General features: G+C 63.4%; 45 protein-coding genes and 1 pseudogene. 17 read left to right on the top strand and 29 right to left on the bottom strand.

Features of this window, described 5'->3' with window-relative positions:
- Window positions 1-768: SGNH/GDSL hydrolase family protein (locus Q9R39_RS20980; protein ID WP_311278130.1), on the top strand; the 768-nt coding region annotated here is incomplete at its 5' end.
- Between the two features lie 100 nt (window positions 769-868).
- On the opposite strand, the gene Q9R39_RS20975 is transcribed toward Q9R39_RS20980, so the two are convergent.
- The 5 genes from Q9R39_RS20975 to Q9R39_RS20955 all read right to left on the bottom strand — a co-directional run bounded on the left by Q9R39_RS20975 (window position 869) and on the right by Q9R39_RS20955 (window position 6,040).
- Window positions 869-2,272, bottom strand: coding sequence for a lipase family protein (locus Q9R39_RS20975; protein WP_311278129.1), 1,404 nt, complete (start codon window positions 2,270-2,272; stop codon window positions 869-871).
- A gap of 388 nt (window positions 2,273-2,660) precedes the next feature.
- Window positions 2,661-2,996, bottom strand: a complete 336-nt coding sequence (locus Q9R39_RS20970) for a LuxR C-terminal-related transcriptional regulator (protein ID WP_311278128.1) — start codon at window positions 2,994-2,996, stop codon at window positions 2,661-2,663.
- Between the two features lie 124 nt (window positions 2,997-3,120).
- Window positions 3,121-4,197 carry a hypothetical protein gene (locus Q9R39_RS20965; protein ID WP_311278127.1) on the bottom strand — a complete coding sequence of 359 codons (1,077 nt, stop codon included), beginning with the start codon at window positions 4,195-4,197 and terminating at the stop codon, window positions 3,121-3,123.
- Window positions 4,197-5,414: an ATP-binding protein gene (locus Q9R39_RS20960; protein WP_311278126.1), complete on the bottom strand. Its 1,218-nt coding sequence runs from the start codon at window positions 5,412-5,414 to the stop codon at window positions 4,197-4,199. Before Q9R39_RS20960 ends, Q9R39_RS20965 begins: the two co-directional genes overlap by 1 nt.
- Window positions 5,375-6,040, bottom strand: coding sequence for a response regulator transcription factor (locus Q9R39_RS20955; protein ID WP_280360723.1), 666 nt, complete (start codon window positions 6,038-6,040; stop codon window positions 5,375-5,377). The genes Q9R39_RS20960 and Q9R39_RS20955 overlap by 40 nt, the downstream gene beginning before the upstream one ends.
- A 232-nt stretch (window positions 6,041-6,272) precedes the next feature.
- Between Q9R39_RS20955 and Q9R39_RS20950 the strand changes: the two genes are divergently transcribed.
- The 5 genes from Q9R39_RS20950 to Q9R39_RS20930 all read left to right on the top strand — a co-directional run bounded on the left by Q9R39_RS20950 (window position 6,273) and on the right by Q9R39_RS20930 (window position 9,274).
- Entirely contained in the window at window positions 6,273-7,112 is an 840-nt protein-coding gene (locus Q9R39_RS20950) for an SGNH/GDSL hydrolase family protein (RefSeq protein ID WP_311278125.1), read from the top strand.
- A gap of 11 nt (window positions 7,113-7,123) precedes the next feature.
- Window positions 7,124-7,363: a hypothetical protein gene (locus Q9R39_RS20945; RefSeq protein ID WP_311278124.1), complete on the top strand. Its 240-nt coding sequence runs from the start codon at window positions 7,124-7,126 to the stop codon at window positions 7,361-7,363.
- A 192-nt stretch (window positions 7,364-7,555) separates the two neighbouring features.
- Window positions 7,556-7,738, top strand: coding sequence for a hypothetical protein (locus Q9R39_RS20940; protein WP_311278123.1), 183 nt, complete (start codon window positions 7,556-7,558; stop codon window positions 7,736-7,738).
- Between the two features lie 680 nt (window positions 7,739-8,418).
- On the top strand, window positions 8,419-8,661 hold the full coding sequence (locus Q9R39_RS20935) for a hypothetical protein (protein WP_311278122.1): 243 nt from the start codon (window positions 8,419-8,421) through the stop codon (window positions 8,659-8,661).
- Between the two features lies 1 nt (window position 8,662).
- Window positions 8,663-9,274: a hypothetical protein gene (locus Q9R39_RS20930; RefSeq protein WP_311278121.1), complete on the top strand. Its 612-nt coding sequence runs from the start codon at window positions 8,663-8,665 to the stop codon at window positions 9,272-9,274.
- A 4-nt stretch (window positions 9,275-9,278) separates the two neighbouring features.
- Here the strand turns inward: Q9R39_RS20930 and Q9R39_RS20925 are convergent, their stop codons facing one another.
- A complete protein-coding gene (locus Q9R39_RS20925) occupies window positions 9,279-11,453 on the bottom strand; it encodes an acyltransferase family protein (protein WP_311278120.1) in 2,175 nt (724 codons plus the stop codon).
- A 228-nt stretch (window positions 11,454-11,681) separates the two neighbouring features.
- Here Q9R39_RS20925 and Q9R39_RS20920 point away from each other — a divergent pair, with 228 nt between their 5' ends.
- Window positions 11,682-12,065, top strand: coding sequence for a site-specific integrase (locus Q9R39_RS20920; protein ID WP_311278119.1), 384 nt, complete (start codon window positions 11,682-11,684; stop codon window positions 12,063-12,065).
- A gap of 262 nt (window positions 12,066-12,327) precedes the next feature.
- Complete coding sequence (locus Q9R39_RS20915) at window positions 12,328-12,609, top strand: tyrosine-type recombinase/integrase (RefSeq protein ID WP_311278135.1); 282 nt, start codon at window positions 12,328-12,330, stop codon at window positions 12,607-12,609.
- Between the two features lie 373 nt (window positions 12,610-12,982).
- Here Q9R39_RS20915 and Q9R39_RS20910 read toward each other — a convergent pair whose 3' ends face one another.
- The 12 genes and pseudogenes from Q9R39_RS20910 to gmd all read right to left on the bottom strand — a co-directional run bounded on the left by Q9R39_RS20910 (window position 12,983) and on the right by gmd (window position 27,521).
- A complete protein-coding gene (locus Q9R39_RS20910; protein ID WP_311278118.1) occupies window positions 12,983-14,386 on the bottom strand; it encodes a polysaccharide biosynthesis tyrosine autokinase in 1,404 nt (467 codons plus the stop codon).
- Window positions 14,387-14,443: 57 nt separating this feature from the next.
- Window positions 14,444-15,073 (bottom strand): glycosyltransferase, encoded by a 630-nt coding sequence (locus Q9R39_RS20905; protein WP_311278117.1) that lies wholly within the window; start codon window positions 15,071-15,073, stop codon window positions 14,444-14,446.
- Between the two features lie 21 nt (window positions 15,074-15,094).
- Window positions 15,095-15,703 (bottom strand): annotated as a pseudogene (locus Q9R39_RS24780) (glycosyltransferase); the annotation flags it as partial.
- On the bottom strand, window positions 15,696-16,442 hold the full coding sequence (locus Q9R39_RS24775; protein ID WP_396275711.1) for a glycosyltransferase family 4 protein: 747 nt from the start codon (window positions 16,440-16,442) through the stop codon (window positions 15,696-15,698). The gene Q9R39_RS24775 and the pseudogene Q9R39_RS24780, both read right to left, overlap by 8 nt.
- Before the next feature lie 463 nt (window positions 16,443-16,905).
- Entirely contained in the window at window positions 16,906-18,420 is a 1,515-nt protein-coding gene (locus tag Q9R39_RS20900; protein WP_311278116.1) for a hypothetical protein, read from the bottom strand.
- A gap of 471 nt (window positions 18,421-18,891) precedes the next feature.
- On the bottom strand, window positions 18,892-20,265 hold the full coding sequence (locus tag Q9R39_RS20895; protein ID WP_311278115.1) for a polysaccharide biosynthesis C-terminal domain-containing protein: 1,374 nt from the start codon (window positions 20,263-20,265) through the stop codon (window positions 18,892-18,894).
- On the bottom strand, window positions 20,262-21,242 hold the full coding sequence (locus Q9R39_RS20890) for a glycosyltransferase family 2 protein (RefSeq protein ID WP_311278114.1): 981 nt from the start codon (window positions 21,240-21,242) through the stop codon (window positions 20,262-20,264). The genes Q9R39_RS20895 and Q9R39_RS20890 overlap by 4 nt, the downstream gene beginning before the upstream one ends.
- Window positions 21,239-22,393 carry a glycosyltransferase gene (locus Q9R39_RS20885; RefSeq protein ID WP_311278113.1) on the bottom strand — a complete coding sequence of 385 codons (1,155 nt, stop codon included), beginning with the start codon at window positions 22,391-22,393 and terminating at the stop codon, window positions 21,239-21,241. The genes Q9R39_RS20890 and Q9R39_RS20885 overlap by 4 nt, the downstream gene beginning before the upstream one ends.
- Window positions 22,394-22,455: 62 nt before the next feature.
- Window positions 22,456-23,760, bottom strand: a complete 1,305-nt coding sequence (locus tag Q9R39_RS20880; RefSeq protein WP_311278112.1) for a UDP-glucose/GDP-mannose dehydrogenase family protein — start codon at window positions 23,758-23,760, stop codon at window positions 22,456-22,458.
- A gap of 13 nt (window positions 23,761-23,773) precedes the next feature.
- The gene (locus Q9R39_RS20875; protein ID WP_311278134.1) at window positions 23,774-25,174 is read right to left on the bottom strand and encodes a sugar transferase; all 1,401 of its coding nucleotides are present in this window, start codon (window positions 25,172-25,174) and stop codon (window positions 23,774-23,776) included.
- A 353-nt stretch (window positions 25,175-25,527) separates the two neighbouring features.
- Window positions 25,528-26,496, bottom strand: coding sequence for a GDP-L-fucose synthase (locus tag Q9R39_RS20870; protein WP_311278133.1), 969 nt, complete (start codon window positions 26,494-26,496; stop codon window positions 25,528-25,530).
- Window positions 26,496-27,521, bottom strand: a complete 1,026-nt coding sequence (gene gmd, locus Q9R39_RS20865) for a GDP-mannose 4,6-dehydratase (protein WP_311278111.1) — start codon at window positions 27,519-27,521, stop codon at window positions 26,496-26,498. Before gmd ends, Q9R39_RS20870 begins: the two co-directional genes overlap by 1 nt.
- 1,016 nt (window positions 27,522-28,537) lie before the next feature.
- Between gmd and Q9R39_RS20860 the strand changes: the two genes are divergently transcribed.
- Window positions 28,538-29,155 carry a glycosyl hydrolase gene (locus Q9R39_RS20860; protein WP_311278110.1) on the top strand — a complete coding sequence of 206 codons (618 nt, stop codon included), beginning with the start codon at window positions 28,538-28,540 and terminating at the stop codon, window positions 29,153-29,155.
- A gap of 87 nt (window positions 29,156-29,242) precedes the next feature.
- The gene (locus Q9R39_RS20855) at window positions 29,243-29,530 is read left to right on the top strand and encodes a hypothetical protein (protein ID WP_311278109.1); all 288 of its coding nucleotides are present in this window, start codon (window positions 29,243-29,245) and stop codon (window positions 29,528-29,530) included.
- Between the two features lie 272 nt (window positions 29,531-29,802).
- Here Q9R39_RS20855 and Q9R39_RS20850 read toward each other — a convergent pair whose 3' ends face one another.
- Window positions 29,803-31,938 (bottom strand): acyltransferase family protein, encoded by a 2,136-nt coding sequence (locus tag Q9R39_RS20850; RefSeq protein ID WP_396275710.1) that lies wholly within the window; start codon window positions 31,936-31,938, stop codon window positions 29,803-29,805.
- Window positions 31,935-33,929 carry a glycosyltransferase gene (locus Q9R39_RS20845; RefSeq protein ID WP_396275709.1) on the bottom strand — a complete coding sequence of 665 codons (1,995 nt, stop codon included), beginning with the start codon at window positions 33,927-33,929 and terminating at the stop codon, window positions 31,935-31,937. Before Q9R39_RS20845 ends, Q9R39_RS20850 begins: the two co-directional genes overlap by 4 nt.
- Before the next feature lie 198 nt (window positions 33,930-34,127).
- On the opposite strand from Q9R39_RS20845, the gene Q9R39_RS20840 reads away from it, so the two are divergent.
- From Q9R39_RS20840 to Q9R39_RS20830, 3 genes are all read left to right on the top strand, one after another.
- Window positions 34,128-35,243 (top strand): lipase family protein, encoded by a 1,116-nt coding sequence (locus Q9R39_RS20840; RefSeq protein WP_311278108.1) that lies wholly within the window; start codon window positions 34,128-34,130, stop codon window positions 35,241-35,243.
- Window positions 35,244-35,338: 95 nt separating this feature from the next.
- Window positions 35,339-36,166, top strand: a complete 828-nt coding sequence (locus Q9R39_RS20835; RefSeq protein WP_311278107.1) for an SGNH/GDSL hydrolase family protein — start codon at window positions 35,339-35,341, stop codon at window positions 36,164-36,166.
- A 50-nt stretch (window positions 36,167-36,216) separates the two neighbouring features.
- On the top strand, window positions 36,217-36,603 hold the full coding sequence (locus Q9R39_RS20830; RefSeq protein WP_311278106.1) for a hypothetical protein: 387 nt from the start codon (window positions 36,217-36,219) through the stop codon (window positions 36,601-36,603).
- Window positions 36,604-36,610: 7 nt separating this feature from the next.
- Here Q9R39_RS20830 and Q9R39_RS20825 read toward each other — a convergent pair whose 3' ends face one another.
- Genes Q9R39_RS20825 through Q9R39_RS20810 form a run of 4 tightly spaced genes read right to left on the bottom strand, consistent with a single transcriptional unit; the run spans window position 36,611 to window position 43,344 of the window.
- Window positions 36,611-38,407, bottom strand: coding sequence for a glycosyltransferase family 39 protein (locus Q9R39_RS20825; RefSeq protein ID WP_311278105.1), 1,797 nt, complete (start codon window positions 38,405-38,407; stop codon window positions 36,611-36,613).
- Entirely contained in the window at window positions 38,404-40,365 is a 1,962-nt protein-coding gene (locus Q9R39_RS20820) for a hypothetical protein (RefSeq protein ID WP_311278104.1), read from the bottom strand. Before Q9R39_RS20820 ends, Q9R39_RS20825 begins: the two co-directional genes overlap by 4 nt.
- On the bottom strand, window positions 40,358-41,803 hold the full coding sequence (locus Q9R39_RS20815) for a glycosyltransferase family 2 protein (protein ID WP_311278103.1): 1,446 nt from the start codon (window positions 41,801-41,803) through the stop codon (window positions 40,358-40,360). Before Q9R39_RS20815 ends, Q9R39_RS20820 begins: the two co-directional genes overlap by 8 nt.
- The gene (locus tag Q9R39_RS20810; RefSeq protein WP_311278102.1) at window positions 41,800-43,344 is read right to left on the bottom strand and encodes a hypothetical protein; all 1,545 of its coding nucleotides are present in this window, start codon (window positions 43,342-43,344) and stop codon (window positions 41,800-41,802) included. Before Q9R39_RS20810 ends, Q9R39_RS20815 begins: the two co-directional genes overlap by 4 nt.
- Window positions 43,345-44,586: 1,242 nt before the next feature.
- On the opposite strand from Q9R39_RS20810, the gene Q9R39_RS20805 reads away from it, so the two are divergent.
- Window positions 44,587-45,846, top strand: coding sequence for a DUF222 domain-containing protein (locus tag Q9R39_RS20805; RefSeq protein ID WP_311278101.1), 1,260 nt, complete (start codon window positions 44,587-44,589; stop codon window positions 45,844-45,846).
- Between the two features lie 98 nt (window positions 45,847-45,944).
- Here Q9R39_RS20805 and Q9R39_RS20800 read toward each other — a convergent pair whose 3' ends face one another.
- On the bottom strand, window positions 45,945-46,841 hold the full coding sequence (locus tag Q9R39_RS20800) for an alpha/beta fold hydrolase (RefSeq protein ID WP_311278100.1): 897 nt from the start codon (window positions 46,839-46,841) through the stop codon (window positions 45,945-45,947).
- Window positions 46,842-46,871: 30 nt separating this feature from the next.
- On the opposite strand from Q9R39_RS20800, the gene Q9R39_RS20795 reads away from it, so the two are divergent.
- On the top strand, window positions 46,872-47,795 hold the full coding sequence (locus Q9R39_RS20795) for an alpha/beta hydrolase (RefSeq protein WP_311278099.1): 924 nt from the start codon (window positions 46,872-46,874) through the stop codon (window positions 47,793-47,795).
- A gap of 390 nt (window positions 47,796-48,185) precedes the next feature.
- Here Q9R39_RS20795 and Q9R39_RS20790 read toward each other — a convergent pair whose 3' ends face one another.
- The 4 genes from Q9R39_RS20790 to Q9R39_RS20775 all read right to left on the bottom strand — a co-directional run bounded on the left by Q9R39_RS20790 (window position 48,186) and on the right by Q9R39_RS20775 (window position 50,976).
- The gene (locus Q9R39_RS20790) at window positions 48,186-49,094 is read right to left on the bottom strand and encodes a CopD family protein (RefSeq protein WP_311278098.1); all 909 of its coding nucleotides are present in this window, start codon (window positions 49,092-49,094) and stop codon (window positions 48,186-48,188) included.
- 6 nt (window positions 49,095-49,100) lie between these two features.
- Window positions 49,101-49,649 carry a copper resistance CopC family protein gene (locus Q9R39_RS20785; protein ID WP_205334048.1) on the bottom strand — a complete coding sequence of 183 codons (549 nt, stop codon included), beginning with the start codon at window positions 49,647-49,649 and terminating at the stop codon, window positions 49,101-49,103.
- Window positions 49,642-50,373, bottom strand: a complete 732-nt coding sequence (locus Q9R39_RS20780; RefSeq protein WP_311278097.1) for a YcnI family protein — start codon at window positions 50,371-50,373, stop codon at window positions 49,642-49,644. Before Q9R39_RS20780 ends, Q9R39_RS20785 begins: the two co-directional genes overlap by 8 nt.
- Before the next feature lie 87 nt (window positions 50,374-50,460).
- Complete coding sequence (locus tag Q9R39_RS20775; RefSeq protein ID WP_311278096.1) at window positions 50,461-50,976, bottom strand: YtxH domain-containing protein; 516 nt, start codon at window positions 50,974-50,976, stop codon at window positions 50,461-50,463.
- A gap of 70 nt (window positions 50,977-51,046) precedes the next feature.
- Between Q9R39_RS20775 and Q9R39_RS20770 the strand changes: the two genes are divergently transcribed.
- Both Q9R39_RS20770 and Q9R39_RS20765 read left to right on the top strand, forming a co-directional pair.
- The gene (locus Q9R39_RS20770) at window positions 51,047-51,898 is read left to right on the top strand and encodes a GNAT family N-acetyltransferase (RefSeq protein ID WP_311278095.1); all 852 of its coding nucleotides are present in this window, start codon (window positions 51,047-51,049) and stop codon (window positions 51,896-51,898) included.
- The gene (locus Q9R39_RS20765; protein ID WP_311278094.1) at window positions 51,895-53,094 is read left to right on the top strand and encodes an alkaline phosphatase family protein; all 1,200 of its coding nucleotides are present in this window, start codon (window positions 51,895-51,897) and stop codon (window positions 53,092-53,094) included. Before Q9R39_RS20770 ends, Q9R39_RS20765 begins: the two co-directional genes overlap by 4 nt.
- Window positions 53,095-53,721: the final 627 nt, after the last annotated feature.

Genomic DNA, 53,721 nt, shown 5'->3' with positions numbered 1-53,721 from the left:
ACGGCGACCCCGGGTGGCCCCGAATACGTCGCCTTGGGCGACTCGCGCGCTGCCGCGCCAACGAACGGTTCCACCCTGCGCCCAGACGGTTGCGGGCGCACACCCGACGGCTACCCGGTACACGTGGCCGCGCGCCTCGGACTGAGCCTGCGGTCCGTCGCCTGTGTCAATGCCACCACCGCCAATGTCACCACGACACCACAGCTGACGCTGTACGGTCCGCGCCTCGTTCAAACACACGCGCTGTCGCGGTCGACGCGGCTGGTCACTCTGTCGATCGGCGGTATCGATCTGCAGTGGTGGTCGCTGGTGTCGTCCTGTTTCACTAAGACGTTCGGCCCCGACGCACGTTGCCGCGCCAACGCCTCGGTGACAAGACGAATCAACTCCGGTCTGGCCTCACTCGCACCCAAGATCGACGCCACGCTTACCCGGATCAGACAACGCGCTCCCAACGCACGCGTCGTTCTCGTCGGACACGGCGGCTACTACGGTCAAACCGGCTGCCCAGGTCAGGCGAATATCAGCACCGCAGACGCTGCATTCGTCCTACGGTTCTTCGAGCGCTTCAACGCAGTGCTCCGAGACTCCGCTCGAGCACACTCGGTTGTTTTCGTCGACGTGGCCGGACCTGCCGCCGGACATGACGCATGCGCAGGTTCAGCTCGATGGTTCGAGGGAAACATCTCGCGGTCGGCAACCCAGGTACGCCACCCCACCCCGCTCGGCAGCAAGGCCATCGCAGACCTGGTCGTCGCCGCGCTCTGACCCGACCCGTGGTTGCACCGGCCCCGAGCGGAGCGAGGCGCCGAGTCGAAGCCACCCCACCGCTTGTCGGCCTGCGGCGACGTCGAAACAGGCCGTCCTGTCAGCGGCACTCACTCCGCGCGGGTTTCCCGCGCAGACGGTCGTCGAGCCACGTCAACGTGTCGGGCAGGCCGGCGAAGATCCCGGTCATGTGTTCGGCCGGGTACTCGCGGTACGACGCTGACGCCCTGAGCGCGCACTGCTCGGCGAACAGGGCGCGAGCCTGGCTCGCCGGTATCCACCACTCGTAGGTCCCGTGGTAGATCCGCAGCGGCATCGTCGCCCGGTGATCTTTCATCGAAGTGATCGCGAAAAGACGCTCGGCGACGGGTGAACGGTAAGGATCGGGGTCGGCCGACAGAACCTGGGTGGGTATGTGCGACACACCCAGGGCACCCATCCCACTGGTACACAGGTCCCGCATCGGAGACGTGGCCAACCAGCGTGCCGCGTTGTTCGCCATCGCGAGGACTTCGGGACGTTCCCGTGCGACACCGAGCATGGCGGCGTGGAACACCCCGGAACCGAGGTTGGCGTTCATGGCCCCGGCCAGCGAACGGTAGTCGGCCGGCACACCCCCGTATGCCGCGCCGACGATCCGCCCGGCCTGCTCCGGAGCGTAGGAATCGGCAAGCTTCGCCGCGGCATTCGTGGCAATCGCGCCACCGGAGTATCCGTGCATGGCGATCGGTCCGGTGGCGAAGTTGTCGGGGTCGAGCCGGCCTGCCGCCCGCAGCGAGTCCATGATCACGTGCGCTGCGACGTACGGTTCGGCGTACGCCATCCGGGGTCCGGTGTGGTCGGGCATGATCACCGCGTAGCCGCGGTCCAAGGCCAATTGCGCGAACGGCGGGATGAGGTCGGTGGTGTTGGTGTCGGCGTGATAGCCGTGAGCAAGCGTGTAACCGGGCGTGCACTTCGTCCCGAGCGCGACGATCGGCGAATTGTGAACCAGCACCGGACGCGACCGCGGTCCCTTCCATGCCTTGGCAGGGACGAAGAGGGTCGCGGTACCGAAGATCGGCTGATCCCCGGCGTCGACGCTCCGGAACTTGATCTGGCGAGCCGACCGCAGCGGAACCGTCATCAGCAACTGCGCCGTGCGCATGACATCGCGAGTGGCGATCACATCTCCGGCAGCACGGCGTGCGAGGTCGGCCGACCATTGATCGAAGAACCGGTCGCCGCTCGGCGAGGGCATGACCGCCTCGCGAAGTTCCTGCAACTCGTGAGAGGCACCGGGCGTCACCGAGCGGGCAGGTATGCGGTGCAACCTCTTCACCGGCGGTGCCGGCACAGCGGCGTCGATGGCCTCGGGAAGCGCGGAAGGCGCCGGACCGAGATTCGGCGGCTCGGCCAACACCTCCGCAGTTCCTCCGATCGCACCGATCGTCATCCCCGTCGCAATCACTGCAGAAATCGCTGCGCGCAGCGCCCAGCCCCGCAGGTTCCACCATGCCGGCATCGCCGATACTCCTCGTCACACAAGCGATCACGGACCGGAACACCCCGCTGGTCAGCCACTTCTCGCATCGAAATCGAACCCCCGCGATGATAAGGGGTTGGCGTTAACTGTCGGCAACGGCCCTGTTGACTGTCCGACGCCGGATCAACCGTTCGGACTGTTCGACGCGATCCTCCGATCGGCCGCCGTCACCCGATCGATGACCTTCGTCGACGTGGCCTCCGCCACCGTCGGGCACGACGCCTGTCCCGGAGCGGGTCGATGGTTCGAAGGCAATTCGTCGCGGTCACAGACTCAACCCCGCCATCCGACGCCGCTCGGAAGTAGAGAAATCGCAAATTCGATCCCGAACGCGTCCTGACGACGTTCAGATCATCACGGGGTCTCTTCAGGCGAGGTTCCGACCGTCACTCGGATGTTGTTGCCTGCGTTGCGCTTCAGTTGCCTTGTCAAACAACGCAGTAAGGCTGGCAATCTCTTCGAGGGTGCAGATTCCGTCTTCGATGGCCCTGATGAGCAGGGCGATCTTTGACGGCGCGGGTCGGCCGACGACTCGGTACTTGTCGCGGATCCGGGTGAGGTGAGTATGCACCGTGGATTCACCGACGAAGAGTCGTCGGGCAGCTTGCTGCTTGGAATCACACGCGAGCCACACGGTCAGCACCTCGATCTCGCGCTTGCTGAGGGCAGGCCGCCCTACCGAATTGAGAGCCTGAATCGTCATCGTTGCACTCCTGCTGGTCTGCTGTGGCTGATGGGAGCGACGTTAAGACGGTCGCGGTGTCGGCGACAGACCGATCTTGCGGGGGCACCCGCGATGGTGCCACCGCCCCGGGGGGCATCGATAGTCAAGCGAACGGTCGGCCCGTGCGGGGGACGGCCTGGGTTCCGAGACGAGGAAGCTCCTCTACCTCATCGGCGGTGATCTCGGTGCGTCGTGTCCCGGCGGCATCGGTCACGAGTACCGAGGCCACGGTTTCGCGGCCGGATGGCCACATGCGTACGCAGACGCGCCCGCCGGCCGCCTCCTGCAGGGCGTGTGCGGCGGCGTCACGCACTGACGCTATGACGGCGGGGTCCTGTTCTGGCGTACCGGAGTCGTCGAGAAAGATGACCTCCACGCCCCGCTGTCGCGCGCTGTACGCGGCTTCGTCGAGCTCGAGCGTGGACAGAATCGGCGCTCTCAGCCGGTCGCGCAGGTGGGCCTCGAGTAGTGCGCACTCTCCTCGCTCAGCTGCGGTGAGGGGTTCGCCTGACGCGATCTTCTCGATCATCGGGCGGGCGAGGCGATCGAGGTGGCGTGCTTGCTTCTCGCGCTCATCGGCGCCGGCGGTTTGCGCAGCCAGTTCGGCGACGCGTTCGGTTGTCTGCGCCCGTAGCGAGAACACCGCCTTCGCCGTGGGCCGAAGAGTGAACGACAGGAGAGTCGCCATCGCCAGAGGGGCTGCGTCGATGGCAACAAAACTGATGCCGTACGCAGCGCCCCGACCGACAGCAACGGCCCACACTGCGAACACAAGCACCATTCCGAGCAAGCCGATCCACGGCGCGATCCGCCGGCCGCGGACATTCATGAAGCAGTAGATCGACGTCCCGCCGCCGTGTATCCAGGTCTGCAGAGGCGAACTCAGAACCGCGGGGGTCGCCGACAACACAAGCGCACACGCCACCGGCCCCGAAGCGGTCAGCATCAGAGTTGTCCCGAACGGGAGAGGGTCGCCGGGAACGAGGACGAGGACGAGCGTCGCGGCTATCAATATGATCGATCCCAGTGCCGCCACCCAGGGAGTCGTGTAACTGTTGACCGTGGCCACGGTCACGATGACCATGGCGACGAGGTAGCTACCGATGATGAGCCATGCACCGCGCGTTCGCATTCCGAGCAGGTCGCGAATATCCTCGCGCCCACCGGTCGGGCTCACCATCACCGCACCCACTCCAAGAACACACGAGTGCCGCGCATCGGCGCCGACTCGATGGTGGCGGAGCCACCGATGTGCGCCATCCGTTCACGGATGCTGATGGCGATTCCGAGCCGGTCGGCCGGCACCGTCGACGGTTCGAAACCATGCCCGTTGTCGGCTACTTCTATGTGCAGCCGGTCATCCGTGATCTCCACCGAGACAATCGTCTTCGACGCCCGAGCATGACGGCCGCTGTTGCGGACCGCCTCCGCAGCCGCTGCCGCGACTGTACGAACCACCGTGGCGGGATAGCCGGCGTCCGGGCTGTCGATTGCGCGGCGAACCTCGAAACGTCGGGTCGGGTCCACCGTGGCCGTCACCTCACTGAGATGCGTCAGAACAGCATCGGGGGTCATCGTGCCGTCGGTGTCGGCGTCGCCGCGGATCCTATCGAGTGCGTGCAAGGTGGCCTGGGCTTGAGCGGCCAACTGCGTGGAGTTCCCTCGGCGAGCGGCGACCAGCAAGGTCGCCATGACGCCGTCGTGGGTGAGTTGATTGAACCGTTGCCGCTCGTTGGCGCGGGCCTGCGACGCGGCGGCGGCCGCCGCCGTTCGGTAGGCCTGCGCCCGCGTGTCATCGAGAACCGTTGCGGTACGCATCCCCATGACCGCTGCGGCGAAGTACACGAGCGAGAAGGCGAATGCCCACGCCATATCCGGAACGAACAGCCCGCTGCGTGCGACGTCGCGGGCCACGTAGTTGATCGTGACGGTCGAGATCACCACCACCACAAGCACGACAAAGGCGTAGGTCGGACGCATGGCCAGTGCGGCGGCGATCGCAGCCAATCCACAGAAAGAGAAGAACCATATGCCGGTGGTTTCGGAAAGGTGCGCGCCGTTCCAGCCGAAACCCCACGTGAACACCGCCGCCAAATAGCCGCCGGTAGCAAACCCTGCACACACTCGTAGGGCTCGAGGCGACCCTCGCCACGCGAGCGGCCCCAGCGCGAGCCCGGGACCGAACACGACAACCAGTGCGGGCACCGTCCACCACATGTGCATCACTGCCAGTGACGCCGCGATAGCCGGGGAGGTGAGCACCAGGTACACCAGGTAGCCACAGGCGATGAACACAGCGAATTGTCGCAGAATCCGCTGACCTGCGGACTCGTCGAGTGCGACGTCGCGATCAGACGCTATCTCCGCCGTCGAAGCCGCCGCGGTATCGGTAGCCATCCGTCCTCTATCGCTCGAAACATCAAATGCTGCCGAGTCGGCGCGGGTCGCCCCACTGCGGCGTACTTCGTTCTGATCCGACCGACGTAGTCACTGACCGTGTCCGGGGACAGGTTCATGGATTTGGCAACTCCGGCAGTGGATTCGCCTGCGGCATACAGCTCGAGGACACGTCGCAGCTGTGGTGGTAGGTCGACGAAGTCGTCGTCGGCATCGATCGCAGCCGCCCAATCCACCGTCGGAGTCTCCTCCCCCGAGAGCACCGCTCGGACGGCAGCCAGAAGTACGTCGTCGTCAACGTTCTTGCGCAACACCGCTTTCACCCCCGCACTGGCTGCCAACCGGACCAGATAGGGTTCGTCTCCGGAGGTGTAGGCAACAGCCGGGATGTCGAGTTCAGCGAGACAGTCGACGTTGATCTGCGGTGAACTCCCGTCCTCCAACCGCAGATCGAGGACGACCAAGTCGAGATCTCGGGTCACTGTCAGCAACTCCGACACTGTCGCTGCGCCGGCGGTGAACTCCAGGTCCGGCTGGTCCCCGAGAATCGCCCGCAGCCCGGCGACGATCGACGGGTGATCATCGACGACTCCGATCCGCGCGCGCTCGCCCCGTCGCACCACCATGGCGCAATCATGACCGACGCCCCTCGACCACGGTGGCAAAGTTGCACGGATCACATCCGTTCGCGCCTCGGGGACCGCGTGTTGACATCACCGACGCTAGCCCGTCGACTCGAAGCTCTGTATCGACTGAACGGGCTGTTCTCAGTCGGCCACCGGGCGCCATCGGACGGGCCTGTCAGACGGTGCCCAGACCCCTCGTAACGTTCGACGACACGGCTGGGATACTCCTGCCGTGACCCGATTCCGCCTCGCACTCGTCGCCGTTCTCGCCATCGCGATCAGCTGCGTGTCGGTACCGTCGGTTCTCGCCGCGCCGGCGGCACCCGCATACGTCGCCTTGGGAGACTCACGCGCCGCAGCGCCGACGCTGACCTCGGCGCAACATCCGGACGGGTGCGGACGTACCCGCGACGCCTACCCGACGCACCTCGCCTCCCAGCTCCGGATGAGCTACACCTCGGTTGCTTGCGTGAACGCCACGACGGCAGACGTCACGACCCGCCGACAGACGACATCATTTGGCGCCCGGCCCGTCCAGATCAACGCTCTGTCGTGGTCCACGCGGCTGGTGACTCTCTCGATCGGCGGCAATGACCTCCGCTGGTGGTCGATAGTCTCCTCCTGCTTCACGCCCAGGTTCGGCCAGGACGCCCGGTGTCGCCAAGATCGAGCGATGGCCGACCGGATGACCTCGGCCCTCACCGCGGTCGCACCGAAGATCGGCGCAACACTGAGTACCATCGCCGCCCGCGCACCCCTCGCCCGCGTGGTCCTCGTCGGCCACGGCGGTTACTACGGCCGAACGGGTTGCCCCGGCCAGGCGAACATCAGCAACGCCGACGCCGCGTACCTCCAGAGGTTCTTCAAGCGATTCGACGCCATCCTCCGAACCGCTGCCGTCACACGATCTATGACCTTCGTCGACGTCGCCTCCGCCGCCGTCGGACACGACGCATGCGCCGGCGCAGCCCGCTGGTTCGAAGGGAACGCCTCGCAGTCTCAGACCCAACCCCGCCACCCGACCCCACTCGGGAGCAAGGCAATCGCGAATCTGATCGCGCGAGCACTCTGACCAAGCGGTCCGTGTTCGGACTCGGGCCGGTTACGGTCGCCGACGCACGATTTGCCCCGAAGTGGCAGGCCTCGACGGCCTACACCGCAGGCAACAAGGTGATCTCCCCGACGACCGGTGACGTCATCACCCGCACCGCCAACGGCACCTCCCGCGCCGCGTTCGACACCACCGAACAGGCTGCCTGGTCAACCGCCTACGCACCATCGACCGGGATCACCAAGACCGCGCTCGCATCGGCGGTGCAGTAGTCTCTCACACGTGCCGACCAGTCGGGGTTCGCCGCCGGTATCGACGTCGCCAACCACGGTGCCGCAATCCAAGCCGCTCTCGACGCGGCCGCCGCGTTCGGCGCCCGCGTCTACTGCCAGACGGGCAAGGTGTACCGACTGAACTCGTCGGTCAACAAAACCAGCTTCGTCGTCCCCTCGGGCACTACCTCGATGCCCGTGTGGCTGACGATCCCGAAGGGCGTGTACCTCGACACCCGTGGCGCTGTCCTCAAAGCCACAGTCGACGCGGTCGCCGTCACCAACGAACAGGCCACCACCGGCATCCCCGGGTTGACCGACGGCGGATTCTCCGGAGTCATCGACGGAAACAACACCACCCTAACCAACGAGTGATTGATCCAGATGGCCGTCCTCGACACCTTCGACTTGAACGTCAAGATCCGCAACGTGAAGCACGGCGGCGTGCAGCTCTACAACTGCGACCGCATCCGATCCGACTACCTCATCGCCGACACCGTCGCCGGGCAACCGTTCGGACTCGGCCACCCGTTCACGGGCATGGGTGTGCGAGTCGAAGTTCGGTCTGATCTCGGCGAAGTCGGAGACTCCGGACCCCACCAACATCTTCAACTACCCGGACAACGCGTTCGCCTGCGAGTTGCAGAACTCCACCATGACCACCATCTGGGGCCAGTCGTGCTCGGCGGGCATCAAGATCGCCGAGACCAGCGCAGACACCACCATCGGGTCGGTGTTCCTAGTGAACTGCGGCGACTCGCAGGGGAACTCGGGTCTCAAACTGCAAGGCACCGGCAGCGCGGTCGGCCCCTACCGCATTCACGTCGGGACCGTACATGTCGTCGGAAACGCCGCCCACGGTCTGTGGTTGGAGAAGTGTTTCGACTGCACCGTCGACTCCTACATTGGGCAGGGTAACCAGACGTTGGCGACCGGTCCGGATGTATGGCTCGGCGGATACCGCGGCCAGGTCGGCTCGATCAAGTCGATCGGGGCTGGCGCTCGCGGCATTCTCGTCAGGCCCTACGCCAAAGGACTTCGAAGTTCAGTCGGCGATGGTCGTCAATCCCGGGTCGATAGCCACCTCGTCCACCGACCGGGCGGGTCTCGTCGCACCGGGAGGGTCGGGCTCGATCAAGCGGTTCACCGCGATCGACAACCGGGGAACCCCGGTGATGGGTCGTGGCGTCACCGTCGATTCCACCACGAGTGCTGTGACCATCGACGACGTCACGGTGACCGGCGCGAATGACGCCACCCCCGATCGCGAACGTCGCGTCAGGAGCAACTGTTGCTGACGTGTTCTCCTCAGTGGCCGGCACCGTGAAGGGGCGCATCCGTGCCGCTGCGATAGCTCCCGCCCTCACCGGCGGCCAGGCATTGCAGACAATCCTCAAGCCGAACCTGTATCACTTCTGTGTTCCGACAACCGGCACCGGCACGAACAACACCATCCCCGACGGGGCGCTGCGGGTCGCACCATGGTTCGTACCGCGTCCGATCGTCATCTCCGAGCTGGGGTTGGAGATCATCACCGCGGGCAACGCGCGCTCGGTGTTCCGCATCGGAATCTACGCCGACGACGGCACCGGCTACCCGGGGGCACTGATCTCCGACGCCGGAACGGTCCCCGCTGATGCGGTGGGTCAGCCGAAGATCACTGGGCTGTCGATCTCGCTGCCGGCCGGTCTGTTCCATGTGGGTGCGGCGCAGCAGGGCGGTGTGGCGACCATCCCGAATGTCCGAACCCCGGGTGCGGCCATGCTGCCACTGGGTGTTACCTCGGTGGGCTCGAACACCTCGGGCGGCGCGTACGGGGCCACCGGAGTGAATGGCGCTCTCCACGCGCTGTTCCCGACGGCGATCAGTGTTGTCGGGGCGCTGCCGAGAATCTTCGCCAAGTTGGTCTGATGATTCACTCGGTTGTCAGGTCCAGTGACTGCCACAACTCTGCGAACGCCGGGGATATCAACGCGGCATACTCCGGTGTCATGTGAACCTTGTCGAGTTTCACTGGAGTGGTCCCGACGAACGCGGGGCACAACCGCTCGGGGGTGCAGAACAGTATGCTGCTATCGAGTACTTCGCCGTCCACAGCCTCGGCTATTCCTTTCTCGAGGTTGAGGCGTCCTCTCCAGGCTGAGCCGACCTTACTCAAGCAGTCCGCGGGCACGCTCGCCCGGGTGTAGCAAGTCGCGACATCTTTCTCCATCGGCGGCGCCGCGAGGAACACCACGTTCTTGGTGGCGGAACGGAACTGGTCGATCAGCTTGCGTAGTCCGGCAGTCCACTCGTCGTTAGTGATCTCCTGCTTGGTGTCGGCATTGGTCAGGCCCGCGTAGGTGTTGGAGACGACGACCACATCGGGGTGGGTGTCATTGACCGCCTTGATCGCGGACTGCTTTCGCCCTGGGCACGCGTCGCTGATCGCGTCTCGGGCGTCGCGAATTCGGATGTCGACGAACGTGCATCCGAACATGGCTTCTGCGCGCACCTTCCATTGACCGTTGCTCGCGAGCGCGAACTGGCGCAACGGCTCAACCCAGGTCATACCCACACTGTCGCCGAGGACAACGATCGTGTGGGGGGCATCGGCTGCACCCCACGTGCATTGTGCGGCAGAGGGCCGGTTCACCAGACCGCACGCCTTTACCTCTTCGGGGGCCTGGCGGCCACTGCCGATTAGCGATTCCAGAGGTGGGTCGAGATCGGGCCAGCTGGTGGCGGCTACCGCGTCGGCAATCTGCCCTTGCAGGGCTGCCGTGAGCGGTTGGAGATCGGTCGTCGGGGTCACCGCCGGATCGGTTGTGTTTGCGGTGATTACGGGCGGGACCGTAATGTCGCCCATCGGTTTGAACGTCACGGCGCCCAGCCCGACCACAATCAGCGCCAGAGATCCAACAATGGCGTACTGCATCGAGGTCGAAATCCTGGGCTGCTTCTGCTGGGATCGCCGCCGCCGGGTTCTCTTTGAACGCCACGTGGTCTTACGCAGCGGCGTCTCGAAGAAGTGGTAGGAGGCGATCGCGCCGCCGAAGGCTAGGCAGAGGACGGCAACGTAGTAGTAGGCGTTATCGGTGTCCATCACGCTCGCCATGATGACGATCAACGGCCAATGCCACAGGTACAGCGAGTACGAGATATCCCCGATGTAGCGGCTGACCGGATTCGTCAGGACCACGATGTGTTTCGGCTCGCGACCAATCCCAGCCGCGATAACAATGACAGTGCCGATGACAGGCAGCGCCGCCCACGGTGCCGGGAATCCTGGAGTCTCGCGGACGAGGAACACGCTCGCAGTGATGATCGCCAGGCCCATCCACGCAAGTGGCGTGCGTGCGACGGTCGGCATTCGAGGTGCTATCCAGGCGGCGCAGATCGCGAGTAGAGCGCCGGCGCCCAATTCCCAGACGCGGGCGAACGTGTTGAAGTATGCCCACGTCGGCGAGTTGGTCGTCTCTACCAGAGCCCAGGTAAATGAAGCAACGACGATCGCCGCCATTGCGGCTGCGGACACGACTCGGTGACTGCCGGTGGACTTGCGGACCGCCAAAACACCGAGCACGAAAATGAGTGCAGGCCAAACGAAGTAGAACTGTTCCTCGATCGAAAGGGACCAATAGTGCTGCAGCGGTGAGACCGGCCCGTTTGCGGTGAAGTAGTCGGTATCTTCTGCGGCGAATCTCCAGTTGGATGCGAAGAAGAACGCCCAGATGGCATCAATCCGGGTGCTCTCGGCACGGGCAGGGAAGAACGCGAATGATGCTGCGACACAGGTGAGGATCAAAACCAGTGTCGCGGCCGGGATGATGCGCTTGGCTCGCTTCAGGTAGAACTGGCCAAAAGCGATGCTGCCCGTCTTGTCGTAGGTCCGCAGCAGATTGCCGGTGATCAGGAATCCGGAGATCACGAAGAAGATGTCGACGCCCACGAACCCGCCACCGGGCCAGCCCCAGAGGTGATTGGCGAAGACGGTCAGTACTGCCACCATGCGCAAGCCCTGGATATCTGGCCGCTGATGGTCTGACTGCTTCGTTTTGCTGCGGCGTCGTCGAGATGAACTTCGGCGCCGTTCCAGTTGAAGTGTCACCCAGTGCCCTTCTGACGTGAGAACCGCATCTTGGGCATCATCACCTAGGCCAGACAAAACTGCACGGCGAGATCACCGATTCATCCATCCGCACCACAACCCCTGACCTGCCGATAGCGTCCGTTACGACGCGGTTGAGTTGGCCACTTGATACATCGACCCCGCGTAGACACAGATCCATGTGCAGGCTGACCTCACACCGGTCCCGTCGACCCGGAGAGATGAACGATGACCGTGCCCCACGACCCCCGGCCTGCAACCACGCCCGGCTTCGAACGCGAAGATGTCGACCTGTACGTGGAAGCGTTCTCGGCGCGCTGGGAGTCCCCGAATACCCGCGCGGCCTATCGTCAGGACTTGACCACTTGGCTACTGTGGTGCGACCTCCACGACAAACACCCCATCTCCGACGCCTCGCGTCCGGTGATCGAGATATGGATGCGGCGGTTACGCGACGAGCGCCGGAATTCATCGTCGACCATCAATCATCGCGTCGGAACGCTGTCGCGATTCTTCGAGCTCGCCGTCGACGACGATCTTGTTCACAAGAACCCGTGCCGCCTGGAATCCCGACCACGAGCGATCCCGGACACGAACCACCGGACGCACTGAACCGTGACGAGTTCCAACGGCTTACCGTCGCCGCAGCAGCGAATCCAGCCGACCACGCGCTGGTCGCGTTGATGGCATGTTGCGGACTGCGAGTGTCGGAGGCATGCGCAGTCGACGTGCCCGACTGCTTTGAGACTGCGCGGGCGCATCGGTATGTTCGGTTTCGCGGCAAAGGCAATCGGCCGGCCATCGTCCATATGCCACCCGCGGTCCAGCGCGCCGTTGACGCAGCGATCGCCGGTCGCACGTCAGGCCCCTTGTTCTGCGGCGGGACGGATCGCGGATGACCAGGCGATCCGCGGACCGAGTCGTGAAGCGCTGCGCCACAGCCGCCGGGATCGTCGCTATCCCCGTGTCACCCCACACCCTGCGACACACCTTCGTTGTTCTGGCACTCGACGCTGGGGTCCCACCACGAACGGTGCAGTTGTCTGCGCGTCACGCTGAACTCTCAACCAGGTTGAACACCTACGACCGAGGCCGCCAGGTCCTCGACGATCACGCGTCCTATGCCGTGGCCGGCTGCCTGGGTTTTGTACCCTGACCCGTAATACCTCAAGACATGAAGCAGAGCCAGGTTTTCTTAGACCTCACACCGTGGTGCCACCCGCAACCTCCTCAGAAGCAGTAGCAAGAGTTCAACAAGGTCGGCAAGACGTAGTCCACTTCCGATTCACGATGACATGGCCGGAAAGGACGGCGCTACGCTTGGTGATTCCGGTAAGCCGCAACCGTATTGACGTCCGCGTAATGCCACAGTCCCACCGACGAGGCGCCGTACTCGGTCGGGCCGCAGCTGTGCACAGAAGGCCAAGCCCGCACACCATTCACCTCACGTGCTGAGGGATCCGCTGCTACGACCGTTAGGCCTCGCGGAGGACAACTTCGGACCATGATCACACGCTCTACTTGCAGTTTTACGCAGGCGAAGGGTTCGTCGCATAACCGTAGTAACTGTAGCGAAGTGAATCGGCGCCCGCGTTCAACTCATTAACCACGACTCCGAGTACCCTCGCGCGACCCGCATCCAATTCACCTAATGCAGTACTCATTTCCCGACCACGCGTTCGGCCAGCTCGAACAACCACGACGACGCCATCAACGAACCGAGACATAACGACCGAATCTGTCACCGGCAGAATCGGGGGAGAGTCAACAATGACGTAGTCAAACGCATCGGCAAACCCAGCGAATACGTCCTCCGCTCTCTTGGTACCAAGCAGCTCGGCGGGATTCGGCGGCCGAGGGCCGCTCGCGAGTACCCATAGGTTCTCCTCCCCCGTGTTCTGGATTGGACCATCACCGTCGAAATCAGGGGATGTCAGTAGCGTTGTCAATCCGATACCAGACATAAGCCCGAACACTGACGCAAGACGCCCGCGACGTAGGTCGGCATCCACAAGCAACACTCGCGAACCAGCCTCGGCCAGCGCACAGGCGAGATTGACAGAGGTCGTCGTTTTTCCATCACCTTCACGGGGACTGGTAACTAGGAGAGTACGCGTCTGTTGATCAACACCAACGAAAGAAAGGTTGGTGCGCAACTTACGGAAAGCTTCGGCCGACGCATGTCCTCCCGTTCCGAAGTCGATCGGCCCGTCTGTCTTCAGCGAAGCGTCCGCCGGCACCGCTGCCAACACTACCTGACCAAACTCTTCAGCTATCTCAGAGTCACTCCGGATACGATTGTCTAGTCGATCCGCGAGAACAACACCCAACGCTGACAACAGCAGCCCGATAAATGCCGCGAAGGCCACATTGCGGTTGGTCAGAGGTGTCACCGGCTCGCTAGCAGCTTCGGCCGGAGATACCACCGTGAGCTTAGCTAGGGGTTCACTTCCGTCGTTGGGCTTCTCGAGGTTTTGTGCGTACCGAACCAGCGATTCTGCAACCGCGTTAGCGAGGCGAGCCGCGAGCTCAGGATTACCCAGTTCTGCGCTGACCTGCACTAACACGGTATCTGGGATGGCGACAGCCGACACCGCTGCACGAGCATCGCTTACGTCCAGAGCCAGGCCTGAAGAAGCGAGCGCCTCCTCCACAAGCAATCGCGAGGAGGCGAGCTCCGCGTACGAGGTCACGCGCTGCTCCGAGGCCAGCGCACCCTGATAAGCGCTCTGCGCGCCAGATTCTCCCGAAGCGGTGACGTAAAGTGTTGCCGCAGAACTATACATCGGAGTCTGAATAAGACTGACGGAAAGCCCGATCAACGCACCCAACAGGCACGATCCCACAAGCACCCACCACCGCTCCACAAACAAGCGAACTAAACCTGGCAGTGAGCTACCCTGCAAACTCGCCCACGAACTGCTACCTGACATCTCTCAGTCCTCTCGCCAGGCGCGCACTCGGGCGCCTATTTGTGTGCACCTTAACGTTCAAGCAACTACGTCACAATTCGGATGTACGATTTTAATCAACTTTTCGAGACACGCCTCTTTTTCGAGAACAGCCGCGCTGTACTTGCGTCCGTTCTCCGCGAGCTCGTTGGCTACTGAAGTATCGTCGACCAGCTCAACAATCGCGTTAAGCAGAGACGCTGGTTCACCGGGAGGTACGCAAAGCCCACCGGACGAGGCTCGCAACTCCTCCGCTGCCGGACTGTCAGCGTCGGATGCACAGACAACTGGCCGCCCAGACCTGAAGTACGTCGTTAGCTTGCTGGGAACTGCAGTCTCACCTAGGCCTGGACGCTCGTTAACGAGGAAGACATTTGCTGCGCATAAGTAATCGGCGAACTCATCATCGGCGACTGGGTCAACTATCGTCAGTGTCCTAACACCCGCTGACGCCGCCTCGATTACATTCCGCTCAACGCCGTCGCCCAACAGGACAAAATGAACCGGCGCCCCCTCGATCTCGGCCAGTTTCGCACACTCCACAACATTAATTAGGTCTTGCTTCTTGCCCATATTGCCGGCGTGCAGGACTATTGACTTTTCTGGACCAATCTGACAGCGCTCGCGGACATACAAATCACTCGCAATCTCGTCCTTCGAATCAGGCAACGGCCGCGACCAATTCCGAACCTGCGACAGCTGAACCGCCGGTAATTGCATTTGAGTCCGAAGATGTTCCTCAAAAAAGGGGTGGATTACGATAACCGAGTCCGCCAGACGGAACAGTGAGCGCTCGACCGGTCCTACCACTAACCGCGCAAGCGACCCCCGTGTCACGCCGCCACCAATCGCCTGTGTATACAGATCCTGGACCCACACGTGCGTCTTTCCACGATATCCGGTAAACCGCAGGGTCAACAGGACCATCCAGGAACTGAAAAGCGCAGGGGTAACGAGAAGCACACTGCCACACGAACGAAACCAGCCAAGGTTAGTCATACATCGCAAACCAAAGGCAAACTCGCTAACAAAGCGACCCAATTGTCCTCTGCCTATAGGCAAAAGGTGCCTCAGCCTCCTGATCCGCACACCACCTCTAACTTCCTGGTGGGTCCAAGGACTGTAACCTTGGTCAAACTTCCAAGCCGGGTAGTGCGGCATCGCGGTGAGAACGCGACACTCTGCACCCCCGCCAACGACCGCTTCAGCGAACTCACTCACATAAGGACCAATACCCGTTGGCTCAGGCGCGTAGTTAAGGACGCAGACGCCGACAGCCTGCGAAGCATCCCTAGTCATCCACCGACCTCAATTCGTCGAACGTCGCAACCAGATGCTGAACTTCGGAAGATAGCCGGAAGTTTGTAGATACATAACTATAACCTCGATTGATTAAGCACGCAGCGTAGCCAGGCTCCGAGGCGACTAGCTCCAGATTGTCTGCGAACGACACTGGGTCTCCCGGTTCGGCAAGTAGTCCAGTAACCCCGTGTTCGATCAACTCAGTGATTCCCCCGACCGGCGTGGACAGTACCAGCCTCCGCCTCGCCATTGCTTCCATTAGTACGACCGGGATTCCGTCAATGTCACCATCAGGGGAAGGTCTACTCGCAAGCACTAAACAGTCGGCATCGTCGATCAGGTTCAGGACGTGTGCGCGTGATGCCGCGCCTGTGAACTCAATTCTTGAGCCTAAGCCCAGTGAGGACGACAACTGACGCAACTCCGCCATACACGGCCCGGCACCAACGATCTGGACGTCGACCTCGATGCCCCGACTTTCGAGGACGCCGACAGCCCGTATCAAAACATCGAAACCCTTCTTGGGTATCAATCTACCTACAGAGACGACCCTCAATCTGGCGTCTTGTGGCTTTTCTAATAGAAAAGAATCAAAAACTGTGTCCGGTAGTCCACAGTGCACGATCTTTGATTCAACACCATAATCGCGTGCCAGGACGGAGGCTACAAACGAGCTTGCTGCAACCACACGATCGGCAAAGCGATGAAGAAGGAGGCCTAGACGACTCGTGGACATAGGAGACGAAGCGTCAGCAGCATGTCCTGTCGCAGACAGGCTAAAGCGTTCAGGGTCGAGACACTTCAGGAGGGAACCCACCTCTAGAGTTCGCCCGAGGAAGTGAGCGTGGATGTGCACCGGGCCTGCTATTCGTCGATCGTCAAGCGCGCGAATCACTCGGGTCGCATGCCATAAAACGAAAGGGAAACGCGTCGCGGACTTCTGGTCGGCAAATAGCCTCGCGAACGACACGACACGTGCAGGTCGGAATACCATCAACCTCAGGAGCGTGGGGATATTGCCGAGACGTCCTGAAGTCGAAAGAACCGGAACGGAGGAAGGCACAGGAGAGGAAACATGTAAAGGATGAACAAACAAGTGATCGACCCAGCGAGCAACCTCGCGCCATTCATCGTCAACAAACGTCTGTGTCGTCGTGGGACACTCATGCGTGATATAGACGACCGTACCGGGAACCGACTTATTCGAGGACATTGGAGTCTCCCTTGCCCCTACCTAAAGCGGGGCCATAAGGGCCCAGGATTCTTGCCATCAATATCACTCCGAGGACTATCAGGCCGACGTACCCAAATCGACGTATCTCCCCAACGAGGTCCAATATGACGTCGCCACCCTTGTAGGCGTTGAAGATAAACGACAACGATAGTCCGAAAAAGAGGCCAGCGACAACACTATCGCGCCTAAGTAGCGCTTGGGTTAGCATGCTACCTGCGAAACCGAGTAAGAATGCGAGCACAACTCCGAAGACTGGTCCCGCCATCATCATCAACGCTGTAGGCATCGAGGGCGGTAAACCGGACGTGGCTCCCTGGGCACTGGAGCCAATGGTCTGAGCGACGACCACGTCCAACCGAGCTTCCGACAGATCCTCGGCAGACGGACGTCCCACAGGCAGTAAGCTACGAATGATAGTCCATGCTCTTTCGAGATTGAAAATCTCAATGTGTACATACGGGGTACGGACCTGTAGACCAGCAGAAACATTCAGTACAGCGTAATCAAGAATTTTCATTACGCGAAGAAGAAATGGTTCTTCGGCGTATCCTGGACGCAGCCTGAGCAGCAGGATACTCACCGTCACAACGAAACCCAAAAGACCTACTACCTCGAACGGGGTCGCTCGCTGCCGTCGCACCCAGTACCGGCAGCCGAGGACTGAGATAAGTCCGAGTATCAATACAAGACGACTCGAAAAGATGACCACCGCGGCTCCGAGGATTGCGACGACAACAACCCCCGACAGCAGCCGTGTGTAGTGCCTGGCTGAGCCGGTCGCGGTAAAGAAGTAGATACTCGACGCAGCCACAGCCGGCACCGCAAATACCGCCCAGGCTGAACTGCCACGTCCGGACGCTGCAGCGACGCCGACCGTCCTGTCGTGCGGGGCGTAGGCCTCCATGGCCGTGTTAACAGAACCGAAGTCTGCTACCACCAGCGCAAGGCCGCCAACGCTCAGAATTGAGAGGATAACCGCGCACCATCCTATGTGCGCCACACTCGCTTCAGGCACGTTTCTGGTTCCGCCCTTATAACCGCCCGCGCGGAGTACCGCGATCCAGGCACCCACTAGCATGCCGATCGTAAACCAGGCTCCAAATCGGAGGCAGATATCTAGCACCTCGGTCGGATACACACCTCGCGCAAAAGTTGCACTACCTGGGTACAACACGAGGCGTAGATAGCCCAACGGAAAGAACAAAATATAGGTGAACAGTACAATTGTGGGTACGTCGATGACTCCAAAAGGAACGCGGGCCGCTCGTGAGCCAAGCATCTGTACCAGTAGCGGCAAAGCGACCGCTAGCGTCAGAAGCACGATGCCAGATGCCAGCGCCAACGCACACATGCAGACTAGGCCAACCAAGACAAGTGTCGTCCCCGAGACGTCACGCAGTGATGCCTGCCGAGACGCGTCTCTCGGAAGAGACTCGCGCTGCCGTGCTAGGTTCACGATGACATTCCTGTTGATGCGCATCCCGGGTGCTTACCCGTACAAAGGGCGGGATTTCCAATGACTCTGCAACCTGCAGGCACATCCCGGGTAACTACTGCGCCGGCCCCGATCACACAGCCCTCCCCGACCACAACAGGACCAAGAATTATAGCGGCCGCGCCAACATCAACGCCGTCACGCAACACCGGCACACCTTTCGGACTGCCTCCCAACGTGACGTTTTGGCGGAGACTTACGTCGGTACCGATAGATACCGAGTCATTGACTACGAGACCGCGGCCATGATAGATGCGTAAACGGTGCCCAACGTCGGTCTTGGCTGGGATCTCAATTCCGAGCAGTACTTCACTGTAAATCTTGTATAGAGAAAGTGGAATGTAACGTACGGGACCCAGATTGCGGTCTGTGACCGCGTGCGCGATACGAAAAAGAACGAGCATTAACTGAATTCGGGCTCGCCCTGCGTTCGCGTGCCAATCGCACATCGTGCGTTCAAGCACGATGTCTACCTTTCCCTTCACCGTTCCACGCAAGCGCCTTCACCTCCTTGACGGCTGTCTGTCCGATAAGTAGAGCTACAGATGGTAGAGACTTGATAGAACGAAGAAGCAGGGACGAGATACTAAGCCTCAACTGCGTCGAAACCAGAGCTACCTGTACAACCGCTGACGTTAGCGCACCGAGAACCGTTCCCAAAGCGATGCCTATCAAACCCAAGGTATAGCCGAGAAGTATCCAGAAAGTTAGAGACACAGCAAAGCCGGCAAATATCGCAACGCTGGACGAACCCGGACGACCAAGACCAAGCAGTACACCGCTCGCCGTGGCGGTGAACGCATTCGCGAGTGCTGCGCAGATCAAGACTAAGAGTAGTGGAACTGACTCGCCGAACTCTTTTCCGTAGAGCACCGGGATCAGCAGTGGGGCGGCAAGCGCTAACAAACCAGCGGGCACCAATACCACCACGAAAGTAGCAGCAAAGTACTTAGCGACCACCCGGCTCCGGTCGTCTACTGGCGCCGCCTGCACGATTGGCTGGACCGTTCCGGACAAAGGATTCGTGCACAATCCGATCGCGAGTGCCAGGGACGCAGCCACCGCATACAGTCCGACATCCGCGCTCGTCAGCAGTATTGCTACGATCAACTGATCAGCGTTGACCGACCACTCGCGAACTGCGAGGCCGGGAAGAACCTTCGCCGCAAATCCTGAGGTGCGCGCGAATGTTGGGACCTCCGAATAGACTGATTGCTCACCAGTGCTTTCCCCAACTGAGTGACTATCTGCTGCAATCTGCGCGAAACCGATCAACACGGCTAGTATCTGACACGCTAGCATCGTCCATGCAGCAGACTCGACCGTCAGTTTCTCCAGTAGCCACAGTACTAGTACTGCCACAAACCAAACGACTACCTGCGTCATTCTGGTTAGGAACAGTCGTCCCGGCCGCAGTCGCCCGCGTAAGAGATTGATTTGGTTCGCATTCACTACATTGAAGATCGCGTAGGCCATGAACACCCAGAACGCGACGAAGTTCGGCGGCTGCATTAGCACCGAAATAGAGACAAACGCGCATACAACTACAAGACCACCTATAGCACTTGCGGCATACAGGTACTTGCGCACCCTGGCGTATCCTTCGGGACTGCGAGCACAAGCAATTGCCCACGCAATGGCATGCGGATATCCCAAGACTGCAAAACCGACAACGACCAACATGAGGCGGTTAAGAGTCTGAAATTCACCGAGACCATCGGCGGAGAGCCCTCGGGCCATCATAATGGTCACCGGAACGGACAGGGCGCCGGAAAGCGCTTGCGCGACAAACAGCCGGGTTGAGACGCGGGACGCGCTAGCGACGGTCATTCAGAATGCTCAACCTGAGCTTCTTGAAATGCAAGCTCACCGCTTTTGTAAGCCGCGAGAAGTTCGGCTTCGAAATCCCTGGAGTTAGTCACATCCGGAAAACTCCCTACGCGCTCGAGTATGGCCCTGAACTCCTTAATGCGCACTCCAACCAGGTACCGGTACCAAAAACCCTGAAGCACATGATAGTCGAGACCAGCTCGACCGTCGAGAAATCCTAGCCCAAAAATGTACCGGCTTACAAAGTACACGAAAGCTGCTAACGGATAAGGCATGCGTTGATACACACCCGCCTTAATAAGACGTTTTATTCTTGCCTGACTGCCAGACGCTTGCCAGTCCTGGCCAAAATAGTCTTCAGATAAAACCGCCAGCGCCTCTCGAGTGGCATATGAGTCGTGTTTAAGAATAAACTCCGATGTGGACTTAACGTTGCGATCCTCGAAGAGACCATCAATCCGATCAAGCACACCTTCTTTAAGCACCATGTGCTCGTCCATTAGACGACCGTCCGGCATCGCTTTGCCTGTTCGCCACATTCGGAACAGCCACAACGGATATCTTCCACCAAACCGCACCCACCTCCCGTCATGCACGTGCCGACGGTTGAACTCGAAACCACAGACCGACTCATCGACCGAACTAATTGCGAGTAAGACATTGTCTACCAGGTCTTCACCAATCAACTCGTCGGCATCTAAACGAATGATCCAGTCGGTCGATATCTCTATCGTGTCCAGCGCCCACGACAGCTGCGAGGCCTGAGACGTAAACTCGTGTTCGTAACACTCTGCGCCCAACGAAGTCGCTATGGTACGAGTCCGGTCTGTCGAGAACGAGTCAACTATAATGACGCGTTTACACAGCCTCTTAATTGCAGGGCTACTCAGAAGCCGTCCAATATGGATTTCTTCATTCTTGGTCAGGACGATGAGGCTTACCGACGCGCTGCTCGGCCCGCGCAATTCGGTTGTCAAGCTCGCACCTTGGGATTCAGTTCGAAACCAGCAAGTATACCCGCGCAGGTCTTATCCCACGAATAGGATGTCGATGCTAGCTCATGCGCCCGGCGAGACCGTTCGCTGTATTCCGCTATCACCTCGGTCGCGATCAAAACAACGGCTGCACTGAGTTCAGATGGGTCTCGTTCGACCACGACTCCAGCCCCAGATTCTTGAACCGCTCCAGCATGGCTCACGCCTCGACTGATAACGACCGGAAGTCCAGCGTATAATGCCTCCGCAGTACTGATCCCGAAGTTTTCGTCTCGGCTGGGCAGGACGAAGACACCCGCTTTTCTGTACAGCTCCTGCTTTTCAGCAGGGCCGAGGAAACCAGGGAACTCCACCTTGCGAGCAACGCCAAGCTGCGTGAGTCTGTCTTGTAGGCGGCCTATTCGCCCACCCTCATCGGGACCCGCAATCACGACGCGCACATCCGGCACTGCCTCGACCATCGCCGGCAAAGCCTCGACCAGTATCTCGAGGCCCTTTTTCTCAGCAACTCGTCCGACGAAGCAGACCAAAGATCGGTCCCGGCTACTAGCTGGGGATGGCTTCAGTTGTTCGGTAGTGACGCCGAGCGGAATTACGTTGGCCGGAGTGCGGGTCCAGCTTCTTACCCCCTCAGCTTCCGACTCGCTTGTGCAAAAGATAAATTGCGCTTTGTTTAACGTTCCCCGCTCGAATATCTTGATGTAACGCCGCTTGTTTCTCGAGTTGCTCGCGGCTATGTCCGCCTCGTTGAGGGACCCGTGGGGGCGTATGGCATAGGGAACATTGAGGAAGCGGGCCGTTCTGGCCACGTACTGTGTGTGTGCTAAGAACAACGAATGCACCACTACCGCATCGTAGCTTCGTACGTTCTTGACTATCCAGCTGGCGTATGCGACCGAAGCTTGCCACCGATTCGTAGTCCTCTTGAACCGTACCACTGAGTTATTAGGCAACATGTCTACAGAACTCGAACTGACCTCTCGCACTGAGAGTCCTGTGCCGTCGCCATCATCGTGCGCAATCGTTGTTACATAGTGACCTGCTCGTGCGAGGCTGTCAGCCATTCCGTGGGCTGCCGTCGTTGGGCCACCACAGTCGGGATGGACGCTGGCTAGGCAAAGTAGAATCTTCACAAGACTCCGATCGAGGACACTCTAAGCTGTTGGGCCATTCTGCTCGCCTAATCTGACGATTGTCATGTTATGTACTTCCATCCCGCGTTTTCCCACAGCGACCGATCCAAGCAATTCCTTCCATCAAATACTACTCGCTGGCGCACATACGGGTTCAAACGTGATGGGCTGCATGAAACGAATTCGGGCCACTCTGTTAGAACAAGGAGCAACTCAGCCTGATCGCACGCGTCGATCGAACTATTCGCGTATTGGAGTGTTGGGAAAACTTTCGCTGACTGCGCCATCGCTTTTGGGTCGTAGACAGTTACAGACGCACCTCGGAGCTGGAGTTGACCAGCGACACTCAAGGCAGGACTGTCGCGAACATCATCGGAATTCGGCTTGAACGCCGCGCCCCAGACAGCGACGCGTCGACCGATAAGAACACCGCCGAAGTGTTTCTTCGCGACATCGACTACGCGTTCGCGCCGACGCATATTAACATTGTCTACCTCCCGGAGAAAGGCGAGAGCCTCCGAGGCGCCCAACTCACCGGCCCGCGCCATGAAAGCCCGAATGTCTTTAGGCAGACATCCGCCTCCGAACCCGAGACCGGCATTTAGGAACTTCGGTCCAATTCTATCGTCATGACCGATCGCTTCGGCGACTGAACGAACGTCGGCGCCAGCGGCCTCGCAGACCTCCGCAATCGCATTAATGAAGGATATTTTTGTGGCCAGAAAAGAGTTGGCGGCGACCTTGACCATCTCAGCGCTTGCCGTGTCCATAACCAGCAAAGGTGTCCCTCTGTCAATTAGCGGAGCGTAAATGGTGCGAATTAATCGTTCCGCGATTCCCTCACCGTCGACACCTAGAACCAATCGATCAGGGGTTAAGGTGTCGTCTATCGCATGCCCTTCGCGCAGGAACTCGGGATTCCATGCGACTTCTACTCTCACGTCATCTTTAGCATGCGCTGCCGCGCGATCTGACAATCGGCTGGATGTTCCCACCGGTACGGTAGATTTTCCGATTATCAGCGCGTTTCGGGTGAGCAAGGGAACAAGTGTGTCTACAGCCTGATCTACAAATCTCAGATCGGCCGCGTTCTCGCCTTTCCTCTGAGGTGTACCGACGGCAATGAAGAACGCTTCTCCCCATTCCGCCGCTTCTTGATACGAACTCGTAATCCGAAGATTTCCTGCATCGAGTTGCTCGCGCAGCATCTCGGACAGCCCCGGCTCGTAAAATGGAAGCAGCCCGGCTTGTAGCGACTGCCTTCGGTCCTCGTCGACTTCGACCCCTAGGACGTCGTGCCCTAATTGGGCCATGCAGGATGCATGCGTTGCTCCCAGGTAGCCGAGCCCGATAACAACTATTTTCATAGCCCGCTTCCCATTAGTATGCGCCGTCCTTCCCAACTACTGCCCGAAGCGTCTTCCATAGAATTAGAGCGTCCTGCATGATCGACCAATTCTCTACGTACGACAAATCTAGTCGAACTGATTCTTCCCACGAGAGATCCGAGCGGCCAGAAACCTGCCAGAGCCCTGTCATCCCGGGCTTGACGAGCATCCTCCGCGCAACCCGCCCGTCGTACTGCTCGACTTCCTCTGGCAGCGGGGGCCGTGGTCCCACGAGGCTCATCGAACCAGAGAGCACATTGAGCAATTGGGGAAGCTCGTCGATGCTGTACCTCCTCATGATTGCGCCAATTCGCGTAACCCTCGGGTCATCGCGCATTTTAAACAGCAGTCCCGCGCCTTCGTCCAGTTCTCGCAAGGCAGTTCTCTGACTATCCGCGTCTGGAATCATCGAGCGAAACTTCCACATTTCGAAGGAACTGTTGTTGATACCGACGCGGTTTGCACGATAAAAGACAGGACCGGGCGAATCCAATTTAATACTGAGAGCTACCACTGCAAAAATCGGAGACAGCGCAATTAGCATCGCGGCCGATCCAATCCGATCAACTGCCGCTTTGCGGAATCGGTTGGCGCCTTCATACCGAGGCTTATCGATATGAAGTAGTGGCAGGCCGGCGACTGGGCGGACCATCATACGAGGGCCCGCTACGTCGATCACCCCCGGGGAGACGACCATGTCCACGTCGAGGCCCTCCAGGTCCCAGGACAGCGCCTGCATTGCGGCATGGCCGAGAGCATCCGCTGATGTGACCGCAACCGTTGTGGCGCCGGATTCGACTACTGCGCTGCAGACATTCTCCAAATTGCCGAACAGCGACACCTCCGCATCAAGCACCTGCACCGAATCACGGGAGCGGGCCGGAGTAGGCACACAAATACCGACTACAGAATATCCCATCTGTGGGTTTCGCATTAATCGCTCGATAAGGGGAATTGCTGACGGCAAGCTTCCAACGACGAGAACCGTTTCCAGCTTTTTGGCTTGCGATCTCTGATGCGTGAGATATTGTCGCCAAGCCCATCGCGAGAGGACAAGTCCAAGAGTACCGATCGGGAGAGCGAGCGCAATGAATCCACGCGCTATATTGAGTCTGAATAGGAGATCAACCATCGCCAGAATACCGAAGACTGACAGACAGGCCGTCACAACCCGGCTGTACTCTTGTGATCCAGAGCCGACTACTCGCCTATCCAGCGTTTGGCAGGCGCGCAATGCGAGGAGCCAGGCGATCGCGAGCGCGAGAGAGACAACAGACGCAGGTGCTGTTACCGCCCCGTTCGCGACCAGTGCTGGATCTCCTCCAAACCGAACTAGCTGGGCGATGCCCACGGCGACAGCGACTACGAGCGCATCAGTCCATGCGAGACGCATTAGGTGGCCGTGGACCCATGACCGAGAACGCTCGCGGGTCTTATCGGCAGAGCGAAGTCTGCGTACCGGGCCGCGGACAGATGACTTGCCGTAGGCCTGACTATCGGCCACCTCCTACCTCCCGCCATTCATTATCGATCTTTGTTTGCATTAGACACCCACTGCCTAGACCCAGCTTGCACCACGGCAGCGAGCGTGTCTGTAATCGCGTTCAGAATATGACACCTGTGAGATGGCGACAACTCATGAGCACTCCTAGAACATACGGCGACTGCAGATCGCATGAATTTCTTCGCCCGCAATTGCTAGCTGATGTTGGGAGTTTTGGCCATCACCTACGACGCCCTCTGGGTCTATTTTCTTAACGATCCGCTATTATCTCGATACCATTCGACAGTCCTAGTTATCCCGTCAGCGAGGCTGATCGTCGATTTCCATCCCTCCCCGTTCAGAGTCGAGATGTCCAGGACCTTGCGAGGTGTGCCGTCAGGCTTGGAGTGGTCCCACTGGGTTTCCCCTTCAAAGCCGACTGCATCCGCAACCATCATCGCGATCTCCGTCAACGTATGATCTTGGCCGGTACCCACGTTTACCTGCTGCGCTCCGTCGAAGTTGTCCAGGAGGTAGAGACAAGCCGAAGCCATGTCATCGACGTGCATAAGCTCGCGCCGGGGACTACCGGTCCCCCAATTGACCACTACACTGGCTCCCAGTTCCCGCGCCTCGGTGTACCGGCGTATCAGTGCCGGGAGCACGTGTGATCCAGAGGGCGAGAAGTTGTCGCCGGGTCCATACAAGTTTGTCGGCATCGCCGAGATCCACGGAAGTGCATACTGCCGCCGGACGGCCTGAACGTTCAGGATACCGGCGATCTTCGCAATCGCGTATGCGTCGTTGGTCGGCTCTAGCGGACCGGTGAGTAGTGCGTCCTCGCGGATTGGTTGTTCAGCGAATTTTGGGTAGATGCAGGATGACCCGAGAAAAAGCAGTCGAGGCACTTCGTACTTGACCGCCGCATCTAAGACGTTCGATTGAATTCGCAAATTTACGGACAGGAAGTCGACCGGGAACGTACTATTGGCGAGGATTCCTCCGACCTTGGCTGCGGCAAGGACCACGGTCTGGGGTCGTGACGACTTGAAGAAGTCGAATACGGCGTCTCGGTCCGTGAGGTCGAGATCAGCGCTTGAGCGTCCAACTAGACGTGTGAAACCCTCAGTCTCAAACAACCTCCAGATGGCGGAACCCACCAGACCTCGGTGTCCAGCGATGTAGGTGACGTCCTCGCGGCCAAGGGGCCCAATCAAAGGTGAGCTGATCATCACGCTGCCCATGATTTGAGCGCGGGGGTATCAATCCAGGGCTTACCTTCGCACTCGAGCGCCTTGATGTCCGCGTCGACCATGATTCGCGCAAGATCGGGAGCCATCACCGTCGGCTTCCACCCGAGAATCCGTTCAGCCTTCCGCGCATCACCCACGAGAGCGTCTACTTCCGTTGGCCTCAAGTACCGGTCGTCAAAGCGGACGTGTTCCTGCCAATCGAGACCAGCGTGCTCGAAGGCGGTGACTAGAAAATCTCGCACCGTGTGGTTGCCGCCGGTCGCCAGAACGTAGTCGTCGGGCTCGTCCGCCTGGAGCATGCGCCACATGCCCTCGACATACTCAGGCGCGTAACCCCAGTCTCGGACAGCGTCGAGGTTGCCCATGTATAAATGCTGTTCGACGCCGGCTCTGATCCGTGCGGCTGCCCGCGTGATCTTGCGGGTCACGAAAGTCTCCCCTCGTCGTGGGGATTCGTGATTGAAGAGAATTCCGTTGACCGCATAAATGCCATACGCCTCGCGGTAGTTGCGTGTTACCCAGTAGGAGTAAACCTTCGCCGCACCGTACGGCGACCGCGGATAAAACAAGGTGTCTTCATTTTGCGGGGGAGGCGACGCACCGAACATTTCAGAGCTGGACGCTTGATAGAAGCGGCAGTCGACGCCGGCGAGACGAACAGCCTCGAGCAATCGGATGGAACCAATCCCCGTTGTGTCCCCGGTGTGCTCAGGCTCGTCAAAGCTGACGCGTACGTGTGACTGCGCAGCTAGGTTGTAGACCTCATCCGGTCTAATTGTTGAAATCAGGGTAACGAGACGTGCCCCGTCGCTAAGATCGCCGTAGTGCAAGAACAGCTTGGCAGACGGGTCGTGTGGGTCTACATATAGATGATCTATCCGAGCCGTGTTGAAGGTTGAGGACCGGCGAATGAGTCCATGAACCTCGTAGCCTTTCGAGAGGAGTAGCTCCGCAAGGTACGAACCGTCTTGTCCGGTGATGCCCGTAATGAGCGCCTTCTTCATCGTTCTCCTGTCACTGCGTTCGTCACGTTGACGTCTACGGCGCCCCGAGCCCCTCGCAGACCACCGGGACTCCGGCGAAAACACAGCGACGTGTCGCCCTCCCTCGAACGTCACTCCGTGTCCACGCGGGTGCGGAGCGAGTCACAACCGATCTGCCCGACGGGTAGATCAACCTCCCGAAGGCTATTGCACGGCTGCGCGAGGCACAACCGGAAGTTGGGCTTTGGATCGATCGAAGGACGCTATAGGCCCTAGCTGTTGGTGTGCTATGCGACATCTCCCCATGCAGGCCAGTTCGGTTTTCGAGTCTTTAGCACGGGGAAATGACCTGAGTGTCGTTCCTTCTGGCTCGTGAAACGTGTCCCAATGTTGCACGTGCCAGCCAGGATTCGTGACAGCGTCCACCTGCCCGGTTGCGACCGCGGCGCAGCTGCAACGTAGATCGACTTAGACGTAGATTCACGGTTGGCCGTTTGTTAACTATATGTTGAATTCAAGTCTCCGTTCGCCGGGTGGCTGTTCGGTTGTTGTTACTGCGGCGGCTAATTCGAGATCGTTAATCTGGGCTGTCGACCCAGCTCGGAAACATTGCACCGGATCGCTGTCCGCTCGGTGTAAGCAATGATGGTCTCGTGACTTGCGATCGCAGAGTGGGCGGCAGGACGTCCAGACGGGCCGTTCTAAGCATCGCCGTCTGGTCGGCGCTGTCTGCTGGAGCAATCAGCTGCGGTTCAGCACCCACACCGAATCCGTTGCCGAAACGGCCGATTTGGGGAGCGTTCATCCCTACAGTCGAGACTGCAGGCACCGCACTCGCAAGTCCACCTCTGCACCACCTGTCGGCGCTGGCTGGCCGTGCACCAAACGTGGTTCATCGTTTCGCATCGACCTCCGGTTCGGTTCCCACCGTTGATCTTGACGCGATCAGTACTGCGTCTGCTTTGCCGCTTGTGACTCTGGAACCCTGGGTCGAAGACCCGGGTCAGCTTCAGTCCGGTTCGCCTCTAAGCAGGATCGTGAACGGGAACATCGATCACCACCTGCAGCGATGGGGTCGGGGGCTCGCGGCGTGGGGCAAACCCATCCTGGTACGGATCGCGCACGAGATGAATGGCGACTGGTACCCGTGGTCCATCGGAGTCGACCGGAACACGACCGCGGAGTATCGCGCAGCCTTTCGCCGTATGAGGACCATCATCAAAGGCGAGGGTGCGCACCAAGCATCCTTCGTATGGTCACCGAACGTACTTTCAGAGGGCACTCGGGGGTTTATGGACTGCTACCCAGGTGATGATGTTGTGGACTATGTCGGTCTGGACGGTTACAACTGGGGCGACACGCCCGGCCATCAATGGCAGTCCGTCCGCACGCTCTTCCCTCGAAGCCTCTCCTTGTTACGTCAGGTCGCACCCACCCGCCCGGTTCTCATAACCGAGGTGGGTTGTGCTAACGGCAGCACCGCGGAAGATAAGTCGCGTTGGATCAGTGACTTTTTCAGTTTCCTTGAACAGCATCAAAGCGTGTTGGGTTTCGTGTGGTTTCAAACCGACAAAGAGCGTGACTGGAGAATCAACTCGACGCCGGCGAGTACACAGGCGTTTCGGGACGGGCTGGCGAACTGGATCAGAAGCTGAGCCTTGAGATGGTTGTCACCGTCAAGAGGGCGCGAATCGCGCCTCCTCGCGGCGCGAACTCGGCTTTCGTGACCTGATACTGGTCGGATGCCACCCGAGCTCATCCCCCCGACTGTCTTCAACTCGCTGGTGCTGTTGAACCTCCTGTTCGTGACCGGCGCATGGAGCCTCGCGCGACCGAGCTACCCCGTAGCTGCTGTTCTCGCTGCTCTATCTGGTGCGTGGTTCTTCTGGAACGGTCCGATCGAGGGGCGGGTACTGATCTTCATCACGCTCGAACACGGCTTCACCGAGTCCGACATTCTGTGCATCGCTGGGGTCGTTCTTGCAGGTGTTGCGTGTGTCCGCACCCGCGAACGTCGGAGGTGGGAGTAGTAGGGGGGCTTCGACAAGCTCAGCCAGCGATAAGGTGCGGGGTGGTGGTCACCAGGTGGCTTCGACACGGCGCCTCGACCTCGACGCGCTCCTTCGTCGCTTGCTCGGCCCGGCGGCTTCGCTCGGGGCCGGCTCAACCAGCAGTGGGTCGGGGCCGGCTCAACCAGCAGAAGGATCGCCAAGTGGCTTCGACACGGCGCCTCGCTTCGCTCGGGGCCGGCTCAACCAGCAGTGGGGCTCGGGCCGGCTCAAGCAGCAGTGGGAGCTCGAGGCTAACCGTTGTAGTCGAACCGCTGTTGGTCTAGCTGCTTGCGGACCGCGGGCTCGAGGACCCGCGCCGCGGTGGCGGTCAAGTGCGAGTCGTCGCGGTAAAAAAGGATCTTGTTGTGCGCGGCAGAGCAGGAGTTGCCTGCGCACAGCAGGTCGTTGACGTTCACCGTGCTGATATCGCGATAGTCGTCGCGCGACACGGCATCGATGATGGGCTCGACGCGCGGGTAGTCGTCGAAGTCGAATTGGCACTGCGTCCAGTCGTCCATCGACCCGGAGATGCAATCGGCGACCTGGAAGCCCGGATATGGGGTGTCCGCGACGTACACCAAGTTCGCGCCCGTGTTCCGCAGCTGTGTGAGCGAGTGGTCCCACGCGGCCTGCGAAGCTTCGCGTGAGGGCACGTACGTCGACAACGACGACACGAAGATGATTCGCGGCCCCACCTCGGCGATGCGCCGCAACGTCGCCTCACGCCACTCCTGGCAATCCGCCTTGACGTAGGGCTCGAAGATCCCGCGCTGCGGCCGCAGGTGCTGCGCTGGACAGGCCGCTTTGGTGAACTGGTGGACTCGCCACCCGTGGTCGGCGCCGATAGTGCGGACGACTTCGGCCCACTGATCGGCGTGACTGTCGCCGAACAGCACCACCGGGATGCCGTCGGGCGGGCCGAAGGCGCAATCCGCGCGCGGCTCCACGTCGCCGACCGGGATCAGGCACTCGAACGGCTCCGGCCGGTCGTCGAACGCCTGGAACGGGTTGGGCGTGACCGGGCCGCTCGGTTCGCCGGCCTCAGCCCCGAAGACCGACTGGTAGGTCAGCGCCGCATTGGCGACGGTGTCCCGGCTCGCAAGCTGCACGGTGACAACGCCGGCGGTCATCGTGACAGCGAGCGCCACCACCACCCCGGTCAGGCCCAACGAAATCGACGCAGATGCATTGCGCTTCAACTCGCGATTCCGGAGCAGCGGTTCCTCGAACAGGATCGTCGACAATGTCGCCAGCACCAACGAGCCAGCCGAGACCAGCAGCAACACCGGCCAACTCGACGCACCCGCGACCGACTCGTACAGCACGATCGCCGGCCAATGCCACAGGTACCAGGCATAGGACACCCGGCCGAAAAACTTCAGCGGCGGCGTCGCCAGGAAGTGACCGACGAACACCGATCGCGTGCCCACCATGCAGCCCGACGCGATCACGAAGGCCGCGCCGATGGTCGGCAGCAGCGCCGCCGTGCCCGGGTACGGCGTCTGCGCGTTGATCACAAAGCCCGCGACCAGTACGGCGACGAGACCTGCCCAGCCGACTGCGAAGGCCATCGGAGTGCCGACACGGTGCCCGCCGAAGCGAGGGAGCGTCGGCAGTGCGATCGCCACCAACCCGCCGACCCCGAACTGCCACGCCCGCGTGTAGGTGGCCATGTACGCCGTCGCCGGATCGGTCGCGGTGATGACAATGGCGAGACCCAGGGACACGGCGCTGACGATCAGCACCGCCAACCCGACCGACCATCGGACCGACAACACCCGGCCCAGCGGCGTGCGCATTGCCAGCGCCGCAGCCGCGATCACCAGGAACGGCCACACGAAATACAGCTGGGCCTCGATGGCGAGGGACCAGAAATGGGTGGCCAGACTGCCGTCGATGGCCCCCGCCAGATAGTCGGCGTTCTGCTCGATGAAATGCCAGTTCGACAACTGTGCGGCCGCGGCCAGCAGGTCGATGGCCTGCTTGAACACCTTCAGCAACGGCATCAGGAACGCGGCGGCGACGATCGACACCACGATCACCAGCGCGGCCGGCGGGATGATGCGCCGGGCCCGACGGGCGAAGAAGTTGCGCAGCGAAATTCGACCGTGTCGCTCGTACTCGCGCACCAGCAGCCCGGTGATCAGGAAACCGGAGATCACGAAAAAGACGTCGACGCCGACGAATCCGCCCGTGAGAACCGGGACGTGCGCATGGAACAACACGACCAGCAGGACGGCGATACCGCGCAATCCGGCGATGTCGTCGAAGAAGGTGTTCGGCGCCGAAGGTTGAGGTGACGGGCCCGCCGGTTGCGCACGGAGCGGAACTGTCGGCGCGTCATCGGCGCTGATCGGCACCGCTCCCCCGGCTGTATGTCTGCTCACTGCGTATCCCACGGCAGCATGACGTCGAACCATCCCAGCGCCAGCGCCGCGATGAACAGGATCACGCAGGTGTATCCGACAGCTTCCCAGGCCGAGATACGGTTCCAGTTGGTCGCCGTCGGCCGCTTGGTGGTGACGTGTGGGCGGTCTTCGTGGGAGTCGGGAGTTGACTTACGGGGCCCTTCGTGGCTCGTCGACCTCGACTCGCTTCGCTCGCTCGGCCCGGCGGCTATCGCTCCTCGCACCTCAGCGGGCTGGGGTTCATCGGCACGTCGAGGACGCAGAATTCTGAAGAACTCCACGAACAGTGGGAGTGCCAGGTATGTGTAGGCCACAACGAGCCCGACCATCATCCAGAACTGGCCCAGCCCGTACTGCATCACGTCGCGAATGATGAACACCCAGAACACCGGTAGCGACGTGCCGAGCGTGATCGCCCCCAGCGCGCTGATCGAGCGGGCCAGCGAATTGGACTTCCCGATCGCACCCGTCGGCACCCAGCCGATCTCGCGGCCGACCAGCTTGTGCCAGATCGCGATCACGTGGGCGAAGCTGTACGCCATCTGAATGCGGAGTACCTCGAACCGCCAGCGAGTCCTCGACACCAGCGGGAACAACACGACATACACCCACAGCCCCAGAAGGAATGGCACGAGCTGCTCCGGCCGCACGTCCTCCGGATAGAAGGCGGCCATGATGACGCCCGGGAGGAAGAGGAGGAAGACGTTCATCGCGGTGGTGAGGTAGTAGAAGACGCCGGCCCAGTCGGCGATGCGTTGTCGAGTGGTGCGGGGGTGACCCTTCGTGACGGCCCTCCGCAAGCTCCGGGCCTCCTCAGGGAGCGGAGGCAGCGCGCCTCTCGGCAAGCTCCGGGCCTCCTCAGGGAACGAAGGAGACACGCGGGAGAGCGTCCCCTGGCACCAGCGGTATTGCTGGTTCAGAAAGCCCGCGAGGTCCGCTGGACACAACCCGCGCGACAACACGACCGGCACATACCGGATGCTGTATCCAGCCTGCTGGACCAGCCGACCGGTATGCAGATCCTCGCTGTGTTCGATCGCTGCGAAACCTCCCACGCGGTCGAGGGCTTGGCGCCGATAGACCGCCGAGGTGCCGACACAGTTCGCGGCTTCGATCCGATCCCGCGACGGCAAGACCCAGCGATAGAAGAACTCCTGCGTCGCGCCGGCCGTGCGCTGAATCCAGTTCATCGCCTCGGTCGTCGAGAAACACTGGGGGCTCTGGACGATCGCGACCTGCGGGTCGTCGAGGTAGGGCACGAGATGGGCGAGAAAGTCGTGGCGCGGGCAGAAGTCGGCGTCGAAGATGACGACCAGTTCCCCGTGGCTGACGGTGCACGCGTACCGGAGATTGCCGGCCTTGCGTAGATGGCCCCGATCCGGGCGAACAACGTAGGTGAATCCGAACTCGGCAGCCAGTTCGTGCACCTCGCCCCGGGCCGCGTCGTCGAGGACATAGACGTTCAGCGGGCCGCGCCACCGGAGAGCCGCGATGTGTCGATAGGTGTTACGCAGGATTGCGATGCTCTCACCGCAGGTGGGGAGAAAGACGTCGACGCTCGGATACGAACGATCCGAGGGCTGCCAGTTCGTGACCCGTTGCTGGTGGGACCGCCAAGTGATCCGTCGACGGTTCATTCCCGTCGCCAACGAGAGCGCATTTCCGATCACGTTGGCGAGAAGAACGATGAGAACGGGCAACAGCCACACATGGGTCGACGCGAAAGCGGCGAGGGAAATCGACACCAACACGAATGCGGCGAGGAGGACGAGTTGCACCCAGCGCATCTGCGGGCCGAGATACTCATACACCTCGGCATCAGACGGCGCGGCGACCGCAAGCGGATCGCGCTCGGGTGCGGGCGGATCGGCGGACCGACGGGAGGCTGCCGCGAAGGCGACGGTATCGGCGTCGTCGTATTCACCGAGAGATGACGCGTCCGCCCGACGGGTCCCGGTGATCGACTCCACGCCCTAGAGAATCGGGCAAACAGATACGTCGAAGCAAACTGTGGGAATCGCCGGGGATACCTTTCTCGGGTGAGAAGAGGGTGGCGCCGCGTCCGAACGGCGGGCGTATGGGTCGTCGTGGCGATCCTGGGTGTCGGCTCTGTGGCCGCTTGTGACTCGACGTCCGGGACCGGCGAACCCGCGCGATCGGTCACGTCGGTGGCTGTGGACGCGCCGCTGTCACCCCCGCCCGTACTGGTTGCCGACGTGCGACGTGCGCGCGGTCAGATCGTCGGCACCGACACCGTTCCGAATGCGTGGTTCTCCGCACTACCGGCCGGCACCACGGCTCAGCGCCTCGTGTACCGATCGGCGTCCGGACTCGACGGCAGATCGACGACCGTCAGCGGCGCCCTGTTCGTCCCCGGATCGGCTCCCCCGCCCGGCGGCCACCCCCTGATCTCGTACGCACACGGCACCACCGGCATCACCCGGGATTGCGGTCCCTCTGACCAGGACTCGATGTTCGGAGATCTCAGTGCCGTCGCGGACTTCCTCACCGCGGGATATGCCGTGGTCACGACCGACTACCAAGGCCTGGGAGTGCGGCCGGGCCAACAAGCACCTCATCCCTACCTCGAACCCCGCACCGCCGCATACAACGTCATCGACGCTGCCCGGGCCGCGCAGTCCACCGACCTCGGCGTCGGGGGCCGGTGGTTCGCCGTCGGCCGGTCTCAAGGCGGAGGTGCCGCATGGTCGACAGCGGAAGAGTTCGCGCAGTACGGCGATGGCGCCGGGGAACTGGTGGGTGCGGTTGCCGTCGCTCCCCTGCTGGATGCCGGCTACTTCGTCACCCGCGCGCAGGAAGGGAGTCTTTCGCGCGCGCAACGATTCCTGTATCCGCTGGTGGTGCACGGCGTCGCCCAAGCCCAGCCCGCCGTCCGCCCGGGCGACCATCTGACCGGACTGAGCACCGACACCGCGCCGGTCTGCTCGGCCGGTCGCACGGCGCTGGCCGGGTTGTCGGTATCCGATGACGCCGCACTGAACGCCGTGACCCCGGGCGCGGCGCAGACCCTGTCCCGCACTCTCGAGGGATACGCCCTGCCGCGGATCACCACGAATGTGCCGATCGCGGTCTTCTACGGCGGCACCGACCCACTCATCCCCGTCGACGTCATGGAAGACACCTTGACTCGAGCCTGCGAACTCGGCGACCGGTTGATGCGGGTCCGACACGACCAGCAGGGACACGGCGTCGACCCTGGCCCCGCGATGGCCACGTGGATGCAGGACCGCCTCGCCGGAGCGCCGGCCCCCACCGATTGCTGACCCCGTGGGGTTTGGCGTCACGCGCACTCGGAATCAACGCCCGCTATGGTGACAACGTTGGCTGGGGGGCCTCAATCGAGTTGGAGATTACGTAGATGTTGAACGCTGTGAAACGCGTTTTCGGTTCCGCGCCCATCTGGGCCTGGATCGTGATGGTTGTCTGTGCGGTGATCCTCGTCGTCGGACTCATCGTGTCCAGCAATCGGACAGCACCGACGTCGACATCTTCGGCAGGTGTGACCCCCGCGAGCATGGCTCCCCTCGAGCAGCCGGCGACCCTCGAATTCATCGAAGACGCAGAGGCCAATCCCTCTGAGCCCCGGACCATCGTTCTCCTCGGCGACTCGACCGGCGCCGCTCGCGACGGCTGGGCTCCCGCACTCGGGACGACGATCAGCCAGAAACTCCAACGCCCGATGGCCACCAAGTTCTGGAATGCCACCACCAACGACTACGGCGCGATGGTCGGGCTCGGCGACGGCCCGAACGGCCCGATCGGGTTCTGGAATGGCAGCGCGTCCGGAAAAGACGCCAACTATGCGCTCGAGAACCTGGACAAACTGATCACCCCGGATGTCACCCCGGATCTGATCCTGCTCAATTTCGGCCACACCCAGGACCCGAACACCCCGCTCGCCGAACAACTGAAGCCGCTCATCACCGAATTGCGCCAGAAGTACCCCGACGCCGAGCTCGTGGCCATCAAGCAGAGCCCCGCGCAGGGTGGCGCCACCAACGCGATCATGGAGGGTTACGCGTCCGCGATGGACGCCGAAGGCATCCAGGTCATCGACGTGTACTCCGCATTCCCCGCGGATTCCGCCGCGCTCCGACCGTTGCTGCGCGACACCGTGAACCCCAACCCGGCCGGCCAGCAGATCTGGACGACGACCGTGCTCAAAGCCTTCGAGCTGCAGGCGTAGTGGCTTCGACAAGCTCAACCAGCGGGGGACGTCGCGCGATTATGTCGCTGATGCTCGCGTTCGCGGTCATCGTGCCGCTGTGGTCGGCATCGGCCACCGCAACCGCCTCGCCCCCGCCGCCCCATCCCAGGCTGGACCACTCGGTCACAGTGCAGGTACCCGGGCTGGTCTGGGGCATCGGCGGCGCCGGAGTCGTACAGCCGCGTGTGTTCTACGGACGTGGCCAGATCTATCCGTATCCCCTCGGCTACGGATTCCGCTGGCATTGGCGCAATCTCACGACCGGAGCCGCCGGTTGGATTCCGTACGACTACCCACACCGCCGCAGCACCATCCGCACCGGAGCCGGCCAACTGGTCGTGACCGGCGAGTACTATCCGCAGCAGAACATCATCCTGAGCACTACGGTCGCCGCCACCTTCTGGGTGAACCCGTAGGGACCAATCAGCCCGATCCCTTGATCCGGTAGAGCCGGAACTGCGGTTTGCCAGTCGGCGTCGTCACCGTCATCGCGACGGTCGCGATCCCCGCACCGTCGTCCCACAGCGTCGGATACCGGACGTTGATGGCGTCGAGCGAACCCAAACCCGTCGGTCGCTGCGTCAGGATGTACTGCACGCCCTGCTCCACGGGCTGGTTGAGCTTTGCGAAAAAATCGAAGTCGCTGCGCACGACGAACTGCTCGGGGTGCTCGGACTCCAGCCAGACGCGCGAGACCCCGAAAGTATCGACGAGGACGGAGCCCTCCGGGAGGTTCTGATCGTCCAACCATGCGGCCACGTTTCCCGACACGTCACCGAACCAGTAGAACCAGAAGTCCGACGGCGGATAGCGGTCCGGCCAGAACGCCGAGCGCAGGCCGTACTCCTCCTTGCCCAGTGCCGGGTTCAGCATCGACGACGCGGTCACCGGTAGCGAGGTCGCGAGGACCAGGGCCATGAGGGTGGTGAGGGTTGTCTTTTCGACACACGACCTCCGCAAGCTCCGGTCGCTGCTCAAGGAGCGGCGCCCTTCGAGGCTCGTCGCTAACGCTCCTCGCACCTCAGGGAGCCTACGTCGAGCGGGGCCACAGGCTACGAGGACAGCAACGACGACGAGCGGTGTCGCGACGAGGTAGAAGCGGAACCAGCCGAACGTCGACCCCAGGATCACCGCGGACATCTGGAACAGGAGAACCGCACCGAAGATGACGGCCGGCACCGCGGCGTCGATCCGTCGCAATCGGACGGCGATCCAGGCCACGATCGGCAGCACCGCGAACAGCAGAGGCTGCATGCCGAGGAGGTTGCCGAGGATGACCTCCGCCAACGGCCCTGCTCCGACGTCTTCGGCCGAGACGATCCCCGCCGCCGCCACCTGCGCCGAGTTGCCGTACTGCGAGGAGAACTGGGAGAACGCATTTCCGTCGAGGAGCCAGCCGAGACCCGCCCAGACGACGAAAGCGAAGGCTACCGGCATCGCAACGATGGTTGCGTCGTGTACCCCGAAGGGTGCCGCCACCCGCCATCCGTCGAGACCCAGAACGCCATCGGGCCGATGCCGCCACGCCGACACCACGAACACCCCGACCGCGACACCTGCGGCCACAGGCAGCGCCTCGTACCGCGTCAGGTACGCGAGACCCAACGCCACACCGGCGACAACGAGATCGAGGACCCGTGAGCGGTTCAGCCACAGCAGAATTCGACGACACGTCCACAGCAGGAAGAACAGGAACGGCGCTTCACTCATCCCCATCCCCGCGTACAGGATGATCATCGGATTCACCGCGAACGCGGTGACCGCGATCCACAGCAGCACTCGTCCGGATCCGTAGTCCAGCGCGATGCGTCGGACCTGCCAGCCGGCACCCGCCATGAACAGGGCACTCATCACGGCGCCGGCGAAGCCCACTCGACGCAACTCCGGCCACAGACTCAGCGGCCAGCGTGACGACAACTCGACCAGCGGGATCTCGACCAGGCTCGGTAGCGGATTCCACACGAACCCGATCGCACCCAGGTGAGGATCTCGACTCCAGATGGTGAATCCGGCGTTGCCCACTCGACTACTGGCATCGGGGTTGATGTAGCCGACAACGAGATACAGGTACGCGCCGACTGCCAGATAACCGGCAGCCAGACCGCCGAACAGGCCGATCCCCCACCACTGCGACCGGGTGAGTCGGCTGCGACTCCCCGCCGGCAGCGGCACGAGGCCCGCCGCCGGCGTCGCCGCATCACCACGCAGCGTGAGGGTCATGAATCTGCGGGTCCGTCAGCGTCCGAGCCACCGAATCGTCGGCGGTACAACATCACTGCGACCGCCACCAGGACACCGACCACAACCACTGCAACGCTGACACCCAACCAGACCACCCAGCTGGTGCCGACCTGATCGACCTCGGTACGCGGACCGTCGGCCCGCACCGTCATCAGTTCGGCCTGTCCAGCGCCGCCGGCCACCAGGACGTCCCCGCGCAGGTTGGCCAGGTCCCCTTGCTGTGCATCGAGATAAGCGAACAGCGGGTCGACCAGACTCCACGACCCCGAGGTACTCACCAGCACGACGGTGCGCGAGTTCTGCGAGAACGCCTGGATGGTCCCCAGCCCTTCCGGAATTGCGAGTCGAACCTGGGCGGACAGATCCACCAACGTCGACGAGTCCTCGGTGTTGATCGGCGGATTCAGCGGGCGTGCGTTCGCGGCGGAGGCCACGACCAGGGCGCCGGTGTTGCTCGCGATCGCCTGATCGAGCGGCACCAGCACCGGTGACAGGGCGGTGGCCGAACTCCGCTGGATTGAGGCGATCAGTTCGGCGGCGGCGTCGAGTTGCGCAGGGTTGGTGTTGTCCAGCGCGACCTGAACGGTCGGCTGCCAGCCCAACGGCACCGACGAGAATCCGCCCATGCGAACCGGTGTCGTGCTCGACGAAGCCGTCGACGACGGATCGATCTGGAATGTGAGCGGAACGCTGTGGGGCGAACACGCTCCCGGCGCCGGCTCGTAGGACACCCGGAACTCCAACGGCTCATTCGCCGCCACCTGCGCGGCCGGGATCGTGAACTCGGTGTCCAACACACCAGAGGAGTTCAGTGCGCTCGTCTGCAGGATCTCACCTCCGCTGAGTGCCATCATGTTGGCGCGCTCATTGTCGCGGACCGGGGTGTATCGCGCCTTCAACGCGACGTCGACCGCTCCGGGACGCCCCAACGCCAGGATCGTCGGATCGAATCCCGGTATCAGCGTGGCGGTTCCGAGGGCCTCCACCGACAGGCGGTCGGAGAACTCACCGAAGGTCACCGAGTCCGAACCCTGCACTGTGCGATCGCCGGCGGATTCGACTGCTGCTGAGGATGTCTGAGCGAGGTCGGTCAATCCGTCGCGGAACAGCGCAACCTGCTCGGGTAGTGAATCCTGGTCGCCACTGATCACCAGAGCGGCACCGGGCTGTCCGGCGCGCTCGACGCGGACGCCTCCGGGTCCGCCCTCCTCACGGACGACCACCACACGGTCGAGCGGACCTGCCGAACGCGGCACCCGCGCATCGGCCGACTCGACCACGTCGATCGACACACGTTGCGGGCGGTAATGATCCGCTATCGCAGCGACGACGCCGAGGGTGGTCTGTGCCGCAGCGGGACTCGGATCAACCGGGGTGTGCACAGTCACCCGGTTGACCACCGTGCCGAAGAAGTCCTGGATGGTGTCCGGAACCGACGCGACACCACGGAACCCGACGTTCAGGTTGGTCAGCGTGACATCCGGGACCGGACCACACACCGAGTCGTCGGTGCCGTTACGAAGAGTCAGGCGGAGGTCGGCACGACCGTTGTCGCCCACCGGCACCGCACTCAGCGGCACGCTGAACGGGGTACTGAGCTGCCGCGGACCGAAACGCGGCACCAGGATGGTGCCGATGATCGCGCCATCGGTGCGGGCCACCTGGATGAAGGCGTCGGTGACGTTGGTCGCTGTCGCCACCATTCCGGTGAGCGTCGTCGGGGACATGCCCTGGGGTACCGGAATGCTCACGCCGGCCGGGACATCGGCGCCGTCGATGGTCACCGATGTCCCCATGCCGAGCTGCCGCCAGTCGAGCGTCGTCGTTCCATCGCCCGGGGCTGCAGCGGCCGGCGCCGCAACCCCTACGCCGATGATCAGCGCCGCCAGGACCACCCCCAGTGTGCGACGCAGTCGAGCAGAACTGTTACTAGGCATTCTCAGGACCTTTCGGGGGTCGGGACACACCGGGCATGGCAGAGAGCCCGTGCACGGTCTTTTCCCAGTAGGAGGGTTTGTAGATGAGCTGGGCCATACTCTTGATGGCCGCCATGGACTGCAGGAACCAGTAACCGGGGACGAGGAGAGCAGCGCCCAGCAGGTAAGGCTTGCCGAGCGTGCGCGTCGACACCACGCCGAGCATGATCGTCGCCAGATTCCCGACGGTGAACATCAGCAGGCAGAGGTAGTAGACAGGCCCGGGGAACAGGCTGTTCATGAAGTCGGGTTTGCCCGCGAACCACACGAGCAGCAGCGTCCAGAACAAGAGGTTCATGGTGTTCGCGATCGGCATACCCGCGGTCAGATTCGAGATGCGAAGTGCTGGTACGAGTCCGAGCTCCCGGACCATGCGGACCGGATGACGGGTGTGCACCAGGAAGGTCTGGAGGTACCCCTTGTACCAGCGTGACCGCTGGCGGACCCAGTTCACCACATCCGCATTGGCCTCTTCACCGGTGAGCGAGTCCAGCACCACGGTCCGATATCCGTAGCGCGCCAGACGGATTCCGAGGTCGGCGTCCTCGGTGACGTTGAACGCATCCCAGCCGCCCACCTCGCGAAGCACGTCTGTCCGGATGTGATTCGACGTGCCGCCGAGCGGGATCACGCAGTTCGACGCGCTCAGCGCGGGCAGCATGTACGAGAACCACTGGTCGTACTCGATCGCGAACCAGCGGGTCAGCAGGTTCTCGCGCTCGTTGTAGTAGCCCAGCCGCGCCTGGACCGATCCGACGTCTGGCGGACTGGCCGCGAAGACCGCTGCCGCCCTGCGTAATTGCAGCGGGTCGGGGATGTCTTCGGCGTCGTAGATGGTGACGATGTCGCTGCGTTCCGACGGCAGCTCCATCGCGACGTTGCACGCCTTGGGCTTGGTCCGTGGCTCACTCGGCGGGACCAGCACCGGTGTGATCCCATCCAGGTCGGCATGCTCGACGGCGGACCGGGTCTCGTGGTCGTCCTCCTCCAGGACCAGCAGGATGTCCAACTTGTCAGCGGGATAGTCGATTCGTCCGACACCGGCGACCAGGTTGGCGACGATCTCGGGTTCGCCGTAGACCGGCAACAACACGGTGTACACCGGGAGGTCGTCGTCGGGGATCGCGCGAGCATCGTCGTCGGACACCCGCAGGACGCCCCGCCCGGACATTCCCCGGGTGATCAGCACGAACTTGTCAACGCTGGACACCAGGAAGTACACGGCGCAGATGCTCAGAATCACCGCGAGTGAGACCCGCCAGGTCAGGAGGAACGCTGCCGCGGTCACGATCGCGAGCACGACGAGGCCGAGACGCTGCCTGCGGCTCAACGGATGACGTGCCGACAGAATGGAGACATGCCGCGCGTCGGTGACCGGTCCCGCGTCGGAGGTGGTCACCGAGCTGGTCGTTCGACGGCGTCGATCATCGACCACGCGAGCTCGGTCAGCGCGACATCGAGGTCGGAGTCGTCGACGGGGTCCGGGGTGTCGTCGCCACCGCGGATGAGCCAACTGATGGGTTCGGCGACGGTGGTGGCATAGCTGGGCGGCTTCGGCTCCGCGACGTTCGACGATCCCGGCTGATCACGCGCGGCCATCAGGTAGACGGCGATGTAGCGCTCACCGGCTGGCGTGGGAACTCGCCAACCCCAGAATCGACCGGTCCACAGTGTTTGATCCGAGGTGCGGACCGACTCCAGGGTGTTGGCGATGCTGCCGAGCCGGGTGTGTCGGCCGTCCGAAGAGGCGGGAGTCGAGTGGATCGTCGCCGGCGGCACCGTCTCGTACCAGAGACCACGGCGGTAACTGGAGAAGCGGCCCAGATCGGCGGTGGAGAACACGTCGAGATAGGCGGTGGACAGCGGCCTGTCCTCCGGACCGGTCTGGCCCGTCGTGACCCGGTACCGGCGCACGTCACCGTCGGACCCCATGACCCGCGGACCCCAGTCGAACACCTCGGGCTCGGTGATGCCGATTCCCAGCGTCCGCAACTGGCCCAGCCAGTCCTCGCCGATGGGCGGCGAGGCAACGGGTTCCGGTGAGTCCGGCGCGAGCGGGGTCAGCGCCAGGACGACCAGCGCCACCAACCAGGCCGACGCGAGGGTGGCGATGGACTGCTTGGGCAGACCGGCGCGTGCCGAGCCCGTTCTGCCGAACCGGAGTCGTACGACGATCGCGATCGCGGTCACCGCACCGGCGGGAACCGTGTAGGCCAGGACCGGGATGTCGTGGAGTACCGCAACCAGCACCGCGCCGCCGACGCCGGACAGCGCCGCGGTGGCGAGGGCGACCCGCGGGTGCCGACGCAGCGCCATGTACGTCACGACGAGGGCAATCGCCACGGACAACGCACCGAGGGCGACGGTCGTGCCGCCGAGCACCTGCCCCATCAGCAGGTAGTTCGGCGGGAAGCAGGTCAGCAGGAACAGCCAGATGAGGTAGTCGCGGACGACGCGTCGGATCCCGAAGACCACGATCGACGCCGCGAACACCCAGATGAGGAGCGGGATCAGATCGGCGTGCCAGAACGCCGCGACGGCCGGAATCCGCGGGATGACCAGGGCCGCGGTCAGTCCGAGCGCGCCGCCCACGACGACGACCAGGATGCGGTCGAACTCGCCGTCACCGATCTCACGGCCCCGCGACGAGACGTCGAGCCCGAAGGCGATCATCAGACACCACAGGGGTACGAACAGCAGGTATGCCGTCGGCGACCCCTGGCGGAGCGCATCGAACTCGGCAGCGATGGCCGGCGCGAACGCCAGCATGCCAGCGCCGATCGTCGACGCGTACCGGGCGCCCATCGACATCTCGCGCGGCGCGGTCAGCGTCGCGCGCCATGTGCGACGAGCCGCGCCTTGTGCCGGCGTCGAAGCCGCGTCGGCGTCGACGTCCGCAGATGGCGGCGACGCGGACACGACTGAATCGAGAACAGTCATCGAGATCCTCCCCAGGACGGCGCCTGAGCAGTGGGCTCCAACGCCAGACGCGGCTCCGGTGCCAACCCTGCGGGCCTCCCCTGGCAACCGAATCGCGAACTGGAATGAGAGTAACGCTAAAAAGAAAGTTGATGAAGCGCATCGGCTGCACGAATTTTGCGAGCCGCGGCCGTGGCGGTGCCGAATGAGGGCTCGACTCGGGGTCGAGGCGTCTCTCGTCTTTGGTTGCACCACAGCTTATTTGGATCATGTGTCGCGTCGTCCGGGATCGCGGACTGGGCCCGCGATCTGGGCCGAAGTCACGCGACTTACGGCACGAATTTGTAGTTGATGTCACACCTGGGAGAGTGGGTCACCTGACCATGTCGCAACGCTAAAGATGCTGTGCTGCAGCTATTCACAAACGTTCCATGTGGTTCGGCAACAATGTCGAGACGTTTGGGCGGTAGGGCCACCGCGAAACGTCATCGACAAGTATTTTTTGTCAGTCAGCAGTCGCGGCGGGATCGTCGTGAGTCCATTCGCGAGACCACGTCGACGTCGCGCGGTGCTACTGCGTCGACTTCTGGTCTTTTGACAACGGCGGTGTTGGCGCTCTGTGTCCTCGCGACCGGACCAGCAGACCTCGGCCATCCACGTCGGTGACAGTGATCGGTCGGCGCATCCACCGTCATCGGCTGCGCCCTCCGCTATTGGGCCCACCGATTTGGCACGGGTGCGTCAGCCGACTCGTCGGACCGCTCGTCAACCTCGTGAGGGACGACCCTCGGGCGGCGGCCTGGCCGTTGCACCCGTCGAACCTGAGGACCCGTCGGCGCGGTCGGCGTGGCAGGCGGCATCGCCGAAAACGGGGACAACTGGCGGGGCTCGGCACGGCACGGCGCCGCTTACACCACCGACCGCAGGCCGGTCGGCGTGGCGGGCTTCGGCGGACCCGCTTGAGCGCAAGGAGGTCTACGCGCCACTCGCGCAGGTGTCGCCGAACTTCGACCTGCCGGCCACCGCCGATCTCTGGGGGGATGACGAGCACCGAGTGGGCGTTCGTCTGCATCACGAAGGCCGCTACCTGACCGCCCGTGGGGCTCGTAATCATGGCGCGAATCACCAATTCTGGGCGCGAACTCGAAACGGGTGTGACTGGAGTCAATTACTGACAACAGTTACCACACTGCCGACGAAAAACGCTGCACAGTCGATGAATTCGGAGTTTCGAGCCTGTGGAGAAACCTCGAAATCGAACGAATGTTCCGGTACCTTGGAGTCATGCCAGAGCTCGCCACTCTTCTCGATCAACTCATCGAGACCACCCCGCCCGCCGACGACCCCACGGGCCGATCAACATTCGACGCGCTCGAGACGCTGCGCTTGATCCGCAACACCGTCGACCACCAGATCGTCACCCACGCAGCACAACTCGACGAACTCGGCGTCGCTCAGAAAACCGGCAGCACCACCAAGAAGTTGCTGATCGAGTCAGGACATGCACCGGCCGCTGCTCTTCGCACCATGCGCAGTGTCGACGCCCTGCCCGCGCTTCCAGCCCTGACCCGTCACGCCGCCGACGGGCGGCTGACCGGCGAGGTCGTCGACGCCGTCGTCCGCGGGATGAACGAGATCGACAAGCGTTGTGGTGAGCCGCTTTCCGACGGTGACCGCCGCCAATACGAAAGCGAACTCATCGCACAAGCGTTGTCCGGCGCGACCCCGACACAGGTCCTCAAACACGCCCGCGCGATCGCCAACGCTCTCGCCGACGCCTCCGACACCGGTGTTCCCGCAGCCGACGACCCCTCTCTGAACTCGGTAAACGCCCACACCACCGACGACGGCCGCGTCGAAATCCGCGCCGACCTCACCCAGATCGTAGGCGAGAAGTTCCTGGCGATGATCGACGAACGATCCTGCCCGCGGCCCGAACCCGACGGAGCGGAGGATCGACGCACCGCTGAGCAGCGCCGTACCGATGCGTTCGAGCTGATTCTCGACCAAGCCGCGGTCGGTGCGACTATCGACAGCGTCGGAAGTCCACGCACTCAGTTGATGCTGACGATCCCCGCGACCGGAGACCTGGCGACGCTACCGTGGACCGGATCGGTCAGCCATGCCACCGCGAAACAAGTAGCGTGCGACGGCTCTCTGACCGAGATCATCCTCGATGGTGAGGGCGTACCGCTTCAGATGGGTCACACCCACCGGTTGTATCCGGCACACCTGCGCAAAGCGATCATCGTCCGCGACGCCTGCTGCATCAAATGCGGTGCACCACCGTCCCATACGCAGGTGCATCACATCAAGTCGTGGGCCGACGGCGGACCTACCGACCTCGACAACGGCTGCCTGCTCTGCCAACGCTGCCACACCCAAGTCCACCACCACGGCTGGGACATCGTCATGGGCCTCGACCGCCACCCCTGGCTCGTGCCGCCCACCTCGATAGATCCACACCGTCGACCCCGACCCGCCCACAACCGACGCACCATGCGACTCGACGACGCCGCCTGACCGACGTCCCACAACAGTTCTCGCGTAGCACCTTCCGCACCCGGGCATACCCCGGGACCGCATCCGTCCCTTGACAACTCCACAGTGTGAACGGCGTCTTATGAGTGCGCCGCGACTGACGACCGATCCCGAGGCACCACGGCGTCGAGCGCCTCGGCGAACGGTGGGATGAAGTAGCGCGCGCCGAGGACACAGCAAGCGTGCCCGCCGTCGACCTCGAAGCGCTGTGCGCCGGGAATGCCGTCGATCAGCAGCTGCTGCCGTTCGGGCTCGACGACCCGGTCGCGGATGGACACGACGACGGCGGTCGGGACGTCGACCTCATGGAGCCAGTCGCGAGAGTCGAACTCCCCCAGCCCGTTTCCAAAGTCACCGAGGTGCGACAGCGGCGTCGAGAGGAACTGCCGGAGCGCCCAGATGGTGGTGTGGGCCGCTTTGTCGAGGCTCTTGTCGGACACCCGCGGCAGGATGCGGTAGACGGGGCGGAGGATGCGTCCCATGCGTTCCGACGACGCGCGGTGCCGGGGATCATGCGTGCTGAAGTACGGGCCGGTCGAACAGAGCACCAGACCGGCGACGCGTCCCGGATGGCGTCGCCACACCAGCTGGGCGATGCCACCGCCCATCGAGAACCCGGCGACCGTGAACCGGTCGATACCCAGGACGTCGGCGAGGGCGACGACGTCGTCGGCGCAGTCACGGAGGTCGAAGGTGTCGGACTCGATGCCGCGGCCGTGCCAGCGCGCGTCCAAAGTGATGACGCGATAGCGGTCGTTGATCGCCGGGATCGTCGGGTACCAGCAGAGCAACCCGGTGGTGAGCACCGAATGCAGGAGGAAGACGGCGGGTGCGTCGCGCGGGCCCGAGTCGGTGACGAACGCTCGCCCGCGCCCGGGGAGGTCGACCATCCGGCCCTCCGGGATGTCCCGAGCCGGGTACGGGGTGAACACGTGGCGGATGGCGCGCGCGGTGCCGTGAACGAACTCGGGGATCACGCCACCAACGGTACGTGAGATGCTGATCACATGATCGACATCGCCCGTCCGAAAATCGAGGGGTCGATCGCCGTCGCCGACGGTGATCGTCGGATCGGATTCGCCGAGTACGGATCGGCCACCGGACGGGCGATCGTCTGGTTACACGGCACCCCCGGCGCCCGGCGCCAGATCCCCGTCGAAGCGCGTGCGTACGCGCTCGAACGCGGAATCCGCCTCATCGGGCTCGATCGGCCGGGCGTGGGGTCGTCGAGCCCGCATCGGTACGACAACGTCGCGGCCTTCGCACCGGACCTCGCCGAGGTCCTCGAGGCCCTGGGCATCGACGACTTCGCGATCATCGGGCTGTCGGGCGGCGGACCGTACGCACTCGGGGTCGCCCATGCCATGCCCGACCGGGTGACGGCGGCGGGCATCCTCGGCGGTGTCGCGCCGACGGTCGGACCCGACCGCATCGAGGGCGGGGCCATGCGACTCGGCACGCTGCTCGCACCGCTCGTCAGCGTGGCCGGCGCGCCGATCGGCCAGGTGCTGAGCGTCGCCCGCGGCTTCGCCCGGCCGATCGCCGAACCAGCGATCTCCATCTACGGTCGACTGTCCCCGCAGGCGGACCGAGAACTGTTGGCGCGCCCCGAGTTCCGGGCCATGTTCCTCGACGACCTGCTCCACGGCGGAAGCCGACGCATGAACGCACCGTTCGCCGACGTCGTCGTGTTCGCGCGGGACTGGGGCTTCCGCGTCGGCGACGTCACCGTGCCCGTGCGCTGGTGGCACGGCGACGCCGACCACATCATCCCGTACGCCCACGGCGAGCACATGGTGTCGCTGCTCCCCGACGCGAAGCTGTTCGAGATGCCCGGCGAGAGTCACCTCAGCACACTGCACATGGCGACCGACATCATCGACGAACTCCTCGCGCTGTGGGACCAGTCGCGACCGCCGCTGGGCGAGTGACGTCCCGCTGGTCGAGCAGCGTCGACCGAGCGAAGCGAGGACGCCGCGCCCGTCGAGGCCACTCCGGCGACCGACGTCGTGAACCGGACCAGTGGCTTCGACACGGCTCCTCGCTGCGCTCGGTGCCGGCTCAACCAGCGGAAAAAGTCACCCGCTCAACCACCGCTGGTCGAGCAGCGTCGACCGAGCGAAGCGAGGACGCCGCGCCCGTCGAGGCCACCTCGGCGACCGACGTCGTGAACCGGACCAGTGGCTTCGACACGGCTCCTCGCTGCGCTCGGTGCCGGCTCAACCAGCGGGAAAAGTCACCCGCTCAACCAGCGGGAAAAGTCACCTGCTCAACCAGCGAGAAAAGTCACCTGCACAACCAGCGGGGAAGGGCTCGTATGCTCAGCCGGCGGGGAGCGGCGGGGTCGCCGACAGCCCGGCCGCGAGGCCCAGCGCCACGGCCATGATCGCCAGTTCGACGACAGCCGCGCGCACGGAGGCGGGCTCGCTGCTGCGATGCCGCTGCACGGCCGGTAGCCAGCGTCGTCGGTGCCAGACGGCGAGACCCACGAGGACCGCGAGCACCGCGGCCTTGGCGAGCAGGATTCGGCCGTAACCGCTGCTCAGCAGGTTCGCCGGACCGTCGACCTCGATCAGGCCGGAGATCAGGCCGGTCACCGTGAGGACCCCGACGGCCCAGGGCGCGCGCCCGGAGAAGACCGGCAGACTGCGCGCCCACCCCGACCGGCCGCGCACCGAGAGCAGCATCGCCGCGAGCAGTCCACACCACCAGGCCGCGGCCAGCGCGTGGGCACCGATGAGGAACGGCCCCCACGAGTCGTTGCCGGCGTGACCGGCGATCGAGGTGGCCAGCACCCCGATCGCCGCGAGCGCTCCGACCACGAGCACGGGGATCTCGATCCCCGTCAGCAGGTCCAGCACCACCCACGCGAGGATCAGGACCCCGGCCACCAGCGCCACCATCTCGGGCGCACCCGAGAACAGCACGTCGCCGAAGTCGCCGGCCTTGACGTCGAGCACCTCGACACCCGCCCGATCGGCCGTCCGCACCCAGGAGCTGACCAGCACGGCCAACACCCACACCCCGGCCAGCAGGCCGATCACCCGGGTCGAGGGCTCGGCGTCGACCGTCGGGAGCGCCCCCAGACCGAGCAGCGTCACGGAGACACCGAGCGCGAGGGTCGTGGGCACGGCGACCAGATCCGGACCGTCGGGACGGGCGAGCAACCAGCTCACCACGAGACCGCCGGCCAGGGTCATCGCGAGGATCAACCCGTTGCGGACGGTCATCAGGTGTCAGCGCCGCGTCGAGGGTCGCCGGCTCAGCCAGAACACCACGCCGAGTCCGGCGATCAGGACGACCGCGGCGCCGGCGATGAACCACCACACCGGGATTCCCTCGTCGGATGACGCATCGACCGCTTCGATCGCCGGACCGGGTTCACCGTTGCCGGCGACCGCGAGCTCGAACGTGCGCTGTCCGCTGATGACGTGCCCATCGGCCGAGGTCACCCGGTAGTTGACGACGTACTCACCGGCCGGGCCGAGTTCGCGCACCCCGACACGCAGGTTGGGGCCGTCGACCGTCGGATCGCCGTTCTGCCAGTAGTGGTCGTCGGGCCCGACGACGTTGAGCACCGCATAGGACGACTGGATCGGCTCGTTGAAGGTCAGCGTCACCGTCTGCGGACCGGACTGCAACGTCGCCCCCTCGGCGGGGTCGGAGGACACCAGCCGCGAGTGCGCCGCCGCCGGGGCTGCCGCCCACGATCCGACGAGCCCGAGACACAGCAGCGTCGCGAGGACCAGGACGACGCGTCGAACCGGCGCGCGACGGTCAGGCATCGCCGCCGCCACGACCATTGCGGCGCAGGGCTGTCAGCGCCGCGACGCCGATGACCGCCCCGAGAGTGCCGACCACCAGGCCGATCCCACCGAGCCAGCGCGCGGCGGAGTCCTCAGACGATGCCGATGACTCGGAGGTGTCCGAAGCGTCGGCGGTGCCCGTCGTCGAGGCGGCGTGCGAGCCGCCGTGATGCCCGTCGCCCGTCGCCGGAGGCAGGGTCAGCGTCGGTGCGGGCAGCTCCGGCTCGGAGCCGTCGTCGGGGGTCGGCTGACTCCAGTCGGCGGTCTCACCGTCGGCGTAGGTCTGCAGCGCGGGGAGTTCGACGGTCTCCTGCTCGGGGAACGGTCCGCCGGAAAACCGGAACTGGCCGAACTGTCCGACCGGTACCCCCGGCGATCCCGGATCGGCGGTCCAGGTGATCTCGGTGACCTTGTCGTCCTTCTTGGTGACGACGGACTTCCAGCCGGGCATCACCTCCGGGCGGGCCGAGGTCAGCCCGGGCAGCGTCACCCGCAGCGCGGTAGTGGCGGCGGCGTCGGACTCGTTGGGGACGACGAAGGTGACGACGCCGTACCCGCCCTGGATGACCGTCGGCGCGTTGGCGGTGACGTGTGCCGACGCGGCACCCGCACCCGCGAAGGAGGCGAGGCCGACGAGGGCGACGGCGGTGGCGGGCGCGGTGATGCGGCGGGCGATCGTCGCCCGCGGGGAACTGAGCTTCATGGATTGTGTCTTTCGATGGTGTCGGGACCGGTCCTCGTGGACGCGCGCTTCGACCCCACACCGTTCTGGTCTGGGGCCCGGGCGGCGTCAGGAGACGGCCGGTGGTCCGCGAACGCCGGTGCCGCACAACGCGGGTGCGGCCGGAACACAAGGCGGCGTCCAGAACACCGGAGCGGCCGTATGTGCTGCGACGGTGACCGGTGGCACCAGCGATCGGATCACCGAGCCGATCGACGCCAGGAGATGGGCACCGGCGACGATTCCGACCGCGCTGAGAGGGATCGCCACCAGGTGGGTGAGGAGCATCGGCAGCGTCGAGGCGTCGTGGGCGGCGTGCCCGGCGTCGAGCGCGAGAGCCCAGTGACTCGCCGCCTGCGCCGCGGACAGGACCAGCGTGGTCGATGCAGCCGCCGTCGTGAGTCGTCCCCGGCGCGGCGCGAGCAGCATCGCCGCGACCACGCCGATCGCGGCGCTCAGCAGGACGCCCGACGAACTCGGCATCGCCCCGCTCGCCGCACCGTGCGCGGCGACCGCGACCGCGGGGACCACACCGGCCGCGGCGACGCGCGCGAACGCGTCGGACGGTCGGGCGGTGCGGGACATGGGGCTCATCCTAGATCGGGCTGGACGAACCACGACCACGGTGTCGCCGGGCGATGACAGAATCGACCCCATGTCGGATGCAACCCTCGGTGTGGAGGTTCGTGAACTGTCGTCGCCCGACGAGCTCGAGGACCTGCTGCGGATCTTCGACGACGTGTGGCGGCCCGATCCGACGAACCGGCCCGTGGGGACCGACATGCTGCGGGCGCTCAGTCACGCCGGCAACTATGTGGCCGGCGCCTTCATCGGCGACCACCTCGCGGGCGGGAGCGTGGCGTTCTTCGGCGCACCGGTCGGCGAGACCCTACACAGCCACATCACCGGGGTCACCCGCCGCGGCCGCGGCCATCAGGTGGGTTATGCGCTGAAGATGCACCAGCGTCGCTGGGCTCTGGAGCGCGGACTGTCGACGATCACCTGGACCTTCGATCCCCTGGTCGCCCGCAACGCCTACTTCAACCTCACCAAGCTGGGCGCGACGCCCGTGCACTACTACGAGGATTTCTACGGCGAACTCGGTGACGAGCTGGGCGGCGATGCCGACTCCGACCGGGTGCTGGTGGCGTGGGACCTGAAGTCCGCTGCGCCGTCGGTGCCGGACGGGTCGTCGAGGTCGGAGGGAGCGGTCCAGTCGGTGGACGAGGCTCTCGCCGGTGGGGCCGTGTCGGTCATCGACGGCGAACAACCATCCCATCCCGTCGCGCACCACGAGCGCATCACACCGGATGCCGGCGCCGTTGTCGAGGTTCCGCGTGACGTCGAGTCGATGCGGGTCAGCGCGCCGCTCGACGCCGCCCGGTGGCGGATCGCGCTGCGAGATGCGTTGTCGCCGTTGCTCGTCGAGGGAGACGCGCGTCGGTCGGTCCGGTTCCTGCGGTCGGGACACTATGTGTTCGGACCGGCCGGTTCGGGGGCGCGGTGACTGAAGTGGCGGGTCCGCTGGAGCTGGCCCCGGAAGACTGGCACGGATACCCGCACACGCTCGCCGACGTGTTGCCGGCGGTGGCGGGTGCACTCGGGGTCGCATCCGAGGGTGCGGGACCCGTTGTCCCGCCGAGCGACTCGGTGGTTCTGCTGCTCATCGACGGCCTGGGCGCGACCCTGCTGGACGACTACGCCGAACACGCCCCGACGCTCAAGGAACTGACCTCGACCACGCTGCGGGCCGGGTTTCCGGCGACCACCGCGACCAGCATCCTGAGCCTGACGGGCGGCACGTCGTGCGGAGTGCACGGAATCATCGGGTACAGCTTCCGCCCGGGTGACGAATGCCGGACCCGCGGGTCACGACGAGTGCTCAACTCGCTGCGCTGGACCCTCGACGACGCCTCCGGACCGTCGGCGTTGATGACCTACCCCCCGGCCCTCGTCCGCACCGAGCGAGGAAGTCTCGAAGAGCTTGCCGCAGAGGGTGTCCGGGTCACCTATGTGATGCCCGGCGAGTTCCGCGGAACCGGTCTCACGATGGCGGCCTTCCGCGCGTCGGGACAGTTCCTGCCCGCCGTGACGCCCGACGGCATCCGCGACGCCGTGCTGACCACCCTGCGGCGCCGGAGTCGGCATCGGCGTTTCGTGTACGCCTACTACAGCGAGCTCGACATGGCGGGCCACATCCACGGCCCGGGGTCGGCGGAGTGGCTGGAGAAGCTGCGCATCGTCGACCGGTTGGTTGCCGACCTCGCCTCCGGACTGGGCGATGGCGCAACCCTTCTCGTCACCGGTGACCACGGGATGATCACCGCCGACCGGGCGATCGACATCGACACCGCCCCCGCCCTGCTCGACGGCGTCGACGCGGTGGCCGGCGAGGCACGGGTCCGACACGTCTACGCGACACCGGGATCGGCCGATGACGTGCTGAGCGGCTGGGCGTCGTACCTCGGCGACGCCGCACACGTGGTCTCGCGCGAGCAGACCATCGACGAAGAGTGGTTCGGACCGATCGTCAGTGACGCTGTGGCACAACGCATCGGCGACGTCGTCGCGGTGGCCCGCGGCGCCACCACCCTCACCCGCAGCAAGCGCGAGACGATGGAATCGATGATGCTCGGCCACCACGGCGCCTGGACCACCGCAGAACAACTCGTACCGCTCATCGTGGCCCGGGCTGCGTCCTGATCCGAGAGAAGCGGATAACCCCCTGCTCCGCCCTGAGGTGCCAGGAGCGTAAGCCGCCGGGTCGAGCAAGCGACGAAGGAGCGCGTCGAGGTCGACGAGACACGAGGGGCCCGGTGACACCTATTGCTACACCCTTCGTGGCTCGATTCGCTCGCACCTCAGGAGCATGGAGTTCAGACGCTCACCAGTGTTCTTACGAAGTCCACGACGGCCGCCAGGCCGCAGATACTGAGGAGCCCGCCCGTAGAAGACGGTTGACGACCCAGCGCGCCACCCTGCGGAGACGACTCTGAAAGTTCCTCCCCCTCAGGATGATCGAAGGGCATATCGCCCTTCGAACGCACTCAGGTGGACGAGTTGTCGGCTACACTCTCGCGCGCGCCCGAAGTCGACTGTCAAGCGCGAGATTTTGTGATCGGCGGCCCCTGCTCAACGGGAACCAGCTCAAACACCTCAGACTCAGTCGGTCGAAGGCGCGCCAGAACTAGAGAGCTGTGTGACTGAAGTACACCACTGTTGACGATCTGCGCACAGTCAACGCGAATAGGCGCTCAGTCGACGACAATTGCTGCACAGTAGATGAATTCGAGCTTCTCGCCTGTGGAGAAACCTCGAAATCGAACGCAT

This window comes from Gordonia sp. AC31 (genome assembly GCF_031844505.1).
In the GTDB taxonomy this organism is placed as follows: Bacteria; Actinomycetota; Actinomycetes; order Mycobacteriales; family Mycobacteriaceae; genus Gordonia; species Gordonia hongkongensis.
Note: the sequence above shows the minus strand (reverse complement) of the source record. Positions and strands in the feature narration are given on the sequence as shown.

Coding starts and splice junctions, on each gene's coding strand:
- Q9R39_RS20965 (WP_311278127.1), bottom strand. CDS start 4,197: ATGGTGAGCCCGACCGGTGGGCGCGAGGATATTCGCGACCTGCTCGGA.
- Q9R39_RS20770 (WP_311278095.1), top strand. CDS start 51,047: ATGTCGGATGCAACCCTCGGTGTGGAGGTTCGTGAACTGTCGTCGCCC.
- Q9R39_RS20870 (WP_311278133.1), bottom strand. CDS start 26,496: ATGATCAGCTCACCTTTGATTGGGCCCCTTGGCCGCGAGGACGTCACC.
- Q9R39_RS20900 (WP_311278116.1), bottom strand. CDS start 18,420: ATGCGCATCAACAGGAATGTCATCGTGAACCTAGCACGGCAGCGCGAG.
- Q9R39_RS20895 (WP_311278115.1), bottom strand. CDS start 20,265: ATGACCGTCGCTAGCGCGTCCCGCGTCTCAACCCGGCTGTTTGTCGCG.
- Q9R39_RS20810 (WP_311278102.1), bottom strand. CDS start 43,344: ATGACTGTTCTCGATTCAGTCGTGTCCGCGTCGCCGCCATCTGCGGAC.
- Q9R39_RS20960 (WP_311278126.1), bottom strand. CDS start 5,414: ATGGCTACCGATACCGCGGCGGCTTCGACGGCGGAGATAGCGTCTGAT.
- Q9R39_RS20820 (WP_311278104.1), bottom strand. CDS start 40,365: ATGCCTAGTAACAGTTCTGCTCGACTGCGTCGCACACTGGGGGTGGTC.
- Q9R39_RS20880 (WP_311278112.1), bottom strand. CDS start 23,760: ATGAAAATAGTTGTTATCGGGCTCGGCTACCTGGGAGCAACGCATGCA.
- Q9R39_RS24775 (WP_396275711.1), bottom strand. CDS start 16,442: ATGTCCACGAGTCGTCTAGGCCTCCTTCTTCATCGCTTTGCCGATCGT.
- Q9R39_RS20835 (WP_311278107.1), top strand. CDS start 35,339: ATGTTGAACGCTGTGAAACGCGTTTTCGGTTCCGCGCCCATCTGGGCC.
- Q9R39_RS20920 (WP_311278119.1), top strand. CDS start 11,682: ATGACCGTGCCCCACGACCCCCGGCCTGCAACCACGCCCGGCTTCGAA.
- Q9R39_RS20935 (WP_311278122.1), top strand. CDS start 8,419: ATGGTCGTCAATCCCGGGTCGATAGCCACCTCGTCCACCGACCGGGCG.
- Q9R39_RS20795 (WP_311278099.1), top strand. CDS start 46,872: ATGATCGACATCGCCCGTCCGAAAATCGAGGGGTCGATCGCCGTCGCC.
- Q9R39_RS20780 (WP_311278097.1), bottom strand. CDS start 50,373: ATGAAGCTCAGTTCCCCGCGGGCGACGATCGCCCGCCGCATCACCGCG.
- Q9R39_RS20790 (WP_311278098.1), bottom strand. CDS start 49,094: ATGACCGTCCGCAACGGGTTGATCCTCGCGATGACCCTGGCCGGCGGT.
- Q9R39_RS20855 (WP_311278109.1), top strand. CDS start 29,243: ATGCCACCCGAGCTCATCCCCCCGACTGTCTTCAACTCGCTGGTGCTG.
- Q9R39_RS20775 (WP_311278096.1), bottom strand. CDS start 50,976: ATGTCCCGCACCGCCCGACCGTCCGACGCGTTCGCGCGCGTCGCCGCG.
- Q9R39_RS20940 (WP_311278123.1), top strand. CDS start 7,556: ATGCCCGTGTGGCTGACGATCCCGAAGGGCGTGTACCTCGACACCCGT.
- Q9R39_RS20910 (WP_311278118.1), bottom strand. CDS start 14,386: ATGTCAGGTAGCAGTTCGTGGGCGAGTTTGCAGGGTAGCTCACTGCCA.
- Q9R39_RS20805 (WP_311278101.1), top strand. CDS start 44,587: ATGTTCCGGTACCTTGGAGTCATGCCAGAGCTCGCCACTCTTCTCGAT.
- Q9R39_RS20975 (WP_311278129.1), bottom strand. CDS start 2,272: ATGCCGGCATGGTGGAACCTGCGGGGCTGGGCGCTGCGCGCAGCGATT.
- Q9R39_RS20955 (WP_280360723.1), bottom strand. CDS start 6,040: ATGGTGGTGCGACGGGGCGAGCGCGCGCGGATCGGAGTCGTCGATGAT.
- Q9R39_RS20785 (WP_205334048.1), bottom strand. CDS start 49,649: ATGCCTGACCGTCGCGCGCCGGTTCGACGCGTCGTCCTGGTCCTCGCG.
- Q9R39_RS20830 (WP_311278106.1), top strand. CDS start 36,217: ATGCTCGCGTTCGCGGTCATCGTGCCGCTGTGGTCGGCATCGGCCACC.
- gmd (WP_311278111.1), bottom strand. CDS start 27,521: ATGAAGAAGGCGCTCATTACGGGCATCACCGGACAAGACGGTTCGTAC.
- Q9R39_RS20875 (WP_311278134.1), bottom strand. CDS start 25,174: ATGCGTCTCGCATGGACTGATGCGCTCGTAGTCGCTGTCGCCGTGGGC.
- Q9R39_RS20970 (WP_311278128.1), bottom strand. CDS start 2,996: ATGACGATTCAGGCTCTCAATTCGGTAGGGCGGCCTGCCCTCAGCAAG.
- Q9R39_RS20825 (WP_311278105.1), bottom strand. CDS start 38,407: ATGACCCTCACGCTGCGTGGTGATGCGGCGACGCCGGCGGCGGGCCTC.